The 57,671-nt window shown below is 35.1% G+C and carries 61 protein-coding genes, 2 pseudogenes and 1 riboswitch (2 of these 64 cut by a window edge); of the genes and pseudogenes, 50 read left to right on the top strand and 13 right to left on the bottom strand.

Going from position 1 to position 57,671, the window contains the following annotated elements; translation table 11 throughout:
- Positions 1-1,737, top strand: the 3' portion of a protein-coding gene (ppsA, locus tag MHH42_RS15455) for a phosphoenolpyruvate synthase (RefSeq protein ID WP_070173427.1). Its footprint begins 867 nt before the window's first position; only the last 1,737 of its 2,604 coding nucleotides appear in the window; its start codon lies off the left edge, out of view; the stop codon is at positions 1,735-1,737.
- 341 nt (positions 1,738-2,078) lie between these two features.
- A complete protein-coding gene (locus tag MHH42_RS15450; protein ID WP_097838146.1) occupies positions 2,079-4,466 on the top strand; it encodes an immune inhibitor A domain-containing protein in 2,388 nt (795 codons plus the stop codon).
- Positions 4,467-4,584: 118 nt separating this feature from the next.
- On the opposite strand, the gene MHH42_RS15445 is transcribed toward MHH42_RS15450, so the two are convergent.
- A complete protein-coding gene (locus tag MHH42_RS15445; RefSeq protein ID WP_001205673.1) occupies positions 4,585-5,202 on the bottom strand; it encodes a TetR/AcrR family transcriptional regulator in 618 nt (205 codons plus the stop codon).
- A 179-nt stretch (positions 5,203-5,381) separates the two neighbouring features.
- Between MHH42_RS15445 and MHH42_RS15440 the strand changes: the two genes are divergently transcribed.
- The 11 genes from MHH42_RS15440 to MHH42_RS15390 all read left to right on the top strand — a co-directional run bounded on the left by MHH42_RS15440 (position 5,382) and on the right by MHH42_RS15390 (position 16,026).
- Positions 5,382-6,563, top strand: coding sequence for a YhgE/Pip domain-containing protein (locus tag MHH42_RS15440; protein ID WP_070173425.1), 1,182 nt, complete (start codon positions 5,382-5,384; stop codon positions 6,561-6,563).
- Between the two features lie 160 nt (positions 6,564-6,723).
- Positions 6,724-7,158: a ferritin-like domain-containing protein gene (locus MHH42_RS15435; protein ID WP_000282820.1), complete on the top strand. Its 435-nt coding sequence runs from the start codon at positions 6,724-6,726 to the stop codon at positions 7,156-7,158.
- A 231-nt stretch (positions 7,159-7,389) separates the two neighbouring features.
- Entirely contained in the window at positions 7,390-7,851 is a 462-nt protein-coding gene (locus MHH42_RS15430) for a DUF2691 family protein (protein WP_097838355.1), read from the top strand.
- A gap of 26 nt (positions 7,852-7,877) precedes the next feature.
- Positions 7,878-8,393 carry a GNAT family N-acetyltransferase gene (locus tag MHH42_RS15425; protein WP_000440853.1) on the top strand — a complete coding sequence of 172 codons (516 nt, stop codon included), beginning with the start codon at positions 7,878-7,880 and terminating at the stop codon, positions 8,391-8,393.
- Positions 8,394-9,275 carry an aminoglycoside phosphotransferase family protein gene (locus tag MHH42_RS15420; protein ID WP_097838354.1) on the top strand — a complete coding sequence of 294 codons (882 nt, stop codon included), beginning with the start codon at positions 8,394-8,396 and terminating at the stop codon, positions 9,273-9,275.
- 75 nt (positions 9,276-9,350) lie between these two features.
- On the top strand, positions 9,351-10,211 hold the full coding sequence (locus MHH42_RS15415; protein WP_000868381.1) for an AraC family transcriptional regulator: 861 nt from the start codon (positions 9,351-9,353) through the stop codon (positions 10,209-10,211).
- Between the two features lie 142 nt (positions 10,212-10,353).
- On the top strand, positions 10,354-11,481 hold the full coding sequence (locus MHH42_RS15410) for an alpha/beta hydrolase (protein WP_070173422.1): 1,128 nt from the start codon (positions 10,354-10,356) through the stop codon (positions 11,479-11,481).
- A gap of 171 nt (positions 11,482-11,652) precedes the next feature.
- Positions 11,653-12,981, top strand: coding sequence for a YjiH family protein (locus MHH42_RS15405; protein ID WP_070173421.1), 1,329 nt, complete (start codon positions 11,653-11,655; stop codon positions 12,979-12,981).
- Between the two features lie 112 nt (positions 12,982-13,093).
- Positions 13,094-13,681 carry a GNAT family N-acetyltransferase gene (locus MHH42_RS15400; protein ID WP_000402594.1) on the top strand — a complete coding sequence of 196 codons (588 nt, stop codon included), beginning with the start codon at positions 13,094-13,096 and terminating at the stop codon, positions 13,679-13,681.
- A gap of 325 nt (positions 13,682-14,006) precedes the next feature.
- A complete protein-coding gene (locus MHH42_RS15395; protein WP_000662220.1) occupies positions 14,007-14,639 on the top strand; it encodes a YdcF family protein in 633 nt (210 codons plus the stop codon).
- Between the two features lie 238 nt (positions 14,640-14,877).
- Positions 14,878-16,026: an acyl-CoA dehydrogenase family protein gene (locus tag MHH42_RS15390; protein ID WP_070173420.1), complete on the top strand. Its 1,149-nt coding sequence runs from the start codon at positions 14,878-14,880 to the stop codon at positions 16,024-16,026.
- A 229-nt stretch (positions 16,027-16,255) separates the two neighbouring features.
- Here the strand turns inward: MHH42_RS15390 and MHH42_RS15385 are convergent, their stop codons facing one another.
- Entirely contained in the window at positions 16,256-16,726 is a 471-nt protein-coding gene (locus tag MHH42_RS15385) for a DinB family protein (protein ID WP_000991288.1), read from the bottom strand.
- Positions 16,727-16,795: 69 nt separating this feature from the next.
- On the opposite strand from MHH42_RS15385, the gene MHH42_RS15380 reads away from it, so the two are divergent.
- From MHH42_RS15380 to lepB (MHH42_RS15305), 16 genes and pseudogenes are all read left to right on the top strand, one after another.
- Positions 16,796-17,503, top strand: coding sequence for an ArsR/SmtB family transcription factor (locus MHH42_RS15380; protein WP_070173419.1), 708 nt, complete (start codon positions 16,796-16,798; stop codon positions 17,501-17,503).
- Positions 17,504-17,701 (top strand): annotated as a pseudogene (locus tag MHH42_RS15375) (CPBP family glutamic-type intramembrane protease); the annotation flags it as partial.
- Between the two features lie 234 nt (positions 17,702-17,935).
- Positions 17,936-18,391 (top strand): VOC family protein, encoded by a 456-nt coding sequence (locus MHH42_RS15370; RefSeq protein WP_070173418.1) that lies wholly within the window; start codon positions 17,936-17,938, stop codon positions 18,389-18,391.
- A 741-nt stretch (positions 18,392-19,132) separates the two neighbouring features.
- Positions 19,133-19,810, top strand: a complete 678-nt coding sequence (locus tag MHH42_RS15365; RefSeq protein ID WP_070173417.1) for a copper homeostasis protein CutC — start codon at positions 19,133-19,135, stop codon at positions 19,808-19,810.
- Between the two features lie 23 nt (positions 19,811-19,833).
- Positions 19,834-20,385: a signal peptidase I gene (gene lepB, locus MHH42_RS15360; protein ID WP_000662508.1), complete on the top strand. Its 552-nt coding sequence runs from the start codon at positions 19,834-19,836 to the stop codon at positions 20,383-20,385.
- 159 nt (positions 20,386-20,544) lie between these two features.
- The gene (locus tag MHH42_RS15355; RefSeq protein ID WP_070173416.1) at positions 20,545-21,378 is read left to right on the top strand and encodes a DNA alkylation repair protein; all 834 of its coding nucleotides are present in this window, start codon (positions 20,545-20,547) and stop codon (positions 21,376-21,378) included.
- 440 nt (positions 21,379-21,818) lie between these two features.
- Entirely contained in the window at positions 21,819-22,571 is a 753-nt protein-coding gene (locus tag MHH42_RS15350) for an IclR family transcriptional regulator (RefSeq protein WP_070173415.1), read from the top strand.
- Positions 22,572-22,585: 14 nt separating this feature from the next.
- On the top strand, positions 22,586-23,299 hold the full coding sequence (gene pxpB / locus MHH42_RS15345) for a 5-oxoprolinase subunit PxpB (RefSeq protein WP_070173414.1): 714 nt from the start codon (positions 22,586-22,588) through the stop codon (positions 23,297-23,299).
- Positions 23,290-24,279: a 5-oxoprolinase subunit C family protein gene (locus MHH42_RS15340; protein WP_070173413.1), complete on the top strand. Its 990-nt coding sequence runs from the start codon at positions 23,290-23,292 to the stop codon at positions 24,277-24,279. The genes pxpB and MHH42_RS15340 overlap by 10 nt, the downstream gene beginning before the upstream one ends.
- An 18-nt stretch (positions 24,280-24,297) precedes the next feature.
- Complete coding sequence (pxpA, locus tag MHH42_RS15335) at positions 24,298-25,059, top strand: 5-oxoprolinase subunit PxpA (RefSeq protein ID WP_340893540.1); 762 nt, start codon at positions 24,298-24,300, stop codon at positions 25,057-25,059.
- A 22-nt stretch (positions 25,060-25,081) separates the two neighbouring features.
- Positions 25,082-25,777, top strand: coding sequence for a DUF969 domain-containing protein (locus MHH42_RS15330; RefSeq protein ID WP_070173411.1), 696 nt, complete (start codon positions 25,082-25,084; stop codon positions 25,775-25,777).
- A 1-nt stretch (position 25,778) separates the two neighbouring features.
- Positions 25,779-26,741 carry a DUF979 domain-containing protein gene (locus tag MHH42_RS15325; RefSeq protein ID WP_070173410.1) on the top strand — a complete coding sequence of 321 codons (963 nt, stop codon included), beginning with the start codon at positions 25,779-25,781 and terminating at the stop codon, positions 26,739-26,741.
- Between the two features lie 15 nt (positions 26,742-26,756).
- Positions 26,757-27,404 carry a pyroglutamyl-peptidase I gene (pcp, locus tag MHH42_RS15320; protein WP_000859721.1) on the top strand — a complete coding sequence of 216 codons (648 nt, stop codon included), beginning with the start codon at positions 26,757-26,759 and terminating at the stop codon, positions 27,402-27,404.
- Between the two features lie 75 nt (positions 27,405-27,479).
- The gene (locus MHH42_RS15315; RefSeq protein WP_001159146.1) at positions 27,480-28,205 is read left to right on the top strand and encodes an NAD-dependent protein deacylase; all 726 of its coding nucleotides are present in this window, start codon (positions 27,480-27,482) and stop codon (positions 28,203-28,205) included.
- Positions 28,206-28,573: 368 nt separating this feature from the next.
- On the top strand, positions 28,574-30,727 hold the full coding sequence (locus MHH42_RS15310; protein ID WP_070173409.1) for a peptidoglycan D,D-transpeptidase FtsI family protein: 2,154 nt from the start codon (positions 28,574-28,576) through the stop codon (positions 30,725-30,727).
- A gap of 74 nt (positions 30,728-30,801) precedes the next feature.
- On the top strand, positions 30,802-31,323 hold the full coding sequence (gene lepB / locus MHH42_RS15305; RefSeq protein WP_000656825.1) for a signal peptidase I: 522 nt from the start codon (positions 30,802-30,804) through the stop codon (positions 31,321-31,323).
- Positions 31,324-31,357: 34 nt separating this feature from the next.
- Here lepB (MHH42_RS15305) and MHH42_RS15300 read toward each other — a convergent pair whose 3' ends face one another.
- Complete coding sequence (locus MHH42_RS15300) at positions 31,358-31,981, bottom strand: cephalosporin hydroxylase family protein (RefSeq protein WP_073990597.1); 624 nt, start codon at positions 31,979-31,981, stop codon at positions 31,358-31,360.
- A 185-nt stretch (positions 31,982-32,166) separates the two neighbouring features.
- Here MHH42_RS15300 and MHH42_RS15295 point away from each other — a divergent pair, with 185 nt between their 5' ends.
- Positions 32,167-32,691, top strand: coding sequence for an NUDIX hydrolase (locus MHH42_RS15295; RefSeq protein WP_023440973.1), 525 nt, complete (start codon positions 32,167-32,169; stop codon positions 32,689-32,691).
- A 177-nt stretch (positions 32,692-32,868) separates the two neighbouring features.
- On the opposite strand, the gene MHH42_RS15290 is transcribed toward MHH42_RS15295, so the two are convergent.
- Positions 32,869-33,630, bottom strand: a complete 762-nt coding sequence (locus MHH42_RS15290) for a class I SAM-dependent methyltransferase (RefSeq protein ID WP_000817558.1) — start codon at positions 33,628-33,630, stop codon at positions 32,869-32,871.
- 197 nt (positions 33,631-33,827) lie between these two features.
- On the opposite strand from MHH42_RS15290, the gene MHH42_RS15285 reads away from it, so the two are divergent.
- Positions 33,828-34,319: a DUF2716 domain-containing protein gene (locus MHH42_RS15285; RefSeq protein WP_070173407.1), complete on the top strand. Its 492-nt coding sequence runs from the start codon at positions 33,828-33,830 to the stop codon at positions 34,317-34,319.
- An 80-nt stretch (positions 34,320-34,399) separates the two neighbouring features.
- Here MHH42_RS15285 and MHH42_RS15280 read toward each other — a convergent pair whose 3' ends face one another.
- The 3 genes from MHH42_RS15280 to MHH42_RS15270 form a co-directional block, all read right to left on the bottom strand.
- Positions 34,400-35,170, bottom strand: a complete 771-nt coding sequence (locus MHH42_RS15280) for a DNA alkylation repair protein (protein WP_000521685.1) — start codon at positions 35,168-35,170, stop codon at positions 34,400-34,402.
- A gap of 33 nt (positions 35,171-35,203) precedes the next feature.
- Positions 35,204-35,509: an iron-sulfur cluster biosynthesis family protein gene (locus MHH42_RS15275; RefSeq protein WP_001026186.1), complete on the bottom strand. Its 306-nt coding sequence runs from the start codon at positions 35,507-35,509 to the stop codon at positions 35,204-35,206.
- 112 nt (positions 35,510-35,621) lie between these two features.
- Positions 35,622-37,088: an amino acid permease gene (locus tag MHH42_RS15270; protein WP_070173406.1), complete on the bottom strand. Its 1,467-nt coding sequence runs from the start codon at positions 37,086-37,088 to the stop codon at positions 35,622-35,624.
- 112 nt (positions 37,089-37,200) lie between these two features.
- Positions 37,201-37,393: riboswitch (Lysine riboswitch) on the bottom strand.
- Between the two features lie 385 nt (positions 37,394-37,778).
- On the opposite strand from MHH42_RS15270, the gene MHH42_RS15265 reads away from it, so the two are divergent.
- On the top strand, positions 37,779-38,228 hold the full coding sequence (locus tag MHH42_RS15265) for a GNAT family N-acetyltransferase (RefSeq protein ID WP_070173405.1): 450 nt from the start codon (positions 37,779-37,781) through the stop codon (positions 38,226-38,228).
- A gap of 40 nt (positions 38,229-38,268) precedes the next feature.
- Here the strand turns inward: MHH42_RS15265 and MHH42_RS15260 are convergent, their stop codons facing one another.
- Entirely contained in the window at positions 38,269-39,279 is a 1,011-nt protein-coding gene (locus MHH42_RS15260) for a sulfite exporter TauE/SafE family protein (RefSeq protein ID WP_016108694.1), read from the bottom strand.
- A 98-nt stretch (positions 39,280-39,377) separates the two neighbouring features.
- Between MHH42_RS15260 and MHH42_RS15255 the strand changes: the two genes are divergently transcribed.
- From MHH42_RS15255 to MHH42_RS15210, 10 genes and pseudogenes are all read left to right on the top strand, one after another.
- Complete coding sequence (locus MHH42_RS15255) at positions 39,378-40,178, top strand: VOC family protein (protein ID WP_070173404.1); 801 nt, start codon at positions 39,378-39,380, stop codon at positions 40,176-40,178.
- Between the two features lie 10 nt (positions 40,179-40,188).
- Positions 40,189-41,127, top strand: coding sequence for an aminoglycoside phosphotransferase family protein (locus MHH42_RS15250; protein ID WP_002043928.1), 939 nt, complete (start codon positions 40,189-40,191; stop codon positions 41,125-41,127).
- Positions 41,128-41,140: 13 nt separating this feature from the next.
- Positions 41,141-41,884, top strand: coding sequence for a metallophosphoesterase family protein (locus MHH42_RS15245; RefSeq protein WP_000357624.1), 744 nt, complete (start codon positions 41,141-41,143; stop codon positions 41,882-41,884).
- A gap of 123 nt (positions 41,885-42,007) precedes the next feature.
- Positions 42,008-42,676: a uridine kinase gene (locus tag MHH42_RS15240; RefSeq protein ID WP_016108692.1), complete on the top strand. Its 669-nt coding sequence runs from the start codon at positions 42,008-42,010 to the stop codon at positions 42,674-42,676.
- Between the two features lie 27 nt (positions 42,677-42,703).
- Positions 42,704-43,165 (top strand): annotated as a pseudogene (locus MHH42_RS15235) (hypothetical protein).
- A 92-nt stretch (positions 43,166-43,257) separates the two neighbouring features.
- Positions 43,258-44,082, top strand: a complete 825-nt coding sequence (locus MHH42_RS15230; protein WP_016108690.1) for a DUF2785 domain-containing protein — start codon at positions 43,258-43,260, stop codon at positions 44,080-44,082.
- Positions 44,083-44,187: 105 nt separating this feature from the next.
- Positions 44,188-45,174 carry an alpha/beta fold hydrolase gene (locus MHH42_RS15225; protein WP_016108689.1) on the top strand — a complete coding sequence of 329 codons (987 nt, stop codon included), beginning with the start codon at positions 44,188-44,190 and terminating at the stop codon, positions 45,172-45,174.
- A gap of 34 nt (positions 45,175-45,208) precedes the next feature.
- Positions 45,209-45,880, top strand: coding sequence for a response regulator transcription factor (locus MHH42_RS15220; RefSeq protein WP_000870356.1), 672 nt, complete (start codon positions 45,209-45,211; stop codon positions 45,878-45,880).
- On the top strand, positions 45,877-46,872 hold the full coding sequence (locus tag MHH42_RS15215; RefSeq protein ID WP_001049599.1) for a sensor histidine kinase: 996 nt from the start codon (positions 45,877-45,879) through the stop codon (positions 46,870-46,872). The genes MHH42_RS15220 and MHH42_RS15215 overlap by 4 nt, the downstream gene beginning before the upstream one ends.
- Positions 46,873-46,934: 62 nt before the next feature.
- Positions 46,935-47,249, top strand: a complete 315-nt coding sequence (locus tag MHH42_RS15210; protein WP_000368864.1) for a DUF3892 domain-containing protein — start codon at positions 46,935-46,937, stop codon at positions 47,247-47,249.
- 86 nt (positions 47,250-47,335) lie between these two features.
- Here the strand turns inward: MHH42_RS15210 and MHH42_RS15205 are convergent, their stop codons facing one another.
- A complete protein-coding gene (locus MHH42_RS15205; protein ID WP_000708763.1) occupies positions 47,336-47,776 on the bottom strand; it encodes a YaiI/YqxD family protein in 441 nt (146 codons plus the stop codon).
- A gap of 81 nt (positions 47,777-47,857) precedes the next feature.
- Complete coding sequence (gene pdxR / locus MHH42_RS15200) at positions 47,858-49,300, bottom strand: MocR-like pyridoxine biosynthesis transcription factor PdxR (RefSeq protein WP_070173403.1); 1,443 nt, start codon at positions 49,298-49,300, stop codon at positions 47,858-47,860.
- Positions 49,301-49,424: 124 nt separating this feature from the next.
- Between pdxR and MHH42_RS15195 the strand changes: the two genes are divergently transcribed.
- Positions 49,425-50,336: a DMT family transporter gene (locus MHH42_RS15195; RefSeq protein ID WP_016091189.1), complete on the top strand. Its 912-nt coding sequence runs from the start codon at positions 49,425-49,427 to the stop codon at positions 50,334-50,336.
- Between the two features lie 18 nt (positions 50,337-50,354).
- Here MHH42_RS15195 and MHH42_RS15190 read toward each other — a convergent pair whose 3' ends face one another.
- Positions 50,355-50,822, bottom strand: coding sequence for an NUDIX hydrolase (locus MHH42_RS15190; protein ID WP_016108683.1), 468 nt, complete (start codon positions 50,820-50,822; stop codon positions 50,355-50,357).
- Between the two features lie 141 nt (positions 50,823-50,963).
- On the opposite strand from MHH42_RS15190, the gene MHH42_RS15185 reads away from it, so the two are divergent.
- Genes MHH42_RS15185 through MHH42_RS15170 form a run of 4 tightly spaced genes read left to right on the top strand, consistent with a single transcriptional unit; the run spans position 50,964 to position 53,718 of the window.
- Positions 50,964-51,326: a DUF3980 domain-containing protein gene (locus MHH42_RS15185; protein ID WP_097854571.1), complete on the top strand. Its 363-nt coding sequence runs from the start codon at positions 50,964-50,966 to the stop codon at positions 51,324-51,326.
- Positions 51,327-51,343: 17 nt separating this feature from the next.
- On the top strand, positions 51,344-51,814 hold the full coding sequence (locus tag MHH42_RS15180; RefSeq protein ID WP_070173401.1) for a GNAT family N-acetyltransferase: 471 nt from the start codon (positions 51,344-51,346) through the stop codon (positions 51,812-51,814).
- A 48-nt stretch (positions 51,815-51,862) separates the two neighbouring features.
- A complete protein-coding gene (locus tag MHH42_RS15175) occupies positions 51,863-52,753 on the top strand; it encodes an AraC family transcriptional regulator (protein ID WP_070173400.1) in 891 nt (296 codons plus the stop codon).
- Positions 52,754-52,776: 23 nt separating this feature from the next.
- Positions 52,777-53,718, top strand: coding sequence for a serine hydrolase domain-containing protein (locus MHH42_RS15170; protein WP_070173399.1), 942 nt, complete (start codon positions 52,777-52,779; stop codon positions 53,716-53,718).
- A gap of 183 nt (positions 53,719-53,901) precedes the next feature.
- Here MHH42_RS15170 and MHH42_RS15165 read toward each other — a convergent pair whose 3' ends face one another.
- Positions 53,902-54,657 (bottom strand): CPBP family intramembrane glutamic endopeptidase, encoded by a 756-nt coding sequence (locus MHH42_RS15165; protein WP_015000654.1) that lies wholly within the window; start codon positions 54,655-54,657, stop codon positions 53,902-53,904.
- Positions 54,658-54,826: 169 nt separating this feature from the next.
- Here MHH42_RS15165 and MHH42_RS15160 point away from each other — a divergent pair, with 169 nt between their 5' ends.
- The 3 genes from MHH42_RS15160 to MHH42_RS15150 are packed head-to-tail and all read left to right on the top strand — an operon-like array spanning position 54,827 to position 56,882.
- Complete coding sequence (locus MHH42_RS15160) at positions 54,827-55,852, top strand: SDR family oxidoreductase (protein WP_097838346.1); 1,026 nt, start codon at positions 54,827-54,829, stop codon at positions 55,850-55,852.
- Positions 55,853-55,882: 30 nt separating this feature from the next.
- The gene (locus MHH42_RS15155; RefSeq protein ID WP_016091174.1) at positions 55,883-56,419 is read left to right on the top strand and encodes a hypothetical protein; all 537 of its coding nucleotides are present in this window, start codon (positions 55,883-55,885) and stop codon (positions 56,417-56,419) included.
- Between the two features lie 31 nt (positions 56,420-56,450).
- On the top strand, positions 56,451-56,882 hold the full coding sequence (locus tag MHH42_RS15150; protein WP_070173398.1) for an SMI1/KNR4 family protein: 432 nt from the start codon (positions 56,451-56,453) through the stop codon (positions 56,880-56,882).
- A gap of 64 nt (positions 56,883-56,946) precedes the next feature.
- Here the strand turns inward: MHH42_RS15150 and MHH42_RS15145 are convergent, their stop codons facing one another.
- Positions 56,947-57,671: the 3' portion of a DUF4240 domain-containing protein gene (locus MHH42_RS15145; protein ID WP_097838345.1), read on the bottom strand. The gene runs 67 nt beyond the window's last position; 725 of the gene's 792 nt are visible here — the last part of the coding sequence; its start codon lies off the right edge, out of view; the stop codon is at positions 56,947-56,949.

The following is a 57,671-nucleotide window of genomic DNA, read 5'->3' as shown; positions in this document are numbered from 1 at the left end:
GGTTGTCCGCAAGATATTGAATGGTGTTTAGTTGATGATACATTTTATATTGTTCAAAGTAGGCCGATAACGACTTTGTATCCAATTCCAGAAGCGAATGATCAGGAAAATCATGTGTATGTATCGGTCGGTCACCAGCAAATGATGACGGATCCTTTGAAGCCATTAGGAATGTCTTTATTCCAGTTAACATCCTTTGGACCGAGGTTTCAAGCTGGGGGAAGGCTGTTTGTTGATGTTGCACAAAGATTGGCCTCACCTGCTAGTAGAGAATTTTTATTAAATACAATAGGAGAATCAGAGCCGCTTATTAAAGATGCATTAATGACTGTAATAGAGCGAGATAACTTTATTAAATTGTTACCGGATGAAGAAGAAAAAAGTCTTGGTAAAAGTATGCCACCTGCAAGCTCGCAACCACAAATCGAAAACGACCCAGCAATCGTTACGGATTTAATCAAGAACAGTCAAGCATCGATAGAAGAGTTAAAACAAAGTATTCAAACGAAATCAGGATCAGATGTACTTGATTTTATTTTAGAAGATATTCAGCAATTAAAGAAAATATTATTTCACCCGCAAAGTATGGCTGTCATTATGGCAGGTATGAATGCTTTATCATGGATCAATGAAAAGATGGAGCAATGGCTAGGAGAAAAAAATGCAGCAGACACACTTTCTCAATCTGTACAAAATAATATTACTTCAGAAATGGGTTTAGCATTATTGGATGTCGCAGATGTGATTCGTCCGTATCCAAAAGTCATTGCGTATTTACAGCATATAGAAGATGACAGCTTTTTAGATGAACTAGTTCAGTTTAAAGACGGGGAAAAAGTTCGAGATGCAATCGGGGCGTTTCTAAATAAATACGGAATGAGATGCAGCGGCGAAATCGATATTACGAAAACGCGCTGGAGTGAAAAACCAACTACAATTATCCCGATGATTTTAAATAATATAAGAGATTTTGAAGCTGGTGCTAGTAAGCGGAAGTTTGAAGAAGGGCTGCAGGAGGCTTTAAAAAGAGAAGAAGAGTTATTAGACAAATTGCAGTATTTAGCAGATGGCAAACAAAAAGTAGAAGAGACGAAGCGAATGATCAGTATAATTCGGAATTTCGCTGGCTATCGTGAATACCCAAAATACGGAATGATTAATCGCTATTTCATATATAAGCAGGCATTACTAAAAGAAGCCGAGCAACTCGTGCGAAATAACGTTATTACTGAAATAGAAGATATATACTATCTTACTTTTGAAGAACTTCACGAAGTCGTCCGCACGAATAAACTGGATTATAAGGTTATTCATAAACGAAAAAATGAGTACAAATTATATGAAAAACTAACGCCTCCGCGTGTTATTACTTCTGATGGTGAAATTATTATAGGTAAATATAAACGAGAAAATCTCCCTATTGAAGCAATAGTAGGTTTGCCTGTTTCTTCTGGAGTGGTAGAAGGGAGAGCTCGTGTTATTTTAAACATGGAAGATGCAAGTTTAGAAGATGGAGATATATTAGTTACGGCATTTACTGATCCTGGCTGGACGCCATTGTTTGTGTCTATAAAAGGGTTAGTTACGGAAGTTGGCGGACTCATGACACACGGGGCAGTGATTGCGCGTGAATATGGATTACCAGCAGTCGTCGGGGTAGAGAATGCTACGAAACGAATAAAAGACGGGCAACGAATTCGGGTACATGGAACAGAAGGGTATATTGAGATAGTGTAGTTATATTTTAAATAAAAAAATCGTCCACTAAATATAGCGGACGATTTTTTTATGATTTTAAGCTTGCTGCTATCACCCACCTGAAACTGAAAATTAAAATAAAAATGAGCATATGAATTGGATTTCTTTGAATGCCCCTGTCGTAGAAGGAGACATACATGCTACGATACTCATTCACATGCAAGAAGCAACCATGAACATTGATGAATTAGAATGTACATCAATCTAAAACAAAGAATATTTTCAAAAATATTACAAATTCAGACAACATATTGTAAATTATCTGAATTTTCATTATTATATAAGCGTTATAACGTATTTAATATTGGGGAGGAATAGGGATGAAGAAAAAGCCTTTTAAAGTGCTGTCTACGCTTGCGGCGGCAGCAGTGCTTAGTTGCACATTTGGGGTAGGTAGTCAATCTGTTTATGCGGCAACGCCGTCTAATGTAGGATCTTTAAGTCCGATTGATGAAAATTTAATTCAAGAGGACCGTCTAGCAGATGCGCTCAAGAAACGCGGTGTAATTAATAGTTCTGCGTCGAAAGAAGACACATTAAAAGCTGTTGAAAAATACGTAGAGAAGAAAAAAGGCGAAAATGCTGGGAAAGAACCAGCAGCAGGGGATAGTGTCTCGAGAGAAGCGTTTGACTTTTTGAAAAAAGTGAAAGATGCAAAAGCAGATGCGAAAGAAAAAGCTGATCAACCTGCTAGTGGCCCGGTAGTTGGACAAGAGCCGGTTAAAGGGGGATTAAACGGCAAAGTACCAACTACTTCAGCGAAGCAAAAACAATATAATGGTGATGTCCGTAAAGATAAAGTGCTTGTATTGTTGGTGGAGTTTGCTGACTTTAAGCATAACAATATTGATCAAGTACCAGGTTATATGTATTCAAATGATTTTAATCCAGAACATTATCAAAAAATGTTATTTGGTAATGAGCCATTTACACTCTTTGATGGTTCAAAAGTACCAACATTTAAACAATATTATGAAGAGCAATCTGGTGGTAGTTATACAGTAGATGGCACAGTAACAAAATGGTTGACAGTTCCTGGTAATGCGGCAGATTATGGCGCAGATGCAGGAGATGGCGGCCATGATAATAAAGGACCAAAAGGACCTCGTGATTTTGTAAAAGAAGCATTAAATGCGGCTGTAGAAAGTGGTATTGATTTATCTGAATTTGACGAATACGATCAATATGACAATAATGGTGATGGCAATAAAAATGAACCAGATGGTCTGATTGATCACTTAATGGTCATTCACGCTGGAGTTGGGCAAGATGGAGGCGGTGGTAGACTAGGTGATGATGCAATTTGGTCGCATCGTTGGCACCTTGGAACACCATATCCAATTGAAGGAACAAAAGCAAAAGTTGATAACTGGGGCGGTAAAATGGCAGCGTACGATTACACAATTGAGCCAGAAGACGGAGCAGTTGGTGTATTCGCACATGAATTTGGTCATGATTTAGGCCTTCCGGATGAGTATGATACGAAGTATTCAGGAGCAGGGGAGCCAATTAACTCTTGGTCTGTTATGAGTGGCGGCAGCTGGGCTGGTAAAATTGCAGGTACAACGCCACCGAGTTTCTCTCCGCAAAACAAAGAGTTCTTTCAAAAGAACATGGGTGGAAACTGGGCAAATATTGTAGAGGTAGACTATGATAAATTAAATCGTGGTATCGGTTTTGCAACGTACTTAGACCAAAGTGTAACGAAATCAGCTCGTCCTGGTCTAATTCGCGTTAACTTACCAGATAAAGAAGTGAAAGGTATTCAGCCTGCATTCGGTAAGAAATATTACTATAGTACAAAAGGCGATAATCTTTATACAACATTAGAAACACCAGTGTTTGATTTAACAAATGCAACACTGGCGAAGTTTGATTACAAGTCATTGTATGAAATTGAAACAGATTATGACTTCCTTGAAGTATATGCAGTGACAGAGGATAATAAGAAAACGTTAGTCGATCGAATTGGCGAAAAGAATGTGAAAAATGGTCTAGATACAACGGATGGTAAATGGGTAGATAGGTCATATGACTTAAGCAAATTTAAAGGTCAAAAAGTAAAACTAGTATTTGAATACATTACAGATGGTGGCTTAGCACCGAACGGTTTTACTTTTGATAACGCTACATTAACTGTAGATGGAAATGTTGTCTTCTCTGATGATGCAGAAGGCGAATCGAAATTAAAATTAAATGGTTTCGTTGTAGCAAACGGTTTTGATAAGAAGAAACATAACTACTATTTAGAGTGGAGAAACTACGCTGGTGCTGACCAAGCATTAAAATATAGCAGCGGTGTACCGTATAATACAGGTCTTGTTGTATGGTATGCAGACTCTAGCTTTACAGATAATTGGGTTGGTATTCATCCAGGAGAAGGTTTCTTAGGGGTTGTTGACTCTCACCCAGAGGCAATTGTTGGAACGCTAAACGGCAAACCAACTGTTCAAGGTAGTACACGATACCAAATCGCAGATGCTGCATTCTCCTTTAATCAGACGCCAGCATGGAAAGTTGTATCTCCAACACGCGGAACATATGATTACAAAGGATTACCAGGTGTAACGAAGTTTGATGATTCTAAATTGTATATAAATGATTTAATCCCAGATGCAGGACGTAAATTACCGAAGTTTGGATTGAAATTTGAAGTAGTTGGACAAGCAGATGATAATTCTGCAGGTGCAGTTCGTTTATATCGTTAATAATGGAGAAGCTGTTGAAGGGGATTCCTTTCAACAGCTTTTTTCATAGAAACATAAATTTCATTAAGCAATTAGTTGATGTCCAGATTGATTAAAATATATTTCTATGCAGGTTGGCTTACTTCTTTAAACCAGCCGCATAAAACGGGCCGTGAACTGCGATAGTTGATAAAATACGAGCAATTTCCTTAGGTGTTTCTTTTTGGCCATTATTTAACCATTGCTGAATGACACCTATATGAGCAGATGCCATATAAGAAGTTAGGTATTCGCTTGGAACAAGCAAACTCTCTTTATCAATAAGAGCCCCATTCGTATCTTCAAATAGTGTTTTCCACATAAAGTCTTTCAGTTTTGTTTGGAAAGATAAATCTCCTTTTGGACTTAACACAGCTTTCATAAAATCACTATTTTCATTTAGAAATTCAAGAATAGAAGCGATAAGTACAAATGGCGTCGTTGGGGAAGGGTTTGAGCCAAGATCGGCAATCACTTCAGGGAATTTTTGTTTGGCAATGCTAGAAAACTCATGCATAATTTCTTCTTGGCATTTCGTCATTAAATCAAATTTATCTTGATAGTGCGCATAAAATGTACCGCGATTTATGTTCGCTTTCGTTGTAATATCTTTTACTGTAATGGCGTCAAAACCTTTTTCTTCAATAAGCTCCACTAGTGCATTTCGTATGGCCGTTTTCGTACGAATAACACGTAAATCTAAATTACTATCACGCAAAGCATGTCCCTCCTTAATTTTATTCAACACATTTAGAAAAAGTGTCTTATAACCGACACATTCACGATTTTTGATTTTTGATTATTGAATAAGATTTAGCTCAAACATATAATTCAAAATATAAATAAACAACACGTTGTTCGTTTATTGTAACGAAAATTAAAGGAGGAGAAAAGAAAATGTTTAAAAACAAACTTTTATTGTTAGCACCAGTTATTGCACTACTTGTTGTTTTTATTTTTTCATTAACATTATTCCCAACTGTTCAACCAAAGCCAAAAAACTTGCCAATAGCAATTGTAAATGAGGATCAAGGTGTAGAAGTTCCAAATCAACCGAAAATGAATATGGGGCAAACAATTGTTGATACGGTGAAAAAAACAGCGAAATCAGATGAAGAACCTGCGGTGAAGTGGGTAGAAGTGAAAAATAAGGAAGCAGTTCAAAAAGGTTTAAATAATCAAGAGTATTATGCAGCATTCGTCATTCCGAAAGAATTTAGTATGAAACAGGCTTCATTACGAACACCGCAGCCATCTTCACCAGAAGTAGAAATATTAATTAATCAAGGAATGAATACAGGTGCATCAACTATGGCAGGGCAAATATTAAATGGTGTAGTGGATAATATAAACAACAATGTCCGTACACAAATATTAGATGGATTGAAAGCAAGGGGAGCTACTTTAACAACAGATCAAGCTTCGAAATTAGTAACACCTATTGTAAAGAACGTGAAAAATGTGAATGAGGTCGGAAAAAATAGTGCGAACGGTAACTCACCAATGGCATTATTCCAGCCGTTATGGATTGCAAGTTTAGCTAGTGCAGCGAATATTTTTATTGCGATTAGTAAAATGCCGGTACGTACAAGAAAAGAAAACTTTGGATTAAAACTAAAACAAATAGTAGCTGGAGCAGTTGCGACACTTGTAATTGGTTTTGGCCTTACGTGGATTGCAGATGGGATGGTAGGGTTAAATATTTCGAATTTCACGGATACAGCGTTGTTCTTATCCATCACATCTTTTAGCTTCTTCTTAATGATATCGGCGGTACTTTCATTAGTTGGGCTAAAAGGTATCGGTTTATTCGCACTCTTACTATTCTTCGGGGCACCGTTATTATCATTAGCGCCTGAAATGTTGTCGCCATTTTATCAAGATTGGGTTTATTCTTGGTTACCAATGAAATTTATGATCGAAGGACTAAGGGAGATCTTCTTCTTCGGAAAAGGGGTAAGCTGGAATACACCTGTTACTGTGCTCGTTTGGATTGGTGTGGTAAGTATAGTTATTGTTTTAGTGACTGCTTTCAAACGTAGTGCAATAAAGGAACATAAAACAGAATTAAACGCTTAGAAAAAAGAACGTTTCACTCGTAGTGAAGCGTTTTTTTGTGGTGAAATGATTATTAGTCTATAGGGAAATGAAAAGTTCGTATTTGTGAGTTCTTTTTGTATACATGCTCCTACTATTTCAAATTGCATAAAATATCATGTGAAATAATGGAGGGGATACGATGTATAATTCGAATTATTATGATTCGTATAGGCAAAATGATAAGTTGATTCGTGATATTGAGAAAGCGATTAATGGAGAATTTAGTGCAATAAGTTGCTATGCGAAATTAGCTAATATGGCTCCAAATGCGGCGGAACGAAATCAAATTCTTGAAATTCGTAACGATGAAATAAAGCATTTTCATCAGTTTGTACAAATCTATACAAATTTAACTGGTCAGCAGCCGAAACCACAAATTACGGAAGAATGTCCAAATACGTACTTACAAGGATTAGAATTCGCTATACAAGATGAACAGAAGACAGTAGATTTTTACTTAGAAATTTCAGATGAAACATCGGATGCACATTTGAAAGAGTTATTGCGCAGAATAGCTGCTGATGAACAAAACCATGCGGTGTGGTTTTTATATTATTTTGTGAAGACGAAGTAAATATAAAGAATGAATGGCTGATGTGATGAATATATTAGAAATTATTTTAAAGCGCAGTGCAACAATTGAATGAAAAACTTAAATATAAGCAGAAAGAAACCGTTTCATAAGTAGTGGGACGGTTTTTCGCGGTGAAATACAAGTTACATAGGTATCGACAAAATATAGTAGTTGAATTTGGTATATAATGTATGAAATGAAAACGAAAATAAATAAGCTAGGAGCAAATAAATGAAAAGAGGAATTATTGTAGATATTCCAAATGAATATGATAATCTACTTTGGAAAGTGTTAAAGCCGATCGATATTACGTTATTTGATTGGCGATTGGAAAATGAGGAATCTTATTTCAGATTACCTGATGGATTAGGATCAGAATTATTCTCAGAAGATAACAAGGTAATGAGTGGATTAGAATTGAAAAAATTAATAAAAGACAACATATATTATCTCATTTTTGCAGATTTAAAAGCGTATCCAAAAGGAGAAGTATTAGAAGAGATTGAAACATATGAAGAGTTCACAGAGAGCAAGTATGAAGTAGTCGTATTAGTAGCGGACGGTGATTATATACACATTTACGCTAAAGATCAAAAAGTGATTGAATTGATGTATGAAAACGCACTGAATCAAGGTTTTTATGTTGAATACGTTACAGACGAAAATGACGGTAGAACGCGTTTGTCAGTATAGTAGTAATTTGAAAGGGGAACGGCAATATGGAGAGAAATACAGTTAAAGAATATACAATACGAACTGCTACTGAAGAGGAGAGCGATAGCATTATTACTCTATTAAGAGAAGTAGCAGAGTGGTTACAACATAAAGAAGTAGATCAATGGCAGTATCTGTTAGGAGGAGAGGCTACAGCTGAAATATTAGAATGTATAAGAAATAAATATACGTATATTGTTATGAAAGAAGATGAAATTGTTGGTACGATTACAGCATCTCCTAAACAAAATGAATGGGATGAACATATTTTTGGTAAAGAGGAAGTTTCGGATTCAGTATATATTCATAGATTTGCGGTGAGACGGAAGTATAAGGGGAATGGAATAGGAGAATCGATTTTGCAGTGGGTAGAAGAAAATGTACAGTGTGATAAAGAGTACTTGAAGTTAGATTGTGTGGGACATAATCGTACGTTGAATGATTTTTATAAGAAAAATGATTTTGAGTATGTGGGCAGTACGGATGGGCTTAGTAAGTTTCAAAAGAAAAGGAGAAAATAAATGAATCCAATTAACGTAAGTTTAGTTGAGAAGTTAATACAGAAACAGTTTCCTGAATGGGCACATTTAGAAGTGAAACCTGTAAAGTTTAGTGGACATGATAATAGAACGTTTCACTTAGGAGATCAGATGAGTGTTAGATTACCAAGTGATGCAGCATATGCACCGCAAGTAGAGAAAGAAAACAAGTGGCTTCCTATATTAAATAAGGAACTTTCTTTACCAATTTCTGCACCAATTGCAAAAGGGCATCCGTCTGAAGAGTATCCGTGGCCATGGTCTATTAATAAGTGGATAGAGGGAGAGACAGTTACGAAAGAAAATGTTCGTGACTTACATGAATTTGCAGCGGACTTAGGATCATTTCTACTAGAATTGCAATCCATTGATTCTAGAAACGGACCAATAGCTGGAGCGCATAACTTTTACCGAGGCGGGTTTATATCTGTATACGATGAAGAAGCGAGAGTAGCTATTGAAAACAATAAAGACGCTTTTGATGAGGCATTGTTAAAGCACCTTTGGGATTTAGCGCTCCGATCAAAATGGGAACGCACACCAGTTTGGATTCATGGAGATGTTGCGCCAGGGAATTTACTCGTTAAAGATGGAAAGCTTTGTGCCGTAATTGATTTTGGTATACTAGGAGTAGGTGATCCTTCGTGTGACGCGGCGATGGCATGGACATTTTTTGATGAAAATAGTAGAAACGTATTTAAAGAAGTGTTGAGGATGGATGAGGAAACGTGGGATAGAGCGAGAGGATGGACGCTTTGGAAGGCGTTAATTACATATGATGCGAATAGAGATAGTAATGAAAAAGTAGCTGAGGAAGCATATCGTGTAATCCAAGTGATTGTGGATGATTATAAAATGAGATGAAAATAGTAATGTGTAGCACAAGTTTTGATTGAAGTTATTTGACGTTTACTATGCAATAAAAAGGAGGGAACATAATTGAAAGTCAGGCAAGGGAAATATGAAGAGATAAAATTGCGTGATAGAATTCCAGGTATGGTTGAATATATAGATAGCACAAGACTTCCGGCTGATTTTCACTACTATATCCCTCCACACTGGCATAGAAGTATTGAAATTAGTTTAGTAATATATGGAGACGTTTTTTTGTATGTAAATGGGCAAAAAAAGAAAGTATCAGCTGGCGAGTTTATTTTTGTAAACAGTGGAGATGTGCACGAATTTGAAAAAGTTGAGAATGCAAGTTGTGCAGTAATGATGTTAATAGTTTCGTATGAATTTCTTAAAGAGCTAAATGCTGATTTTGATAAATATAGATTTACTCTACAAGCATCATTTGTGCAGAAAGAAAAGCTCCAACAAATATTTTATGAATTAAAGGAGTTAGTCACAAATTTTGATGAGTTAAGTTATATAAAAATGAATAGTTTAATTTATGAGATTGTTTATATTCTATTGCGCCACTGTAAAGATAGAAAAAAAGAAGATAATGATTTTCAATTTGGAAATAAACAAAAAGAGATAATTACATATATGTATGAACATTATGATGAAAAGCTTAAAATGAAAGATGTAGCGAAACACTTTTTTGTAAGTGAGGAACATTTTTCTCGGATGTTCAAAAAATCTTTCGGATCAAATTTCACCTCTTTTTTAACGAGATACAGGCTTCATAAAGCGTATGAAGATATTATTAGCAGTACGAATTCTATACAAGATATAGCAGTGAAACATGGATTTCCCAATGTGAAGTCATTCATTTCGCAGTTTAAAGGGAAATATGGGTATACACCATTACAGTATAGAAAAAATATCATATCAAAAAATGACAATAATTGAATCAAATATGAACAACAATAAAAATACGTTCCATGTTACATTTTGTACATGGAACGTATTTTTATTTAGTAAATGGAAATGTATACGGTTATATAATTTTCCGGAAAATGAAAGCGTTAAAAAAGAGATGGGGGAATAGTGAATGTCTAGAAAATATAGCTTAGATTTATTAGAAAAGATTCAAGAAAAACAAGAAACCATCAATGTACAAGGCGCAGAAGTAATAGTGAAAAACATACCAGATTGCGATGAAAAGGGAGCAATGGATCCACGTCTTTATAAAGATATGAAGGTTCAAATGAATATAATGAGGTTTATGCCTAAAAATATGATGAAAATGGACGCTTCTGAAAAATCGGTAAAGAATATGAGAAAGCAGTTTAATGGTATTAAAAGCGTTCCAATCGTAACGAAAGATATAAATATTACGAATGAAACGGTTAAAGCGGAAGATGGATATGACATTCCGATAAGGATTTATAATAGTATTTCAAAACGAGAAAACGCGCCAATTTTATATTTTATTCATGGTGGCGGATTTATGGCGGGATCACCAGATGTGGTAGAAGAACTTGTGAAATTAATAGTAGAAAAAACAGATATATTAGCATTTTCTATAGATTATCGATTAACTCCAGAACATCCTTTTCCAACTGGACATACAGATTGTTACACTACTTTAAAATGGATTTATGAGAATGCTGAAGCATTCGGCGGTGATAAGAATAATATTTTTGTTGCGGGTGATAGTGCTGGAGGGAACTTAACACAGTATTGTACAACGAGAGATATGGAAGATGGTAGAAACTTCGTTAAAGGGCAATTACTTCTGTACCCTACACTTAACATGTGTGACTATGAAGACGAGTTTTATTCTTGGAGTATAGATAAATATGAGATTGCTCCGAAATATAAAAAAGGATTAGAAAAAATGCTTAATATGATGCATGCAATGGTCGGAGGGATGGCAGAAATACTTGGTACGGAAGACATTCATTCGAAGTATTTAAGTCCATACGTTGATGTATCTTCAGATTATCCAAGTACATTTATTACGGTAGGAGAACATGATTTTTTAATGATTGAATGTTTAGCGTATGCAGCTAAATTGAAGAAACAAGGAGTGGATACTGAAACGATTCTCTATCGTGGTTTAGGGCACGCGTATGGAGATAATGTAGGTGTCTATCCTCAAAGTGAAGATTTAGCGATTGAGATGGGGAGTTTTATATTGAAGCATAGTAAGAAAGACTCCTACTTTGAGCAATGATTTTAAACTCTACTTTGTGCCTTAAGTGAGAATATCTAAAAAGTATATAAAAAGCCTAATTTGATCGATATGTTTCAAATTAGGCTTTTTCATATGATTAAATATTCAAGATCAAAAGAAGGAATAAAACTATATTATACAGAATATTAAGATAATAGGAGGTGTCGAATTTTGAGTGAAATTGAATTAAAAAGTAATGTAATTAAGACAGGAAGAGAGAGGAGTATGATTCTTCGGTTTATACTCGCTAGTCTCGTTGGGGTGTTTATGTTTTTCGTACCTGTTACGATAAATGGAGCTTCTTCTATTATGATTGATCATATCGTATCGTGGATCCGTACTTCAGTTCCGGGCGTAGTACCTTATTATGCATTGTTTGTTATGGTGATTGGTGCGATTTATCCATTTTATACGAAGAAATGGAATGCATCTATCGTAGACATTTGTTTTTCTATTTTTAAAGTAGTTGGTGTTGTTTTTGGCGTATTATATTGTTTTAAAGTGGGACCAGCTTGGTTTTTTGCACCAGATGTTGGGCCGTTTTTGTATGAGAAACTAGTTATATCGGTAAGTTTACTCGTTCCGATTGGTTCGGCGTTTTTAGCGTTATTAGTCGGATATGGGTTGCTTGAATTTATCGGTACATTTTGCCGTCCGATTATGAGACCTTTATGGAATACGCCGGGACGATCGGCAATTGATGCGGTTGCTTCCTTCGTTGGAAGTTATTCACTAGCCTTATTAATTACGAACCGCGTATATAAAGAAGGAAAGTATACGACAAAAGAAGCAGCCATTATCGCTACAGGATTTTCTACAGTATCCGCAACATTTATGATCATCATCGCAAAAACATTAGACATTATGCATTTATGGAATGTTTATTTTTGGACTACACTTGTAGTAACATTCATCGTGACTGCTATCACCGTAAGAATCCCACCTCTTAGTAGAAAGCCCGATACATATATTACGAAAGAAGGGTTCCCAGAGCCCGTTTATAAGGAAAAAATGTTAGAACGTGCTTGGGAAGATGCATTAGAAGTATCAAGATCTGCACCGAGCATTATGAAAAATATTGCAGTGAACTTAAAAGACGGTTTTATTATGACGATGGGAATTTTACCATCTATTATGTCAGTAGGGTTAATTGGTATCGTCTTAGCGAAGTTCACGCCAATATTTGATTGGGTCAGTTATATTTTTTATCCATTTACATGGGTTTTACAATTACCAGAAGCAGACTTAGCTGCTAAAGCGGTATCAGTTGGTATTGCAGAAATGTTTTTACCATCATTATTAGTTGTAAGTGCGCCGCTCGTGACAAAGTTTGTCATTGCGGTTGTTTCGGTATCATCTATTTTGTTTTTCTCCGCTTCAATCCCTTGTATATTATCGACAGATATTCCGTTAAAAGTATCTGAACTTATTATTTTGTACGTGCAGAGAACGATATTAACGTTGCTTATTATTACGCCGATTGCTTATTTGGTGCTTTAATAGGAAACCCTCGCTTTCTATGTGAGCGAGGATTTTTGTTGTTAAAATCATTATATATTAATTTTATGGTTTTAATTCGTATGTTATAGTAACAAAAGAAGGGGGCTTACAAATGGAAATCATTCACGAAAGAGCAAAATTACGGTTAATGGATAGTGGTGATGTCGAAACTTTGTTTTCGATTGTAGAAGGAAATAGGCAAATTTGGGCGTATTTAATCTCTAAAATGGAAACTGTTCAAGATATGCAGCAATATGTTCAAAAAGCGATAAAGAGTTATGGAAAGGGAACACAAATCCCTTTCGCTGTAGTGGATCAACAGACGAACAAGATTGTAGGGAGTACACGTTTATATAATATTTCAGTAGAAGATAAAACAGTGGAGTTAGGGCAGACGTGGTACCATCCAAGTGTGCAACGTACGAGTATAAATACAGAATGTAAGTATATGCTTCTCCAGTATGCTTTTGAAAAACTGCATATGCTACGGGTGCAAATTAAGACGGATGTAAGAAATGAAAAAGCACAACGAGCAATTGAAAGGTTAGGCGCGGTAAAAGAAGGTGTGCTAAGAAATGAAAGAAGATTGCCGAGCGGTCATGTGAGAGATGCAGTTGTGTACAGTATTATTGCGAGTGAATGGTCAGGCGTGAAAGGAGAATTGTTAGAAAAATTAGAGTTATACAAAGAAAAGCTATAATTCGTATTTTGTAAGGTATATGATCGTAATTTGCGAATAATATACCTTTTTTTCTTACAAAACACTAACTTATTTAATTTACTTTTGTTTCATCATTCCCTTCTGAGAAAAAATTCGTTACAATGTAGTTGTATGGTAATAAACTAATGAATTAAAATTGTAATGAAAACCGCAAATGAAAAATGAATTGATAATCCTCAATTTTAAATGAAAACCCTTTTATATATAATAAGTAAAATACCTTCTTTTAAACAAACTCAAACAAAACGATTTGATATAAATGTTTTTTTATAGAAGTATGGATGATGTACGGAGGCAATTACAAATGAAAGAAAATAAGAAGAGTAAAAAAAGACGAATCTTTCAAGTGTTTTTATTAATGATTTGTTCTGCTATTTTGTATGTGAGCTATGCAGCTTACGATATTTGGAGTTATCGCTTTAAAACGGATGATGATGTGAAGACAGATGCTGGTATCGTGCTAGGAGCAGCTTCATGGAACGGAAAACCATCTCCTGTATTTAAGGAAAGAATTAATCACGCGATTTCTCTATATAAAAACGGAAACATTAAGAAAATTATTTTTACAGGTGGTACAAAGTTTGAAGCGGAGCTTGAGGAAGCTCGCACTGCTAGAGTATATGCATTGAAACAAGGTGTAAAAGAGGAGGATATTTTAATTGAAACAAAATCCCTTTTCACTGAAGAAAATTTAAAGAATGCGAAGGAAGTTGGAATAGAGAACGGAATACACTCATACACGATTGTAAGTGATCCACTTCATATGAAACGCGCAATGAGAATCGCAAAACATATTAACATTGAGGCATATGCTTCACCGACTCCAACATCAGCATATAAAACGTTAGATACAGAAATTCCATTCTTTTTTAAAGAATTATTCTCGTATATCGGATATGTAACCTCTTTGCCGCTAAAGGCATTGAAGGGGGATTAATATAAGAAAAGGACCTGTTTTTCTATAGGGATTTTTCTTATAATCCAAAAACATTGTATTTTTATCGGAATAGTGAAACAATAGAGAGGTAGCTTCATATAATCATAATGACAAAATGAACGGTTTATGAATCGAGCATTTACGGGCAGCCCGACTCCCACTGAACTTCTTTGCTCCACCCGAATTTTGAGGTGGGAGTTTTACTGCCCGCAAATAGCGGGATAAAGGAGATTATAGTATGGCACTCTCATTTGTTGAAACAGAAGAACAATCTTTCATTATTGAACAAATAAATAAATTGATTCCGAAGTTCATGGAAAGGGAGCATCAATTAAGTGAATTAGGATCATTTCCGTATGAAAATATTAATAATTTAAAAGATATCGGATATACGAAATTAACGTTACCGAAGGAATTTGGTGGTAGTGCGATTTCTTTATATGACTTCGTTTTATTTCAAGAGAAAATTGCAGAAGGCTGTGGAGCTACTGCATTATCGATTGGATGGCATATCGGTATTGTAAAAGAGCTAGCTGAAAATCGCTCTTGGAATGATGGAATGTTCAAATGGTTTTGCGAAGAAGTGCGTAATGGTGCACTCTTTAATCGGGCAGCAACAGAACCGAAAACAGGAAGTCCGACGCGTGGTGGTAAACCAGAAACAATCGCGGTGCAACAAGGCGAGAAGTGGATTATAAATGGAAGGAAAACTTTTACAACGATGGCACCAGTACTTGATTATTTTATTATTTCAGCAAGTATGGAAGGCCGAGAAGAAGTTGGTGAGTTTGTCATTCCAAGAAATACGCTCGGTGTATCAATTGAAGAAACATGGGATAGCGTTGCGATGCGAGGAACTGCTAGCCACGACCTTGTCTTACAAAATGTGGAGATAGAAAACCGCTTCTTTACGAATGTATTGGGCGGGAAAGTGAAACAAAAGGGTATTGGCTGGTTGCTACATATACCAGCATGTTATTTAGGAATCGCACAATCAGCAAGAAATTATGCAGTTCAGTTTGCGGAATCATACAAGCCAAATAGTTTAAGCCATTCTATTAGTTTATTACCGAGTGTTAGAAGATTAGTTGGAGAAATAGAGCTTGAGCTTATGCAAGCTCGCGTCTTTTTATATCAAATTGCGAAAAAGTACGATGAGGCAGAAGATAAACTATCACTACAAGCAGAACTAGCGGCAGTGAAATACGCAGTAACAAATGCGGCGATATCTATAGTAGATAAAGCAATGCGTATCGTAGGAGCGAAAAGTTTATCAGAAAAAAATCCACTTCATCGTTATTACTTAAATGTCAGAGCGGGTTTACACAATCCGCCGATGGATGATGCAACATTGTCTATACTGGCGGATGCAGCATTTCGGTCGTGATGTTTTAGGAATAGAGCTTATGAATTTAAATGTTATTGTTTATGGACAATATAGTTGTTTTGAAAGCACGTATTTGATTAGTAATCGAACACGTGCTTTTTATTTGTTTGCCATCCTAGTTTGAAATGTAGTGTTTTCATATAAATGATTATCATGATTTCATAAATGTTCCTGGATGAAAATATTTATTGTAATGCCAGTTTGGAAATCTTGTAAATACTTACTAGATTTAATCCCAAATTAAGGGTCTTTCCAAATTTATCATTCGCAAATATTGTAAAAATTGACCTGCATGGACTGCATCATGATAGGCAATTCGTAAAAGCATATCTCCTAAATATCGTTGATAGCCAACATCGCTTCGATCAATAAGTGTTGAATTTAACTCTGTTACGTTTATTGATTGAACATATTCTATGAAGTCAGTGAAGTATGATTGTGCTAGTGCAATCTCTTTTTTAACACAAATAATTGGTTCGTTATCATACGGAATTTGTATGTCGTTTATCGATCCGTTGTTTTTTAAAATCATATGATAGTAAAAAGTTGAGCTCCATACATGACGAATCATCTCACCAAAGGACATAGCCTCATTATCAGGTTTCCAAGTAAGAAAGTTATTGGGAAGAGAACTCCATAATTTTTCTGAGCGTCTTCTCGTTTCTTTTAAATTTAAAATACTAAGATCAATTGCATTCATTTTAAAATCCCCTTTACAATTAAATTTAAAATAATTGTATCAATTTAACAGTTAGGGTATCATCGAAATATGAATGTATATCCGAATATCTCATATGTAGCTAAATTAATTGCTGAACCTACAAGAGCAATCATCTTAGATTGTCTAATGAATAATCAGGCGCTGCCTGCTAGTGAATTAGCTTATATGGCAAAAGTGTCGCATCCAACAATTAGTTCTCATCTTTCTAAATTAGTAGAGGGGAATCTACTTACAGTTGAACAACATGGTAGACATCGTTACTATCGACTTGCTAATCAAGAGGTAGCGGAAGTTCTTGAAAAGTTAGGAACAATCGCACCAACAGTTCAAGTTCGCTCTTTAAAACAATCGGGTCAATTAAAACAAGTTCGTTATGCTCGAACTTGTTACGATCATCTTGCAGGCAAACTTGGTGTAGAGATAGCTGAAAAATTACTAGTTAGGGAATTTATAACTTTAAAAGATGGAGAATATATTGTAACGGAACAAGGGAAAGAATGGTTTCTGAATTTTGGAATAAATATTGAAAAGGCAGAGACAAAAAGGAGAGTATTTGCAAAACCTTGTCTTGATTGGAGTGAACGACGCTACCATATTTCTGGTTGGTTAGGGTCTGAAATAGCAAAACTGTTTTTTGAACAGGGATGGATTACAAAAACGGATAAGAGTCGAGCGGTTCATCTTACAAAGAAGGGCGTAAAATTATTGGAAAATCAATTAGATATTGATATGAAAACTGAAGAAAGAAATGCTTGAAATTATATTGGTACTGCTATTGCATCTATCATTTCGATTATAATTTTTACAGTTCTTCATACGAACCAGCTTTCGGATCTTGCTATTTATTTACCTGGTGCGGTGATACTTACTATTGCTTATCTTATTTCTAAAAGATCCATTGCATATGTCATGGCGATACATATATTAAACAATTGCCTTGGTTTCATTCTGTAAGAAATTAAACATAGTTCTGTTGCAAAGTTAAAAAATAGGAACAGAAATGATAAACGAGGATTACAATTTAGACAGTGACTAATAATGTAGGTAATCCCTTGTACGTCGAAAAACCGCAGTTTGAATGTAAACGGTGATAAGGTGTTTTTTATTGGGAAGGAATTTGTAACTTTTAATAGAATAATTTATGAAGATGATTAGATAATAAATGTTTACACATAAGGAGATAAAACTATGGAAAAGAACAAAATACTAAGAATGGACAATGTCAGTATCGTTGTAGAATCTCTTGATGACGCAATCTCTTTCTTCGAGGAGATTGGCTTGAAACTCGAAGGTCGAGCTAGTGTCGAAGGTGAATGGGCTGGTCGCGTAACCGGACTGGGCTCCCAGTGCATAGAGATTGCTATGATGGTTACGCCAGATGGCCACAGCCGAATTGAACTTTCGCGATTTCTCACCCCACCTACTATATCAGATCACCGGACTGCTCCTGTAAACGCCCTCGGTTATTTACGCGTCATGTTCACTGTTGAAGACATTGACGAAATGGTATACAGACTCACGACTAAGTGTGGTGCTCAGCTCGTTGGCGAAGTGGTTCAGTACGAGGACTCGTATCGACTCTGTTACATTCGTGGAACCGAAGGGCTTCTAATCGGTTTGGCGGAACAACTCGGTAACAAATAAGAAAGTGACGTTTTATAAAAAAACTTTACTGAAATATATTACTGAAGTGAAATTTGAAACAGAATAGTAGTGTGAAAGTAACTTTAAGAAGTAGGGTACGTCATATAACATAACATGCAAGCGAAAGGACTCTCCGAACCACTTGGTCGCCGGGGAAGAAGCAGGGAAGAGATTCAGGTAACATCTCTGTGAAAACGTTATATGCTAATTCCTCTCAATTTGAAGAAATTTATTATTCAATAAAAGGGCTCTTCTCCAGAGCGACAAAAAAGCCAATTTCCTTAATTTTAATATTGAGAAATTTGGCTTTTAATTTTGGAATTTCTTTAACGTTGTAAATTCGTATTTTCCTGAGCTACCCTATGCTCATCAAACTAAGAAGAGCAACTACTCCAAAGCGAGAAAATTGACATCTCCAGATGAGGATGTACAATTTTTTGTTTTGAGGATGCTCCAAAATATTAGCTTGATAGCAATGGGCAGCATCCCTTGAATAGCTTCGAAGAACTCAATTCTAAAAAATACATCTGAACGAGAGATAATGGAATGTTCTTTTGTAAGATGTATATCTTTTTCTCTTTTTAGTAGTATTGTTCATGAAAAATAGCACATTACAAATAAGTGTTATCAATTGAAAAAATCTTTCTTTTCATTCTTCTTTTTATAGTTTTATAGGAGAAAGCTAGGCTTCTTATTTTTACTAATGTATAATAAGAAAAAAGCACGAAAAGAGGTTATCTCATGCTAGAGGTTATTGCAACATGTTTAGAAGATGTGAAACGAATTGAAAGCGCGGGTGGGAAGCGGATTGAATTAATTTCATCTTATACAGAAGGTGGATTAACGCCGAGTTATGCATTTATTAAAAAAGCGGTAGAAGCAGTAAATATACCGATTCACGTTATGATTCGTCCGCATGCGAAGTCTTTTACATATACGGAAGAAGAAATTGAAATGATGAAAGAAGACATTAGCGTTGCGCAGAAGTTAGGTGCAGCAGGCGTTGTATTAGGCGTATTAAACGAACAAAAAGAAGTTGATAAAGAGAAGCTAGCAGATTTGTTATCTGTTGTAGATGGAATAAATGTAACGTATCACCGTGCGATAGATGATATAGAAAACCTAGTAGAAGCGATGAGAACTTTAAAGGAATTCCATAAAGTGACTCACGTGTTAACTTCAGGTGGACAAGGAAATATAGTAGAGAATATTCCAGTGCTTAAAGATATGCAAAAGGTAAGCGATGGTCAAATTCAACTTGTAGCTGGAAGTGGTGTAACGAAAGAAAATATAAAGCAGTTATTAGATGAAACTGGAATTTCGCAAGCTCATGTCGGTACAGCGGTAAGAGAAGGTAAATCATGTTTTTCTGAAATTGATCGAAGTTTAGTGCGAGGATTAGTTGAAATAATAAAATAATTGCATAAGAAAGAGGAGAAACGATGAAGGAAAATACGAAGAAAGAATTATTCTCTTGGGTTAAAACAATCGGGTTTACCCTTGTACTAATTGTAATTATTCGCGGTGTTTTATTTACACCTTCTTTAGTGCAAGGTGAATCAATGATGCCTACTTTAGAAAATAATGAGCGCGTTCTCGTGAATAAGATTGGTTATAGTATAAGTGGATTAGATCGCTTCGATGTTATCGTCTTCCATGGAAAAGAAGGGTACGACTTAGTAAAACGAGTAATTGGTTTACCAGGTGATACAGTTGAGTATAAAAACGATGTTTTATACGTAAACGGAAAAGTGATGGAAGAACCATATTTAAAAGAGTTTAAAGAAAAAGCAGTAGGCCGAGTATTAACTCCAGACTTTACGTTAGAACAAATCACAGGAAAAACGAAAGTGCCAGAAGGCCAAGTATTTGTTTTAGGAGATAATCGTGAAGTTTCTAAGGACGGTCGCATGTTTGGCTTTATTTCAGAAGATGAAATTGTCGGAAAAGGACAAGCTGTTTTCTGGCCGTTGAAACAAGTAAGAGCGTTATAAAGAAAAAGTATGGGAGAAATATTCTTCCGGTGGATTTAAATCACATTTTTTGTGAAACTGAATGTTCATTTAAGAAAGACAGACAGAGGTCATTTTGATTATTATTTTTCAAAATGGCCTCTGTTTATTTGAAGATAGTATTGCAAGGGGGGAATTTAAATGATAACGAAAGAAGCAGAAGTTATCTTAAACAGGAAAGGAGCCAGGAAAGCAAACGAAATTCCTAAAGAGGTCTTACAATTACTACAGCAAGGGAAAGTAGAAAGTGTTAATCTAACAGAATGGCTAGCTATAAATCATATTGAACTACTCAAAAATGTCTTACCTTCAATAGGACTCAAGAATAGTTTGGAAAGCATAGTAGCTGAATTAGAAAAACAGAACGTGGAAACAGGAATGAAAGTCATACGAATAACAGGAACTTTATTGGATGAAATTATACTCAAAGAGAATGAAGGAAACAAGGAAGATGTATTGTTAAAATTATCTAATCATATTTCAGATAGTGTACGATGTTGGGCAGCGTTTATGAATAAAAAATCAAATAACACATTAAAAGATACATTAACGTACATTCGACCTTTTGCAGCGGATCATCATTTTGGTGTTCGAGAAATTGCTTGGATGTCTATTAGAGAAGATCTTTCACAGAATATAGAAAAAAGTGTGGAGTTGTTAGTAGAATGGGCAAAAAGTGAAGATGAGAATATTCGTAGGTTCTCTGTGGAATCTATTCGCCCTCGAGGTGTATGGAGTAAACATATTGAAATATTAAAACAAGAACCTGAAAAAGCACTTCCTATTCTTAATTTACTTAAATCAGATCCATCAAAATATGTCCAAGATTCGGTTGGGAACTGGTTAAATGATGCAAGTAAAACGAAACCGGATTGGGTAATGAACCTGTGTGAAGAATGGGCAAAGGATACTGACATAAAATCAACTAGTAGAATTATTAAAAAAGCTAAAAGAACGATTTTGAAAAATAAGTAATATGTACCTAATAGACTTGTTAGTTGAACGAAGGAACAATCAATCAAGTTAAAAAAGAATACTGTGAATAACAATGAGAAGAGCATGTTTTGATCAAAAATTGATTCAAACATGCTCTTTATATTTTCTTTTATAGCAGTGTTATTAATGAAAAGTGATCAAATTTTATTTCAAATCTAAACTTCCGTACTTTTTTATTGTAACTATTATTCTAATAGTTCGTTCTTCACGTGTTAAAGTTTTGTCAATCATTCAAGGGCCTTTTATTTTATATAAATCACTTATTATTTGTGTTTTTTTAATAACGGACAAAATATATCGGATTATGTACGTGAAAAAAATATTGATAGAATTGAAAGAATATTTTATAATTTTAAATTATATCTTTGTTTCGAAAAATGGAATTAAAGTTCCGAAATTCGGAACAAAAAGGAGATAGGATGAGTATAAATAAAACGGCAGTGAAGACAATGGATATTTTAGAGTTATTTTATGAGCATGAAGAGTTAAGTTTAACAGAGATGGTTCAGCTTACAAATATGCCGAAAACATCTGTTTATCGTTTAATCGGTTCGCTAGAAGAAATGGAGCTTTTACAAAAAAATGAGAAGGGGAAATATCGTCTTGGAGTCGTTTTTTTAAGGTTTGGGCAACTTGTTTCACAAAGATTATCAGTAAGAAATATTGCGATTCCATATATGAAAGAGCTTAGAGATAGTTTAGGGCAGGCAGTTAATTTAATTATTCAAGATGGTAATGATGCAATTTACGTTGAAAAGATGGAAGGAGTTCAGCCGGTACGTGTTTATACAGCGGTTGGAAGAAGAGCACCTCTTTATGCGGGGGCATGTCCGAGAATTTTACTATCTTATTTTTCTGAGGAAGAGAAAAGGAAGTACGTAGAGGAAACCGATTTAAAACAGTTTGCGGATGGAACAATTGTGAATAAGGAACATTTGCTAGAAGTATTACAACTAGCGAAAAAGGAAGGTTACACAATTAGTTATTCTGAATTAGAAAATCATACAGCGGCTATAGCAGCTCCGATTTTTGCGAATGATGGAACGGTTGTAGCAGGTATTAGTATTTCAGGTTTAGCAATTGAGTATGGCGAAAGTAACATTTCATATTTTACTGCGAAAGTGAAAGAAACAGCATACCGCATTTCGAAAGAACTCGGCTTTTTGGCATAGAAAGAGGGAATGGGATGAAATTTTCTGCGTTAGGGGATCAAGCGATTATTGTTACGTTTGGTGAAGAAATTAGGATGGATATATACGGAAAAGTGCAGCGATTATTTCAAGCGTTGAAACAACATCCATTTACAGGAATGGTTGAATGTGTGCCATCGTTTACTTCATTAGCAATTTACTATAATTTGTACGAAGTATGGATGCAAAATGAGAGAAGTGAAAGGTCATATGATTACGTTTGTAAATATATACAAGAGCTGTGTGATTCATATAAAGAAGAAGTGAACGAGAATGTGAAACATATTTCTATACCAGTTTGCTACGGAGGCGAATATGGGCCGGATTTAGAAGAGGTCGCACATTATCAAGGTTTGCAAGTAGAGGATGTTATTCGTATACATAGCGAAACAACATATTTTGTGTATATGTTAGGTTTCACACCAGGATTCCCATATTTAGGGGGATTATCAAAACAATTAGAAACACCTAGAAAAGAAACACCACGGTTACAAATTGCTCCTGGTTCGGTAGGGATTGGTGGAAAGCAAACAGGTATTTATCCGCTTGAAACACCGGGTGGATGGAATATTATCGGCCGAACACCGATTTCATTATTTAATCCAAGAGAAGAATCACCTACCTATATTCAAAGTGGTATGTATTTACGTTTTATCCCGGTAACAAAGGAAGAATACGTATCGCTAGAGGGGGCTAAAGAATGGATGTAGAGGTTTTACATGCGGGGATGCTTACAACAGTCCAAGATTTAGGACGATTTCATTATCAACAGTATGGTGTACCAGTTGGCGGTGCGATGGATAAAAATGCACTTAGGCTAATCAATATGTTAGTCGGTAATGAAGAAAATGAAGCAGGTTTAGAAATGACGATAATGGGACCTAAATTGTTACTAAAGAAAACGACTTTGATCGCGATTGGCGGAGCGGATTTGGAACCGTTATTGAATGGAGAACGAATTCCGTTATGGCGTCCTATTTTAGCAGAAGAAGGCAGCATGCTTTGTTTTGGAAAAGCGAAACGTGGGTGCAGAGCATATGTAACATTTGCTGGTGGTATTCATATTGATCATACAATGGGAAGTAAAAGTACATATATGCGAGCTGCTATTGGCGGGATTGAAGGAAGGATGCTCAAAAAGGGTGACTATTTTCAAATTGGTACGCACGCAGAAATGGCGAGTCGTTTCATTCAAAACTTACAAAAGGAAGAGCGAATAAAAACAAAATGGGCAATTCGAAATAACGTCTTACCAAAATATAAGAAGCATCCTACGCTTCGCGTCATAACAGATTTTGAATATAATCAGTTTACAGAAAAAAGTAAAGAGTCATTTTTTATGAAAGAGTATAAAGTGTCCAATTATGCTGATCGCATGGGATATAGGTTTGATGGGGAAGTTTTAAATAGAGAAATAGAACAAGAAATTCTATCAAGTCCTGTTACATTTGGAACCATTCAAGTTCCAAATGGTGGGCAGCCTATTATATTAATGGCAGATAGGCAAACGACAGGTGGCTATCCGAGAATCGGAAATGTCATTTCAGTAGATTTACCTCTGCTTGCCCAGCTGAAACCAGGGGACTATGTAACTTTTGAAAAAGTTTCTATAGAAGAAGCGGAGCGATTGTACATAGAGCAGGAAGAAAATATGAAACTATTAAAGAAGTTCATCGCTTTACGAAGCTGAGAGTAGGAGGAAAATATCGTGACGACAATCGATTTGAATTGTGATTTAGGAGAAAGTTTTGGAGCTTATAAAATGGGGAATGATGATGAGATTCTTCCGTTCGTTTCCTCTATAAATGTTGCTTGTGGTTTTCATGCGGGTGATCCGATCGTTATGCGTCAAACAGTTGAAAAAGCTTTGAAACATAACGTAGCAATAGGGGCGCATCCTGGATTTCCTGATTTAATTGGATTTGGAAGAAGAAACATGAATGTTTCAGCAAGTGAAGTATATGATTACGTTTTATATCAAATTGGTGCATTAGACGGGTTTGTGAAAGCGGCAGGGGCGAAGATGCATCATGTGAAACCGCACGGTGCCCTATATAATATGGCGGCAACTGACCCAGCAATTGCAGATGCAATCGTAAAGGCAATTTCTCATATGAACCCGGATCTATTACTTTACGGATTAGCAAATAGCGAGGCGTTTATACAAGCTGCAGAAAAATATAAAGTAACATTCATGCAAGAAGTTTTTGCTGATCGTACGTATAAGCAAGATGGGACATTAACAAGTCGTACAGAAAAAAATGCACTTATAACAGATGAAGGCGAAGCGATAAAACAAGTGCTTCAAATGGTAAAAGAAGGATATGTAGAAACGGTGAATGGAGAGAAAGTAACAGTTCAGGCGCAAACAATTTGTTTGCATGGCGATGGAGAGAAAGCGGTACAATTTGCGGAGATAATATACAGAACATTCGAACTTAATGGTGTTTCTATATGTGCACCGAAATAAAAAATGAGGGGAAGTGCTGGAAATGATTAAATTAATTGGGATACTACTTGTTGCAGTTGGCTTTCTATTTAGGTTAAATACACTATTAGTAGTAATGGTTGCAGGAATTGTTACTGGTATGGTTTCAGGATTAAGTTTTTATGATGTCATCAGCATGTTCGGTAAATTTTTTATAGAAAATAGATATATGTCTATGCCTATTATACTAACTTTACCTGTAATCGGAATTTTAGAGCGTTATGGTTTAAAAGAAAGAGCAGAAGCACTTATAACGAAATCAAAAGGGGCAACAACTGGAAGAGTATTAATGTCATATTTTACAATAAGAGAATCATCAGCGGCACTAGGGCTGAATATTGGTGGTCATGCGCAAACAGTAAGACCGCTCGTTGCACCAATGGCAGAAGGAGCGGCACAAGGTAAATACGGTAAACTTCCGGAAAAATTAAGAGAAAAGATTAAAGCAAACGCAGCTGCTGCGGAAAATACAGCTTGGTTTTTCGGAGAAGATATTTTTATCGCAACTGGTGCGATTTTATTAATGAAAGGATTCTTCGATTCAGTAGGTATGCATGTCGGGGTATGGGATATGGCGCTTTGGGGTATTCCAACAGCAATATCCGCACTAATCGTAAGCTGGATTAGATTCAGAAGGTTTGATAAATATATAGCGAAAACAATGAAGGTAGAAGGAAAACAAGAGAAGGAGGCTATATAAGATGAACATCATAACTATGGATACAATTTATTATGTATTAGGTATAATCGTTGCCTTTATCGCTGTGCGTATCGCATTCGATCGTGAACATCCAAACCGATTCGGTTCTAGCTTATTTTGGGCATTATTCGCAGTTACATTTTTATTCGGAAATGTAATACCTTCGTTTTACGTTGGGTGTATCTTGCTCGCTATGGTCGTGTTAGCTTCATTGAATAAAGTAACAAAATCTCAGGAGAAAGAAGTACCTGTACAAGAACGTGTGAAACATGCTGAGAAATTAAAAAATAAAATTTTCATGCCTGCACTTTTAATTCCTATTTTTACAATTATCGGTACGTTAACGTTAGGGAAAATCAAATGGGGAAATGTATCCCTTGTAGATCCAGATAAAGTAACGTTAGTTGCATTAGCGTTAGGAGCATTACTCGCATTCGTTGCGGCGATGCGTATTACAAAATCGAAAATAACGACGCCTGTTCAAGAAGGAAGTAGATTATTACAAGCTGTTGGTTGGGCAGTTATTTTACCACAAATGTTAGCAGCACTTGGCGGCATTTTTGCGAAGTCTGGTGTTGGACAAGTCGTTTCTGATTTAGTTGGAAAAGTGTTACCGACAGAGTATCCATTCGTTGCTGTTATGGCGTACTGTTTAGGAATGATGCTTTTCACAGTTGTAATGGGGAATGCATTCGCAGCGTTTGCAGTAATCACTGGCGGAATCGGATTACCTTTAATTGTTCAAATGCACGGCGGGAATCCAGCGATTATGGCCGCACTCGGCATGTTTGCTGGATATTGCGGAACACTGCTTACGCCGATGGCAGCAAACTTTAATATCGTTCCAGCAATGCTTTTAGAGTTAAAAGATAAAAATGCTGTTATTAAAGCGCAAGTACCCATCGCGCTTTCAATCTTTATCATAAATATGTTTATTATGTACGGCTTAGTATATCGTTTCTAATTAGGAGGGAAAACGATGAAAACAGTATTATTAACAGGGTTCGATCCGTTCGGCGGAGAAAGTATCAATCCAGCTTGGGAAGTCGCAAAAAGCTTACATGAAAAAACAATCGGAGAGTACAAGATTATAAGTAAACAAGTTCCAACTGTATTTCATAAATCAATAAAAGTTTTAAAAGAATATATAGAAGAACTGTCGCCGGAAATGATTATATGTATCGGACAAGCTGGGGGTAGACCAGATATTACGATAGAGCGTGTCGCAATTAATATTGATGATGCAAGAATTGCTGACAATGAAGGGAATCAGCCGGTGGATGTACCGGTTGTTGAGGAAGGACCTGCTGCCTATTGGTCCACGCTCCCAATGAAAGCAATCGTAAAAAAACTTCGCGAAGAAGGCATACCGTCATCTGTTTCACAAACGGCAGGTACATTCGTTTGTAATCACTTATTCTATGGACTTATGTATGAACTAGAAAAACATGATATGAAAATAAAAGGCGGATTCATTCACATTCCGTTCTTACCAGAACAAGCGAGTAGCTACCCAGGGCAACCGAGTATGTCACTTTCTACTATTAGTAAAGGGGTAGAGTTGGCAATCGAAGTAACGACGGAAGTAGAGGTAGATATTGTAGAAATTGGGGGCGCGACGCATTAAGTAAAGTGAAATGTACAACACCTCCTGTAAACAACTGGTATAATAAGTATAGGAATATACATAGAGGTGATTTTTGTGCAATTTGAAGAAGTTCGTTCAATTTTAGAAAAAGCGAAGAAAATTACTGTATTAACAGGCGCAGGAGCCAGTACAGAAAGTGGCATCCCAGATTTCCGTTCAGCAAATGGGTTGTATGCTGATGCGAATGTGGAGATGTACTTATCGAGAGGGTACTATAACAGAAGTCCGAAAGAGTTTTGGAAGCATTATAAAGAAATATTTCAAATTAATACGTTTCATCAATATAAAGCTAATCGTGGACATCGCTTTTTAGCTGAGCTAGAAGAACAAGGAAAAGATATAACAATTTTAACGCAAAATATCGACGGTTTACATCAATTAGGTGGTAGTAAACATGTCATTGATTTACACGGAACACTTCAAACAGCACATTGTCCGAAGTGTAAAACGGGTTATGATTTACAATATATGATTGATCATGAAGTACCGCGCTGCGAGAAGTGTAATTTCATTTTAAATCCAGATGTTGTTTTATACGGAGATACACTGCCGCAATATCAAAATGCGATTACACGTTTATATGAAACAGATGTGTTTCTCGTTATGGGAACGTCATTAAAAGTACAGCCTGTCGCATCTTTCCCGGAAATTGCAAAGAGGGAAATTGGAGCAACAACCATTTTAGTAAATGAAGAGTTAACAGGGCAGGAATATAACTTTGATTTTGTTTTTCGACAAAAGATTGGTGAATTTGTTGAAGGGTTATCTTCAAATAAATAAGTTATCGTAAAAAAACTGAGGTGCAATGTATCTACCTCAGTTTTTTGTATTCATGATATTGTATTGTAAGGGGAATGGTAATAAATAGGATGCAAAATCCGAAAACTGAAAATTAAATCTTTTCTTTCTTTTGTAACTAATATAAAATTCTATATATATCATATAAATAAATTTGATACATAATGAGTTATCCCGTTATTTGCGAGCAGTAAGACTCCCATCTGAAAAATTCGGCACAGGCGAAGAAATTAGGTGGAAGATTAACCGCTTGTAAAAGCCCGATTGCTGTGGGCTAATAAACAGAGAACCACTCTGTTTAAAGTTTCAATTTATGCGTAGAAGTTAATAGAATGAAGCGAGGGAGCGAAATGAGACAGAACAAGGAAAAAAAGAAACAGCCGAAAAAGAAAAAGACTCATATTCCATTTCGGTTAAATGTACTATTTTTTATCGTCTTTCTTTTATTTTCAGCTATTATTATTCAACTAGGTAAAGTGCAAATCATTGATGGAGAAACGTATCGAAATGAAGTGAATAAAAAGGAAGATGTGACGGTGAGCACGCCTGTTCCTAGAGGGAAAATGTTTGATCGAGAAGGCAAAGTGATTGTAAATAACAAACCGCTACGAACCGTTACATATACGAAAATGAAAGGAGTAGACTCGAAAGAAGTTTTAAAAGTAGCGAGAGAGTTAGCAGGGCTAATTGAAATGTCGCAAGAGGATATGGATAAGTTAACAGAGACAGATAAAAAAGATTTTTGGATGCAGTTAAATGAAAAAAGGGCTGCAGAAAAAGTAACGAAAGCAGATGAGAGTAAATTTAGGAAGCAGGAAATAGAAGGGAAAGAATTAGATAAAAAAGTAGAAGAGTTGCGTCGGGAGAGAATTACACAAGAAGAATTAAAGGAGCTTTCAAAAGATGATTTAGAAGTATTAGCAATTAAAAGTAAAATGAATACGGGATATAAAATGACGCCGCAAATCGTTAAAAAAGATGTAAATCAAAATGAATATGCAATCGTTAGTGAAAGATTAGCAAGCTTGCCGGGGGTAGATACGACAGTAGATTGGGAACGTGAATATCCAAATGATAAAATCCTTCGTTCTATACTTGGTAGCGTTTCTAATGAAAATGAGGGATTGCCAAGAGAACAATTAGAGTATTATTTAGTTCGTGATTACAACCGAAATGATCGTATTGGTAAGAGTTACATCGAAAAGCAATACGAAGATGCATTACATGGGATGAAAGAACAATCTAGAAATATTACAGATAAAGCAGGGAATATTATTCGGACTGAAAAAGTGACTGAAGGAAAAAGTGGAAATAACTTAATGTTAACGGTTGATATGGATTTGCAAAAAAAGGTAGAGGAAAGTCTTGAAAAAAATTTACGAGCGTTTCATTCTTCAGAACCGATGATGGATCGTGCTTTCGTTGTAATGATGAATCCGAAAAACGGTCAAATTTTATCAATGGCAGGAAAGAAAATTGTAAATAAAGATGGCGTGATGCAAATAGAAGACTACGCATTAGGGACGATGACAAGTTCCTATGAGTTAGGATCAACTGTGAAAGGGGCTACTTTATTATCTGGATACCAAGCAGAAGCGATTAAACCGTTTACGCATTTCTTTGATGCGCCAATGTACTTTAAAGGAAGTACTAAGCCGAAAAAATCATGGAAAGATTTTGGTGATATTGATGATTTAAGAGCTTTACAAGTTTCGTCGAACGTTTATATGTTTAATACAGCATTAAAAATGGCGGGGATTAATTATGTGCCAAACAATCCGTTAGATATTAAACAAGAGACATTTAATAAAATGCGTTACTATTTTAGACAATTTGGTTTAGGTGTATCGACTGGTATTGACTTGCCAAATGAATCAATTGGTCAAATGGGTAGAACTGATAATATACCAGGCTTTTTACTTGATTATGCAATTGGACAATATGATACATATACACCGCTACAGCTTGCTCAATATATTTCAACAATTGCAAATGGCGGTTACCGAATGAAACCACAAATTGTGCAAGAAATTAGAGAGCAGCCAAACCGCCCAGAGGATGTCGGAAAAGTTATTCGATCAATTGAACCGGTTGTTTTAAATCGAGTGGATATGGACACGTCATACATTAATCATGTAAAAGAAGGGTTTAGAAGAGTTTTTCAAGAAGCTGACGGAACAGGTACAGGAACGTTTAAAGGCTTACCGTATAAACCAGCTGGAAAAACAGGAACAGCTGAGACGGTATATGGTGGAGAAAGTGATATTGGAAGAGATGAGAACTATAACCGAAAAAAATGTTATAATTTAACTCTTGCCGGCTATGCGCCATATGATGCTGATCCGGAAGTAGCTTTTTCAGTTGTTGTACCATGGGTGAATAATGATAAATCAGGGGTTAATTCCGCGATTGGTAAAGAAATTTTGGATGCGTATTTTGACTTGAAAGCGAAAAGATCAAATGCAAATTCAGTCCCGGTAGAACAGCCGAACAAGGCCCAGTAAAAATAATATCACTGCACAGGAATATATTGTGCAGTGATATATTTTTTGAGTTATTTTATAAGGTGGGAATGGATATGAAAGAGGAGATTAAGAGAGGTTGGGGGAAGTACATACTATTTATACTTGTTATGGTAATAGCCTATCATTCTTTTACGTTATGTAAGGTAGAAGGGAAATCCATGCAGCCGACTTTAAATGAAGAAGACTACGTATTTGTAAATAAAGCAGCAGTACATTTTTCTAACATACAGCACGGGGAAATTGTCATTATTAAAGAAGAGGACGAATCGAAATATTATGTGAAAAGGGTAATAGGGCTACCTGGTGACGTAATTAACATAACGAATGGAACTGTATATGTAAATGATAAAAAACAAGTAGAGCCGTATACAAATAAAGATTTATTCAACAATACACAAGTATTTTACAATTTCCAAAAGACAAAGATTCCACCAAATAAGCTATTTGTCATGGGAGATAACCGTGAACTTAGTAGGGATAGTCGCAATGGCTTAGGATATATTGAAGAAGATAACGTGATAGGAAAAGTAGAATTTGTGTATTATCCTTTTTCAAAAATGAAAATTATAGAATAAGTGGGGAATTCATAAAGCCCCACTTATTAAAGTTTCACTTTATTTTCTTTAAAAAACCTTTTGGATTAAAAGATATGAAAAATTTATGTTTAGATTCATCGATTATGAAATTGTTATTTTTAGCTAAAAACTCTTCCACGGCTTCCATCGGGCCAGGGCCCCAATCTGGAAGGAGAGGATTTCCGTTAATACATGTATCCTCTACAATAATGTAACTACCAGTGGTTACAATAGATTTATAAAGTAAAAGTTCTTTTGATACATGTTCTTTACTATGATCAGAATCTAAAATAACTAAAATCACATCATCAGGTTTGCGCATACTTACTATTGTTTGGACGGCCTGCACAGAAACAGAAGATGCTGTTAAATACGTAATCCGATTATGTGATGGCCGATTTGGCTGCGGAGTTATATCGATAGTAAGTACGTGACCTTTTCCGATTAAATCTAACATAGAAGCTAAATACAGTGCACTACCACCATGAAAAGTCCCGCATTCAATAATTAAATCGGGCTTTAATTCATAAATGATTTCTTGATACAAAAAGAGATCAGAGGGAAGTTTGCAGATGGGAACACCGAACCAGTAGGTATCTTTTAACCAAACGTGGCTGTCGTAATACTGTTTTAAAAATTCACTGCTTGTAGTATCGATTTTAAATGCTCCTTTCTAAAAAGGATTCTTTCGTTTGACGTAAAGTATTTACGTATGAAAGTTGTACTATATATTATGTGATAAGGAATTGTAAGGCGAGTGTTTTCACTTGAAAATAAGCAAAATAACTCATGTGGAAAATCAATTGCTTACAAAAGAAGGTGTAATTGAAAGGAAATGATAGTATGTATACATACACAATTTGCTTCATTAGAAAAGGAAATAAAATACTCTTACTAAATAGAAATAAAAAGCCGAATATGGGAATGTGGAATGGTGTTGGGGGAAAAATTGAAGATAATGAAACGCCATATGAAGGAATAATTAGAGAAACGCTTGAGGAAACGGGCATAGATCTCCAAAGTGTAACGTATAAGGGGAATGTTGGTTTTAAAGATAAAGACGAGCCTCTGGCTAGTGAAGGAATGTATGTATTCCTTGCTGATTTGCCAGAGGGAGTACAAATGGATACACCGTTAAGTACTGATGAAGGTATATTAGAGTGGAAGGAAATTGGATGGATATTAGATGAGAATAATAGAGGTGTAGTTAGTAATTTACCAAAATACTTACCGCTAATATTAACAGAAGAAAATATGTTAGAGCATATATTCACGTACGATAACCGGAATATTATTAATTACACAACTGCATTTTTGACAGAAGATGATGCGAACAAACGATATGAAAAACAACTCGTTTCTCAATAGAAGATAGGATGAAAAACTACACTTATACTTTAGTTAAAAAAATATATATGTTAGGTGATTACATGCTGAAAAAATATACTTTATTAGCCAAAGTTGTAACACAAACTTTCGTTACTTAAATTAAAACAAAAAAGAGATGGCATATCCATCTCTTTTTTGTTTTCGTATGCTCCATGATTAGTTGCGAATCGCTTTAATGATAAAGCGATGTTGCTTCACATCAAAATAGCCTTTTTGCAACATAATCTCATGTATGCGATATAATTCCTCATAATACCTTTCGACAGTAAAATCAGGAATTTGCCACGGAATCGCTTTTAAATAATAGACGATAGCGCCAATATCATAAAAGCGTTGAAGAGGGAATTCTTCCTTTGCATCTAAAATAGTAAATCCATTTTCCTTTAGCTCATTACAGGCAGTTTCGAGTGACCAACTTGCAAATTCGCTATTTAGTGGTGTGCCAAACTGCTTATTAAGTTCTGCGCAATCAAGACCACCAGCTTGTTGTGTAAGAAATATTCCATTAGGAGAAAGGATTCGGTTTACCTCAGAAGCAGCATAGGATTCATGTTGGTTCACAATTAAATCAAATTGAGCATCTTGAAGCGGTAGGGCAGCATCATCCTTTACTTCTACAACAATAACCCCTAAAGGCTCTAATTTCTTTCGGGAAATTGGCACGTTTGGAGCGTAGCCCTCAGTAGCATAAATAGTTGGCGGGAACGGTTGTAACATAGATAAAAGCTCTCCACCGCCAGTGCCCATATCTAGCATTGATTTTGCGTGTTGTATAAGCTGGAAAGCAGTGCTACCGTACGACCACGATAAAGGCTCACTTTTCATTCGACCCGTTTCTGAAATGAAAGAAAAATCCCAGCCGCTAAAATTTGTATTTGCACTGTCTAATAAAGTTAAAAATAATGGATCACGTTTCATAATTGTACCCTCCTATTTTGTAAATGAATGATATGATGAGAAAAGTAAAAAGGAGGACCTCTTATAAAAGTGAAACGGATTTACGTTTCGTGTTCGAATAGATGCATATAAATTCGCTCCTTGCGAGAATGATTATTTATATATTCGGGATTTTTGAGTGGAATTCCTTTGAAATATAAAGAGAAGGTAGATATTTAATGGAAAATTGGATTGAGTTTACAGATAAAGAGTACGATCGAATTTGGGATAAAGTATATAGTGACTATGAATTTTCACCAAGTGTTTCAATATTTCCATCGTTTAAAGTACCAGGACCGTTTATCACATATGACATCTCTCATTATTTTGGAGAATCGGTAGATTTAAATGTATATGATGAACTTGAAGAAAAAGCATTAAAAGTTTTCAAAGAGAATACAGCATTGAATGAATATATGATGGCACTAGAATGGCAACATGAGTGTTATTGGGTAAATCTACACTTAGAGTTTGAAAGAAATGAATTTTATGAGTGGCGTATACCAATATTTCCGAATGGTGATTACTATTTCTTTATTCAGAAAGACTTTAAGTGGGGGTATTTAGGCCATCCTTGGGAGAAGAGTATAACGATATTTGGAAAAGAAATAATAGAGAGTTTTAAACAAAATAAACCGGAAATGTTTCAAAATATTTTAAGGCAGGGATAATGTTTTAAAGAGAAAAAACGCTTATACTTCATTCTTGAAGCATAAGCGTTTTTGTTTTGGCCGTTTTCATTTAAAAATACTTAAAAATAAAAATCTTTTGGTAAAGTACCATTTTTTATCACCGTTCTTAACCCATGTTTTATAATCCAAGGGTTAACAGGATGCTGTTTATCACGTAATTGCTGCAACCATTGAAAAACGAGTTCTTTATCTTCCTTCGTAATATCGTTAATATGATTGGCTACAGATTTTTGAACATACTTAGAAGGGTCATTCATTAATGGTTCAAGAAGCTGTAAATTGTTCTTAAAGTTACCTTTTAGAGCTCCTGTTTTTTTTGCCCAAGGAAGCCTTGGTCTTGTACCTTCAGAAATTAGTCTCCTAATGTGGCTGTTTTCGTCATGAATCCACTGTTGTAAAATATTTAGTGTGTCTTCATGGTACGTTTCAAGAAAAGGCCGAATGGCATATTCAGCAGTATTCCTTTTTGTTATTTCATACATTGCATGGAATGAGGAGTCAAAATCGTTAAGCCCATATTTTTCAACGTATTTTGCGATAGGCATGTACATATAGCCGTTTGTAAATGTACCTACTTCTGTTGTATTTTCTGGTCCCAATGTTTTCAGTAATATATGTATTGCTTCATTAAAATCTTTTTGTAAAGCATTGTGTAATTCATCTGCTATTACTTCAATCCGTTGCTTTAACTCTAAACCTTCAACTTTACATGTTACGGAGGCTATAAAGTTTTTTTTAGAGAAAGTAGAATCGTGTTTACAAATAGAATCAGCCATTTTTTCTGCTAATTCATCATTAAATAAAAATTTTAATGGAACGTATTTACCCATTTTTCCACCTCATTGGTCAGTTGAAAATAATTTTTATTTTTTAATCGACAATCCATAAACTAACGTCTCACTAGGAGTCGTAATACTAAAACCAGTCGTCTTATAATCAAGTTTCACTGTATCACCAGTGTAATCTTTCGTGAATGAGTCCATTTGTACAATAAGCATTTCATCCTCATATACAATATCATCTGCATTGTATGTATCCCAAACTAAATCAACATCAACGAAAATGCTACAAGAGTTTGTCATTGTTCCTCTAATGCGAATGATCTTTTTATCTTCACGTTCTAATCTATGTATAGCTGCCTTTGCTTCATCAGTAATACGAATGTTCATTGTATCCCAACCTTTATTTTTATTTCTTTTATTATTGCAAAAACAAAAGAAATAGGGAAGTAAAGAGAATTGTAAAAAAAACGAGCAAACAAAATTGTTTGCTCGCTCTACTTTATTTTAGTTCACATTTATCAAGTGGAATCACTTTTGTTTTCTTTGTAAATTTATATCCTAACCATAGTACTAAGAAGAGCGGTAAACCGATGTAAGAAACGAGTACGCCGTTCCAATCGATTGATTCACCCATAAATGCGCCGTAGTTTTGTCCTAAAATTACGATGACGCAAAGTGTAAATGCGAAGATTGGACCGAATGGGAACCATTTTGCTCTATATGGTAAGTCTTTTAAATCTTTTCCTTGTGCGATATATGCTTTACGGAAGCGGTAATGACTAATTGCAATACCAACCCATGCGATAAAGCCAGACATACCAGAAGCGTTTAATAACCAAATATATACAACACCGTCACCGAATAAAGAAGCGATGAAAGCGACGCTACCAACTACTGATGTTGCGATTAGAGCGTTAACAGGTACACCACGGCTATCTAATTTGCCTAAAAACTTCGGTGCTTTTCCTTGACGAGCTAAATCCCAAAGCATACGAGTTGATGCGTACATGCCAGAGTTACCAGCAGATAAAACTGCCGTTAAAATAACAGCGTTCATAACAGAAGCAGCAAAGGCAACGCCCGCTTTTTCAAATACAAGTGTAAATGGACTTACTGTAACATCACTTGCTGCAAGACTTTCAGTTGTATAAGGAATTAATAAACCGATAACGAGAATTGCAAGGATATAGAATAAAAGAATGCGCCAAAAGATCGAACGAATTGCTTTTGGGATATTGCGTTCTGGATCAGACGTTTCACCAGCAGCTACACCTAATAATTCAGTTCCTTGGAAGGAGAAACCAGCAGCCATAAATACACCGATAATTGCCATGATACCGCCGTTAAATGGAGCATCTGCAACAGTGAAGTTTTTAAAGCCGACAGATTCGCCGCCCATAATTCCAAAAATCATCATGAAGCCGACAATTAAGAAGATAATAATAGTAACTACTTTAATAAGTGCGAACCAATATTCAGATTCACCAAAACCTTTAACAGATAAATAGTTTAAGAGAAAAATAATAGCTAAGCATAATCCACTCCAAATGAGGGAAGGGGTATCAGGGAACCAAAATTTCATAATTAATGTTACGGCCGCTAGTTCTGCCGCAATTGTAATCGCCCAGTTATACCAATAGTTCCATCCAAGTGCAAAGCCAAGTGATGGATCAACAAATTTTGTTGCATACGTGCTAAAAGATCCAGTAACAGGCATATATGCTGCAAGTTCAGCTAAGCTTGTCATTAAGAAATACACCATAATTCCAATTGCGGCGTATGCGATTAGTGCACCGCCAGGACCAGCTGAATGGATTACACCACCGCTGGCAAGAAATAGTCCGGTACCGATTGTACCACCGAGAGAAATCATCGTAAGGTGACGAGATTTTAATCCGCGTTTTAATTCACCTTGTCCTTGTGTAGTTTGCGTTTTAGAGGTAGATTGATTTGTTGCGCTATTCATGTTCAACACTCCTTTTCTTGTAGGTTAGGAAGGAGCGGGGGAGAAAAATACAAAAAACCGCCAAAGGAATTAGGCGGAACGTTTCACAAATAACCACCCCATCATACCCTTCCGTTAAGATAGCACCCCACGTTTACACGGTAATTTTGTAAACGTGACAGTTCTGTTCCTTTCGGAGACAGCCCCAGCTCATACTTCCAGAGAAGAAATACAAACTTCGGCAACTTTTCCTTTCAAACGGAGTCAGTGACATTCTCTGTGTCTCGTCCGTTTTACTTTTAAAAGTTGCAACCTCTACCTCATCGGATTGATGAGGATTTATATATTGCTAAGATATTTAATATATGGCAATTGTAATGAGTTTCTGAATATATTGCAAGGAATTTTGTTAGGAAAAGTCAAAAAATATCGGTTATTGTATAGGAAACGCTTGCATAACTCCACCCGAACCTACTATTATGTAGCAATAAACAAAGAAAAAATTGTTATACAAATGTTTCGCAAAAAATAATGAAAAACCCTTTAAAATTAAAAGAAAATTCAGAAATATAATTCGACATAACGATTGAAGGGTATCACTTCTTTTATTTTGTTCTAAAGAAAAAACATATGTGCAAATTAAAAGATTGAATATTCTTTCTTTTTTGTAGTAAAATTGAAGTACTGTTTAATTAAAAAGGGGACATCGTTATGAAATTAGAAACAGAAAGATTACATATTATCCCGTGTACGGAAGAATGGGTTCAGATTGTGAAGAATCAAGGATACAATAGCGGCCCGCATATTGCAGGGCATGTAGAAAGTGTAAAACAAGACGCAGCTTTATTACCTTGGGGTGCGTGGTATGTCATTCGAAAAGAAGATGACATCGTACTAGGGGATATAGGATTTAAAGGGAAACCGAACGAGAAACGTACAGTAGAAATTGGTTACGGTTTTATTGAGAAATATTGGAATAAAGGGTATGCTACAGAATCTGTAGATGAATTAATAAAGTGGGCTTTCCAGACAGGAAAGGTAGATACAATTATTGCGGAGACACTCCTTGAAAATGGTAGTTCGATTCGTGTATTAGAGAAATTACATATGAAGAGAGTAGATACAACAGATACGATGATTAATTGGAAAATAGAAAAATAAAAAATACCGCTCGATATAGTTCGAGCGGTATTTTTTATCATTATGGTAGCATTTGTTTTTGATCTTTCGGATAGCCGCCTGTTGATGGGTTAGAACGATTGGAATGATTACGGACAGCAATGAAAATAGAAATAATAACGACAAGACCAACTGCCACGTAAGAAAGTGAAATAATAGTTGGATCCACTTTAAATGTTGTAAGTAGTGTACGAATATTCGTAAAGATAATAAGGCCACCAACTAATACCCCAAGTAAATGAGGTGGAACGATACGTACTAACCATGCGGCAATTGGAGCTGCGACAATACCGCCAAGCATTAAGGCGAATACCCAAACCCAGCTTACTTGTTCCCAGCCAAGTGAGATGAAGAAACCAATTGTTGCAGCGAGCGAAACAGGAAACTCACTCGTATCTACAGATCCAATAACTTTTCTAGCTTCATTTCCTCTTGCTAGCAGTACAGGTGTCGTAATTGGACCCCAGCCACCGCCACCAGTTGAATCGACGAATCCAGCGAATAAGCCGAGTGGCACAAGTTGTTTGGCAGACATGCGCTTTTTGGAAGTAACAATTTGTTTTTGAATAATGAATCGTAATAAAATATAAACGCCTAAAGTGAATAAAAATATTGAAATGTACGGTTTAATCACATCGCCAGGTAAATTACTTAAAAAACATGCCCCAACAAATGCCCCAATTGCTCCGGGTAATGTTAATCTGGAAACTGTATATTTATCAACGTTTCCAAATTTGATGTGCGATGCACCAGAAGCTGCGGTTGTAACGACTTCAGCTAAGTGAACAGATGCGGATGCTACAGCTGGTGCAATACCAAACATTAATAATAGTGAGGTAGATGTTACCCCATACGCCATTCCAAGTGCCCCATCAATCAATTGAGCGAAAAATCCAATAATAGCAAAGACAATTAATTTCTGCATAAATAATCCCCCTGTAATAATAAATGAAAAAAGCACTTTTCCCGTATGAGAAAAGTGCCTTTGGTTTTTCCAATCAGCAATAATTAAATTTGTTTCATTATAATACATATTAATCATATAAATCAACTAGGTTTTTGAGTTTTTTGAATTGAATGAAAGAAAAATAAAATATACAATAAAAGGATGGAGAGAAAGGGGAGAAAGACATGATACGATTTGATCATCTCGTTCACGCAGTGCCTTGTACACCGGAGGAAGGAGCAAAACAAATGCAAGAGCGTGGATTTCATACTGTATTAGGCGGAGAGCATACGAACTGGGGAACTTGGAATAGTTTATGTTATTTTGATTTATCATACATAGAATTTTTAGCTGTGCAGCATGAAGAAAAAGCGAAAGAAGCAGAAAATCCATTAGTACAAGAAACGGTGGTGAAATTACAAAATGGAGAAGGAATGCTACAAATTGCAATTCGAACAGATGCCATTGAAGAATTAGCAGATAAATTTAGTAAATACGGTTTACAAACAATAGGACCATTTGAAGGGAAACGTATGAGAAAAGATGGTCGGCTTTTAGAATGGAAAATGTTATTTGTAAAGCAAGAAGAAAGCGGGCCGAGATTACCTTTTTTTATACAGTGGAATGAAACCGATGAAGAAAGAAGAAACGACTTACGCAACATAGGGACGATCACGGAACATAAAAACAAAGTGCAACACATTGAAGTGATCCATTATGCAGTGAAAAATGTTCGAGACACAGTGCGAAAGTGGAAAGAAGTAATGGGGCTAACTGCAAGTTCAGTCACAAAAAATGAAAAATGGAATGCTGAGTGCCAAAGTGTAGCGTTTGGTGACATTCATGTACAGTTTTGTGAACCGATTGGGGAAGGGCTAGTGAAAGAACACTTGATTAGGAATGGTGAATATCCTTTTGCAGTGGAGTTTAAAGGGGAGAATAAACGAGAGTATGAAGTGTTAGGTAGTTTGTACATATATGAATAGAGGGGATGTTTTGGAAGAAATAGTAAGAGAGATAGAAAGAAAACTAGAGTGGCCCTGTATTGTAAAATGTATAGCCATTACAAAAGGTTTTTCGCATGAGGAGAAATATAAAATTGAACTAGAGAATCGTGAAACGTATTTTGTAAAAGTGTGTGATTCTGCTAATTATGAACGAAAACTAGAAGAATATACGTATATGAAACAAATAGAGTTATTACATATTCCAACGCCCAAGTTAATTCATTTTATAAAACTTGAAGAATTAAATAAATGTGTTCAAGTATTTGAATGGATTGACGGAGTAAATGGTGAAGAGAGCTTACGGAAGTTATCGGTGGAAGAACAGTATGATGTAGGAAGAAAAGCAGGAGAAGTATTAAGGAGAATTCACTCAATTGAAAGAGAAAGTGCAAGTAATAAATGGGAAACATTTAGATGGAATAAATACGAAAGATACATAGAGGCACTAGCAGACTACGAGGTGAATTTTCTGGATTTGAAGCCAGTATTAACCTTTGTAGAAAACCATAAAGATTTATTAAAAAATCGTCCAATCACACTTTTACACGATGATTTCCATCCAGCAAATAGTATGATTCATAACAAGGAGTTTATCGTTATCGATTTTGGTGGATATGATTTTGGCGATCCAATACACGATTTTTATAATGTAGCGATTTTTACTACAAGAATAAGCAAACCATTTGCGGTTGGACAAGTTCACGGTTATTGCGGAGGCGAACCGTCACTTCACTTTTGGCAGCTGTACTCCTTATATGCAGCAATGACATTCCCAGCTGATATCGTTTGGACAAACCGAAGCACACCGCACCTAGTAGATGATATGAAGGAAAGACTAAATGGAATTTTAGAAGAACATAATCATTTTTCGTCCTATGTTCCAAGATGGTATCAATCCTATCATATGGATATAATGAAAAATAAATAACGGAGGGATTCATTTGGATAAAATAGCGGTAATTTCAGATATTCATGGTAATATTCCGGCATTAGAATCTGTGCTGAAAGATATTAAATTAAGAGGAATCGAGCGCATTATTTGTCTTGGAGATTTAGTAGGAAAAGGCCCTCATTCAAGCGAAGTAATTGAAATCATTCGTAAAGAATGCGAAGGCGTTGTAATGGGGAATTGGGATGATTTCATTACAAAACCGACTGAATTTGAAGCATTAAAATGGCATCAAAAACAATTATCAGAAGAACAAAATGACTATTTAAGAAGCTTACCATTTTCGATCGAATTTTTTATGAGCGGAAAACTCATTCGTATGTTTCACGCTTCACCGAGAAGTTTATATGAAAGAATTCAACCACACGCTTCAAGAGAAGAACGTATTAGTATGTTCGAAAATAGTGATCTGACGGAAAATATAGAAGGGGAAAGAAAACCAGATGTCGTTTGCTACGGTGACGTTCACCAAGCGTTCGTTCAAAATTTCAGAGGGAAAACGTTATGTAACGCTGGTAGTGTAGGAAATCCTCTTGAAATTACACAAGCATCCTATTTAATCTTTGAAGGAACGTACAATGAAAAAGAAGCCGCAAGCTTTTCTATTCAACTCGTACGTGTACCGTATGATATTGAATTAGCTATCAGACTAGCAGAAGAACTCGATATGCCAGAAATTGAAGAATACAAACAAGAATTACGGACTGCATTGTATCGAGGGTTTAAGGGGAAGTAAGAAATATGTAAAGCAATAAAACTATATCAACGTTTTGACAAATAGTATCGACTTACCTACAAATAGTGATCAAACGTGTTTAATGTAATTGTATTATGTGAACTGAATTAGGGAGGGAAGATAATGATTCGCCAAAAACGAATGAAAGAAATCGCTAATCATATTTTAAAGTTAAACTTAACGCATCCAATAAGAGTGGGAGTAAGTGGTATTACAGCTTCAGGAAAAACAACATTTGCAAACGAACTAGCAGAGGAAATGAAAAAACGGGGAGTACCAGTAACACGCGCAAGCATTGATGATTTTCATAACCTAAGAGCGATTCGTTATGCACAAGGTAAAGAATCGGCAAGAGGATATTATGAAGATGCACACGATTATTCGGCTTTTAAAGAAAGGTTATTAATGCCTTTAGGGCCAAATGGGAATTTACAGTATGAAACGATTTCTCATAATTTAAAAACGGACCTACCTGTACAAAATGCGCCGTTAGTGGCTCCGCCAAATATGGTGTTAATAGTAGACGGAACGTTTTTATTGAAAAAAGACGTGGAACATTTATTTGATTATAAAATTTTTATAGATACAGATTTTGAGATTGCGAGAAAACGTGGTGCAGAGCGCGAGACGGAGGCTTTTGGAAGTTATGAGAAAGCAGAGAAGATGTTTTTGAATAGGTATCATGCGGCCTGTAAGATGTATATAGATGAGCATAATCCGAAAGAGTGTGTAGATGTTGTATTTGAAAATAGTAAATTTGATGATCCGGTAGTTCTATTTAAAAGACATTAATACAGTTTATATAGGAGGAATGAGCATTTGTTTAGATGGTTTCAAAAAAATAATAAAGTGAATGAATAGGAGGAGGGACAATATTTAGAAATCAAAAATGAACAGATTAATGAACAATTAAAACAAAAAATAATGGAACTAGAGAGTATAAGTGAAGACATTTGCAGTAAGTATCAAAAAATATATGAAGAACGTTTTGCGCAAAATGGTAAATTGAATTTGAAGCTGTCAATTAAAAGAGATATAGACGGTGATGAATTAGAAGAACTAACATCTAATAATTGTTTAGAGTATGAATATAGATCAGAAATTAATTTTGAATATGATGCTTCAAAATTATGGGAAGTCTGTACTATTTCGCTTTGGTACTATTACCAAGGATATCGAAAAAGTAGTAGCATAGGAACACTTTATAGCGGAACGATTAATGAATTAGAAGAAGAAGTTAAAGTAACATTGGAAGAACTGTTACATAGTGAAGATAATTAATGATTCCATTTTATATTGCGTTAAGAATGGGTTTAATTTTATGATACTAATAGGGAATAATTTAGGAAGAGAAATTTAAAGGGGATAAAAAAATGACAGAAGTACTAGAACTAAAAGAAGAACTACTACAAATTAAAAATAATAATTATGCTGTGCCAGAAGACGTAGATGCATATCCATATGCGCAGTGGATGCTAGATTATATCGGATCACCTGATGCTGAACTGCGTGATGATTTGATATATAGTACGCTTCACAAATGGATTACAAATGATGTATTTAGACAAAAAGAGTTACGAGGATTAATGCTGCAAGCAATTAGTCCTGATTATTTATTTTATAAAATTGGTGAAAAGGGAACAGACTCTGTTTTTAAACGTGCATTCTCCGTATTAATCCCGCCACTTATTTTATCTGTTCATGAAAGAGAATCATTGTTATCTGAAGAACAACTGTACAGTGTGGCAGAACAAGTACTAGAATATGTGTATTTAGAAGAAGATGTAAGAGGCTACATAGAAGGAAAAGGCTGGGCACATTCTACAGCGCATGCGGCTGATGCGCTAGATGCTTTAGCACGTACAATACGAAATCGTGAGTTTTCATATGCAATACTAGCTGCCGTTCGTCAGAAGGTACGATTGAATGATTACGTATATGTACACTTTGAGGATGAGAGATTAGTAAAGCCAATTATGTCTTTACGTGACCAAAATCTTTTAACCGAAGAAGAGTGGAGCAATTGGCTACATAGTATAGCAACTGTTGAAGACAGCCGACATCCACAGCATGCTATTTTAGTACAAAATATTAGAACTTTCCTAAGAAGTTTATATTTCATAGCTTTAGAGAAAGAGGGAAGCAATGCCTTTACAGATGATATATTGGAGACTTTGAAGGAAGCACGTAGGTATTAAAAAGGTCCATACTTAGAAAAAATAAGTAGATATTAATATTGAAAAATTTATTAGAAATTTATTTTTACATTGTACCCTTTCAGTATAGGCTGAAAGGGGTGTCAAATGAAAAAAATATTGAAGATAGGAAAGATAATATTTTTTGTTTGTATTAGTATGATTTTTCTTGGAACTGGCGCTGTATTCATATATCATAACTATCAATTAAAAATGGAATCGAAATTAATGAACAATAAAGGTGAACTTATTAATTTCAATAATAAAAAAGTGAATGTTTATAATGAGGGGAGCGGGGAGGAGACGTTTGTATTTATGGCCGGATCTGGAATTGCCGCTCCTGTGTATGAATTGAAAGGCTTATATAGTGAATTTTCAAAAGAAAACAAGATTTCTGTAATTGAGAGAGCTGGTTATGGATACAGTGATGTTTTTCAAGATGATAGAGATATTGATACGATATTAGAACAAACGAGAGAAGCGCTTATTCGAAGTGGAAATAAACCACCTTACATTTTAATACCACACTCTCTATCGGGTATAGAGGCTATTTATTGGGCACAAAAATATCCAAGTGAAGTAAAAGGGATTATTGCGTTAGATATTGGTTTACCTAAACAGTACGTAACTCATAAAATAGGTATGGTTGATTCATTAAAAATAAAAGGGATGAATATTTTAACGAAAATTGGTTTTCAGAGATTAGCTCCCTCTATTACTTATAATCCCGAAGTCATTCGTCAATCCTTTTTAAACGAACAGGAAAAAGATATTTATAAAGCGCTTACGTATAAGAGGGCTTTTAATGATGATATGAAGCAAGAACTTTTACAAAGCTACAATAACGGTAAAAAATCAAATTCTTTATCGATCCCAAAAGAAACACCTATGTTATTTATAGATGCGATTGCTAGGCAATATAAAGATTCGAAGTATACAAAGCAAAAAAACGAAGATTATAAGGAGTTTGCTAGCAAGTTATTAATAGCTGATGTAAAAATAATTGAAGGTACACATAGTATTTATTTATATGCTCCTGATGAAATATACAAAATTGCTATGGATTTTGTTAAGAATAAAGTAGTGAAGAACTAAACAATTGTAACTTTAGCGATGAAAGGCTTACATAATGAAAGTATATAACATATTAATTGTTGAAGACGATTTGATTATAGGAGATTTATTACAAAAAATTTTACAGCGTGAGAAGTATAATGTGTGTTGGGAGAAAGAGGGAAGGAAAGTTCTTGATATAATTCATGAAATAGATTTAGTCGTAATGGATGTTATGTTACCAGGCGAAGATGGTTATCAAATTACAAAGAAAATAAAAAATCTAGGATTAAATATTCCAATTATATTTCTATCAGCAAGGAATGATATGGATAGTAAACTAAAAGGTTTGACTATTGGAGAAGAATACATGATAAAACCTTTTGACCCTAGAGAGTTGTTGTTAAGGATTCAGAAAATGTTAGATAATCAATATGGTACGTTCACGCAAATTAACCATTTATTTATAGATGCAGAATATAAAAGAGTTTTTATTAATGATTTGCGTAATGAAGTTGCTTTTACAGCAATTGAACGAAAAATATTCTTCTATTTATATGAAAATAGAGATAGAACTTTATCTAAAGAACACTTCTATGATTACCTATGGCAACTCGAAGATAGAAATCAAAATATCATGAACGTACATATAAAGAAAATCAGAACCAAAATTGATGATAAAACAGGTGATATTATTCAAAATATTTATGGAGAAGGGTATAGACTAAATACCTATATGAAGAAATGAACTTAAAGAAAAAATATCAGTTACTACTATTCTCCGCTATTGTTAGCGTACCTCTGTTATTGTTGTCGATTAGTATTTTTGTATCAGTTATTTATAATGTTGCCTTTAAAACTAAAAATCAGAACATTCCTTTTCACGAATCCTTTGCATATCCTACTATGTTAATCATATTTTTATTATTACTATTAGTATTAGCTTTTGTATTTTCAAAATCGATAAACTCATTATTAAATAAAATTAATGTATTAAATCAAACGATTCGAGATTTAGCTAGTGATAAAAAAATCCCTAATATAATAGATGTCAAAAGTGATGATGAGATGGGAGAACTGATTAGGTCAGTAAACCTGCTTATAGAAAGAACAACTTATCGAGAATTAGAACTACAACAACAGGAACAAATAAAAAAAGAGCTATTAAATAAATTACGGCATGATATTAATACACCCTTAACTGCAGTTAGATTACAATTATATTATTTAGAAGGCGAATACAAAGCACAAGCGCCAGTACTTGAATCACTGTATGAGCAGATACAATATATAAGTGATTTAACTAACGAATTTAATATTCAATCTACAGAGACCTTAGAGAATACTTATATTGTGAATGATGAAGTGAATATACATAATTTAATAGAAAATATGATTAAAAAATGGAGCTATTTGTATAGCATTCATAAAATTGAATTAGTATATAATCCACAAGATAAAGAGTTGATATGGAATAGTAATGAGTTATGGATTCAAAGGTTATTTGATAATATTTTTCAAAATGTCCTTAAACATTCAAAAGCTAAAAAACTCAAAATTATTATAGATGAAGATATTGTTTCCTTTAGAGATAATGGGATTGGGTTTGATATAAATAGTAAAGGTACAGGACTTGGTTTGAAAAATATTGAAGATATATCAAAGATGTTCGATATAAAATACACTTTACAATCAAATAGTGAGGGTACTATGTTTTCATTTGAAAATACAAAAGTTTAGAGCAAATTACATAAAACCAACACCTCCCAACCATACTAAAAAATGTGTTGGAGGTGAATGTTATGGACAATAAAGACTTTGAAAAAGTTTATAATGATTACTTACATCAAGGAGAAGAGCAAGCTCAATTTGAAGTAGACAATGAAGTCAATTCAGGAGCAGAACAAATTGTTGCCGTTCGTAAAAATGATGATGGTGATTTAATAGCGTTTAAAACAAGTAGCGGGAGAGAGTTAGATTATATGACTGCTCTTAGTGAAGCAAAATCAGGGAAGTTAGCTCATGTGGACGTATTTCATAAGTATGGCAGAGATATTATACGTAGTGAACCTGATGGTATAAAGGAAAATAACTTAGATAATTTACCATCATTTTAAACGGGTAAACTCCAAGAAGAGAATGTTCATTTTGATATTCTCTTCTTTTTGTTACAAAGCTTTCCCTACAAATAGAAGGTTCATTTCTAAAGTGAAATTATACTTTTAAAGAGCTCTCTAAATTTCTCTTTATCTTCTGCTGTAAATGGTTTCGGTCCCTTTGTACGCTTACCACTTTTTCGAACCATTGCACTTAAATATCGTGTTTGTAACAATTGTTCAATGTTATCATTCGTATACTTATAGCCTTTATGGTGTAGAACGATACAGCCTTTTGCTAATGCAAGCGAAGCAAGACCATAATCTTGTGTTACGATTAAATCTTCTTTTTTTGCTAATTGCATAATTCGGTAATCTGCAGCATCTGCTCCGGAATCAACATATATTGTTTCCACACCTTTTGGTTGTTCCGCATTAGAATAATGAGAAAAGCTAGTAACGAGGGTTACAGGGATTTCTGCATTCGTAGCTTCAAAAATAATTACATCTTTTACAGGACAAGCATCTGCATCAACGTAAATTTTCATTTTTATCACTCCTATAACTAGGTTCGTGTTGATAATAATGGTAGATTTTTCTTTTGTCAAACGATAAAGCTTTATGTAAAGTCATTTTCCACAAACTAAAATAGCTTCTCGCAAACGAGAAATACCTTCCTCAATTTGATTAATATTCACTTTTCCATAAGATAAACGAATATAACCATCTTTCGCACCGAAAATACTACCGGGCATAAAGGCGATTTCTTGTTTTAAACTTTGCATAATAAGTTGTTTTTCGTTTATCGATTCTTTTAATTTTCCCCATATGTATATACCACCAGTAGGATTAGAAAAAGAGATTTTGTCGTGAAGTTGCTCATTTAAGGCGCGAACGATAACGTCTCTTTTTTCCAATAATTGTTTTCGTAACGGTACGATATGAGACTGAAATGGTACGGTTTCGAAAAATTGCTGCATAAGCCACTGCGGGAAAATACTCATTCCTAATTCCATTTGGTGCCGTGCGTCTGATAATCGCTCTACGACAGACTGCGGGGCAACAAGCCAGCCGACTCGTAATCCTGGTGCAATCATCTTTGATAAGGAATGTACATAAATGACTGTTCCATTTTCATCAATCGATTTCAAAGTAGGGCAAGGTTGTTTCTTTTCTAACGTAAGCAAGCTGGATGGATCATCTTCAACGATTGCAATTCGTAAATCTGCGCAAAGTGATAATAGTTTTTTTCTACGGTTTGGATGAAGCATCGTTCCCGTAGGGTTTTGGAAATTTGGATTTAAAAAAATCATTTTAATACGGTGTTTTCTATATAACTCCTGTACATCATCTGGGTTAATCCCATGTTCATCGACAGGTAATGGGAAAATACGAATACCTGCTGATTGGAATAGAGGCAGGGAATAACAGTGTGAAGGACTTTCGAAAGCAACAGCATCACCTGGATTTAATAAACATTGTACGATAAGATGAAGTGCTTGTTGAGCGCCGGATGTAATCATAATGGATTGTTCAGTCGCTTCCACTTTTAAATATTCCTTCATATATTTTACTACCGCTTGTCTTAATGGGAGATAACCTTGCGGGTGATCATAACTTAATGAATGCGTTAACGGTTGTTCTCGTAAAATCGCTTGTAGTTGATCATGAGGATAGAGATTACAACCGAGTTCTCCGTTTGCAAAATCTATCATATTTTCATTTTGTTGTACTTCTGCCCGAATATGGCGAAGTAACGGTAAGTTTGGTAAAAACGTACCACCTTCTACGAAATTTCTCCAGTTCGGCGTTAATGTTGGAGAAACGCCCCACATATGCGTACTAACACGTGTACCTTTACCGGTCGTACTTTCTACAATTCCCATTGCGCGAAGTTCATTATAAGCAGTCGTTACCGTACTGCGGTTTACATTTAACTGTGTTGCTAATTTCCGTTCTGAAGGGAGGAAGCTACCTGGGGGAAGCTCTCCGTATGTTATACGTTTCTCGATAAAGTCAACAACTTGCTGATAAATTGGGATTTTACTGTCGTTATCTAGCTTCCATTCCATACAAACGCCTCCGCAAATCTTATATACATCAAGTATAACAAATTGGCTGGGTAAAAAAACAGCCAATTGGACGGTGTTTTATCCAGCCAATTTTACTATGCTAAATAGGGAAGGGGAGATTCGGATGAAACGATGGCAAATGGAATGGCTCCTAGTATCAGTAGCGTTAGTATGGGGAGCAAATTATACAATTGGAAAGTATGGCGTGGCGTTTATGTCATCCATTCAATTTAATAGTTTACGATTTTTAGTAGCATCACCGGTATTATTACTTATTACATTTTTAATGGAACGCTCATTACGTATTGAAAGAAAAGATTGGTTACGATTAGTAGCAGTCGGTATCGTTGGTACGACAATGTATCAAACGATGTTTATGCTATCTGTGAAATATACTTCAGCAACGAACGCCTCATTATTAATTGCGATGTCACCTATTTTTACAGGGATATTAGCAGTATTACACAAACAAGAACGTTTTTCGATGAAAGTACAAATTGGTTCAATAGTAGCGTTTATTGGTGCAGCATTCGTTTTATTAACAGGGCATACAGGAGGAGCTACTTACGAATATGCGTGGCTCGGAAATATAATTGGATTAGTCGCAGCAATTGCATGGGGATGGTATCCAATATTAGCGCAACCTCTTATTACAAAATACTCCGCAATGAGAGTCACGTCATGGTCTACTTTAATTGGAATTGTACCACTAGTTATATACTGTTTATTCAACGTAAATACATTAACGTGGCCAGTAGATACGCCAAGCTGGGGGTCACTTGCATATTCAATCATCTTTGCGACTATCTTCGGACTAGCAATGTGGTATGTCGGTATTAGTCAAATAGGCTCAACGAAAGTAATGGTTTATATGTATCTCGTACCATTGTTCGCAGTTATCTTTGCGGCAGTAACAATTGGAGAGCAAATTAATATGATGCAACTCGTTGGCGGACTGATTATCTTTATCGGTTTATATGTTGTAAAAAAAGGCGGAATGAAAAAGCCTGCTCTCAATTTGAAAAAGGTAAGTTAGTAGTAAAAAGGATCTCTTTCATATAGAAGGAGATCCTTTTTGTTTTCGTAATAAAAGCGCTTGTTCAACGGCCCATTTTTGATGATCATGAATGAGAAGTTCTACAGCAAGTAATGGAGATATCCACCTTAGAACATGATCCTCCTCACAGTTTTCAGTTTGTTTCTGCGCCATGTTCGCAATGTAAAAGAACCCATCATTTAAATAATATGTATCTTCCTTTTCCGCATAAAAATATCGCGCTGCATTACCGATATATTGATCAATTTCAATTTCCCATCCTAATTCCTCTAGTAGTTCGCGATGTAAACATTCATCTTTTGTTTCGTTACCTTCCATACCGCCGCCAGGTAAAAAATAACGGTCTCCTTTTTGGATAATAGCAATCTTGGAAGAAGTTGAGTTAAAAATAATTGCATAACAACTAGGTCGTAATACATATTGCTCAGTAGGCTTTTTATAACCAAAAGTAAGTTTAGATATCATAAAACACCTCGTTTTTCTATAAAATACATAAAAGGAATATTAAGGAAAAAATATAATTATATAAGTATAATCTTAATGGATTGGAGTGGTAACAACATGATAAATTGAAAATGTTCAAGATGTAAAGAAATAACAGGTACGTTGCACGGTGGTAAAAAAATTAAGGAAGAATTTCTATGTGAGGACTGTTTGCAAAAAGGAATTGCGAGCGAAGAAATCGAATTATCACAAGTGGAGCAAGAACAAACTTCGTATCTTTCTATAAAAATATTAAAAATAATGAGTGTGATTTATTTAATAGCATCTATTTTAATGGCTTTTTCAACTGGTCCATTTATACATAATATGGGGTTTGATGAAATGTCTATTTCAGGATCGGAATTAGGTTTAATAAGTATTGTTATGCTAGGTTCTGTATTTCAGTCAGTTCTTGTATTTTGCGGTATTTGGGTATTCATCTTATTAGTAGAAACAGTCATTAAAATTTATGAAAAAATGAAGTGAGTGAGAGGGAGAAATACATGCGAGTAAGAAACATCCAAGGGGAAGATTATGTAAAGATTCATTCGGTTTTAAATGATTGGTGGGGCGGGAGAGACATGGCTGCCATGTTGCCAAAATTGTTTTTCGTTCACTTTCAAGAAACGAGTTTTATTATTGAAGAAGAGGGAGAAACGTTAGGTTTCTTATGCGGATTCTTCTCACAAACGCATAAAGAGGAAGCGTACGTTCACTTTATCGGTGTAAATCCGGATTATAGAAGAAGAGGAATCGCATCAACATTGTATTCATATTTCTTTGATATCGCTCGTGCAAATAATCGTAAAGTTGTAAAAGCAATCACATCACCAGTTAATAAAAAATCGATACAGTTTCATAGGGAGATTGGTTTTCGAATCGAGGCTGGGGATGATGAGATAGAGGGTGTATCGGTACATACAAATTACGATGGGAACGGCGGTAGTAGAGTGTTATTTTTTAAAAATGTGTAAAAGGAGGCTAGCTTAACGTTAGCCTTTTTATTGTGAGGAGGTACAAGTATGGAGAATAAACAAAATAGAAATGAATATTTAAAACGCATATATAAAGTACAAGACTATATAGAATCAAACATAAACAATTCGCTTTTAATTGAAGAACTAGCCGATGTAGCAGGATTTTCAAAGTTTCATTTTCATAGAATTTTTAAAGGGATAGTAGATGAGCCGTTATCTCGGTATGTAAATCGCTTGAAACTAGAAAGGGCAACTCACCTTATTACATATCGTCCGGATATGACGATCACAGACATTGCGTATCACTTCGGTTTCACAGATTCAGCAGTTTTCTCCCGTACATTTAAAAATTATTACGGAGTAAGTCCATCTCAATATCGAAACTACAATAGCAAGAATTGCAAAGACGTAAGTGAACCTTCTCAATACAATGAATGTAAGAAGGTTCGAGGAAATGTTGAAATTGTAACAGCGGACGATAGAAACGTCGCATACATAAGACATATCGGTACATATGAAGAGTTAACTATAGTTTTTCCAAAAATGATAGAGAAATTATTTCGTTATGCAACGGAGCAAAACTATCATATATTTGGGGATACGAAAGTATTAACAATTTACCATGACCATCATGAATTTACTGAGGACTATCATTTAAGAACAAGTTTATGTATAACAATTCCAGATGAATCCGCAGTAGGAACGAGTGATATTGGAATAATGGTAATACCTTCAGGGAAATATGCGGTAGGCCATTTTGAAATACGTCAAGATGAATATAAAGGTGCATGGGACTTTTTATACGGCGAATGGCTCCCAAATAGCGGATATAAACCGAGAGATGCGTATCCTTTTGAAGTGTATAGAAATGATCCAAGAAAGCATCCAGAACATAAACATATAGTGGATATATATGTACCGATCGAACCTTTTTAATCATAGATTAAGGGGGAAGAATGATGAAAACTTTTGAAGAGTTGGATTACAAGATAAAAGAAGACTATAAAAATATAAACGGTATGTTAGTAGTGCATAAAGGTAATGTTGTTTTTGAAAACTATTATAATGGTTACGGTCCAGATGATGCATACCATGTAGCGTCTGTCACAAAAACGGTAATCTCTGCGCTCATTGGGATATGTATAGATAAAGGCTATATAAAAAGTGTTTATCAAAAAGTAATAGAGTTTTTTCCTGAATATAACGTTAAGTCATCAGAAGTAACAATGCGACACCTACTTACAATGACAGCTCCATATCCTTTTGTAGACTGGCAGGAACCGTTAGAAGAACTATGCACACAACAGAATTGGGTACAGTATACACTTAATAGAATGGGGAACGGCGGAGAAATTGGATCTTTTAAATATTCTTCTGCAGGAGCACATGTACTATCAGCAATTATTTCGAGTGCAACAGGAAAAAGTGCGCGTGAATTTGCGAATGAACAGCTATTTCAGCCACTCGGTATGAGAGAAATTCCAAACTACAATATGAAAGCATTTGGATTTGATGACTTATTCGGAAAAGATGTAAAAGGATGGGTTCACGATCCAAACGATATTACAACTGGCGGATGGGGACTGACGTTAACGGTTAGGGATATGGTTAAGTTTGGACGTTTGTATTTGAATGAAGGTACTTATAATAGAAAGCAAATTCTTTCAAAGTCGTGGATACAAGAATCAACGGCGATGAATCCAAATCGATATGGTTACTTATGGTGGTTACGAGAAGAGGGTGGTATCTTTTCATACTGTGCCATGGGCGATGGTGGAAATGTGATTTGTTGTGTACCGGAGAAGGAATTGGTTGTGGTGATTGCTTCTGAAGTCATACCGAATGCAGAGGATAGATGGAAGTTAATTAAAGAGTCCATATTTCCTTATTTAAAAGATTAATATGGTTATTTTTATAAAAATAAGAATAAAAGGTTAAGTTATACTTGTTATATTCTCCATGATTGAAATAAGTGTTGTGAGAACAAAGTTGTTCAACTATAGTTAGAAAACTTCAACACCTATACGATTATTGAATAATTGCAAGGTGTTGAAGTGCTTTATAATTTGTTTAGGTACTTTTAACTATTTTTTAACTTTTCGATGTATTAGATAAATCATGCAAAACACAATTGCCAGCAAGCTAAATTTAACTAATTCCATTAGGCTAATATCACATTTTGTTTCTACTCCATCTGTTAAATAAAATACATTGAACATGCCATGTAAAATTGCAGGTGTTATCACAGAATGGCTATACTCTCTCGTATACGTCAAAATTATAGATAAAATAAATAATAACGAGAGATAGCTTAATATTCCTACAAACCATAATTCATAGTTTTTATAAAAGATTGATACTGGTAAATGCCATAAAGACCAAAGCGATGCAGTAATGATTGCTGTTTGTTTTAATGAATATTTTTTTCGTAAATGGTAATGAAAATTTCCGCGCCATATGATTTCTTCTAAAAATGCAGACAAAGCAGCAATTGTAAGACCAATGAGTAGGAGAAATCCCAATTCATTACAATGATTAAATAAGAATTTTATATTATAAATATAAAAATAGAAATGTAGACATAGCCCTAGAAGTAGTGGCAATAATATGGAGAAAATTAATGGTTTTATTTTTGGACGTGAAATTCCAAATGTATGAACCATTTTTTGTTTCTTATATAATTTCTGATATAAAATAGCAGCTAAAAGCGGAATAACCATCGTAAACCCTAAATAATTACGACCATTTTCTATGTTCAGTAAGATGATATATACAAACGATGTAAGAAAATAAATACATAGAGTTGAATGATAAACTATATTTCTATTTATATTTTTCACCTACTTACATGTATAAGTGATTAATCAAATATCCGATATTTTAATTATATATGAAATGGAAATTACATATGTTGAACTTGTGGAAAAAGTTAGACCAACCCCGTAACTTTTCACAACAAAAAATCGTTAAACAAAAGAATAGATTTTTAATCATGAATGGGGGAGAACCATGAAAATTCTAATACTAGGCGGTACACGATTTTTAGGAAGAGCATTTGTAGAAGAGGCGTTGAAAAGAGGGCATGAAGTTACATTATTTAATCGCGGATCAAATAAAGAACTATTTCCTGAAGTGAAACAGTTAATCGGTGACAGAAATAACGATGTATCAAGTTTAGAAAATCGAAAATGGGACGTTGTCATAGATACATGTGGATTTTCTCCGCACCATATTCGGAATGTTGGCGAAGTATTAAAAGATAATGTAAAGCATTATATATTCATCTCAAGCCTTTCCGTATATAAAGATTGGATCCCGCATGACATAAAAGAAGACTATATGTTACAACTTGAACCGACGGAAGAGCAAATAAAGGCTGTAGAGAATGGTGAAATATCACCTTATGAGCATTATGGTGCGCTGAAAGTATTATGTGAAAAAGAAGCAGAGAAGTATTGGCCGGGGCGTGTTTTACACGTAAGAGCGGGACTTCTTTCAGGAATGTTTGATTATACAGATCGACTTCCATACTGGATTCAGCGTGTAGCAAAAGGAGGAGAAGTGTTAGTTCCAGGAAGAAAAAAACGTCCAGTGCAGATAGTTGATATAAAAGACGTCGCAAACTGGGGACTAAACATGGCAGAAAACAATAAAGCAGGTATATTCAATGTTACAGGTCCAAATTATGAATTGACGATGGAAGGGCTATTAAATACGTGTAAAAAGGTTACGAATAGTGATGCTGAATTTATTTGGGTAGATGAAGCGTTTATGAAGGAACATAAAGTGCAGCCTTGGACAGAGATGCCTTTATGGCTTCCAGAAACTTTTTCATTAGAAGGTGAAACGAAGCCGTGGAAAGGTGGATTTTCTATTAGTATTGATAATGCTGTTGAAGCAGAGCTTGCTTTTAGAAGATTAGAAGATACTGTTATAGAAGTGCATGACTGGATGAAGAGTATGGACGAATGGGAATTAAAAGCAGGTATTTCAGTTGAAAGGGAGAAGAAGTTGTTAGAAAAGTGGAATGGATAGTTTTTATAGATAATAGGGATGGAGAGAAATATGATAGATCAATTAAAAAAGGTTAGAAAAAGGACGATAATTTTAACGGTTATAATCCTCTTGCTAACAGTCATTCTCGTAAGAAATAGTACGTGGTATATCTCCCGTTCCTTTTCTTCTGAATTTTTCCGATTGCCGATGCCTTTGGATAGTAAGGTAATTAAAGGGTATGAAGCGGATGAGAAAAATTGGATTGAAATAGGGAATGGTGGATATTGGGAAGTGGTAGCGAATCGAATTATAGAAACGAAGCAATCGAAGGCAGAAGTAATCTCATTTTATCAAAAAATAGGGAAGTTAAAGTATCCCAATTCTAACGTGACCGGTGTAGAAATTCAGCTCTATTTTAAAGATGATAGTAAGGTAGTAGAAAACGAAAAGGGGAATTATTACCGAGATAAGATGGGAGATATTCGTTATGTAAGTGAATATGCTATTGAAGATATAAAGAAAGAAAAACAACCTAGTGATCCAGAGATGATAACATATGTGATACAAGTACATACCCAATTTGATTATTGGTATAAACTTGATTGAACATGAAGAATTATAGGAAGGATAAAAAGTTATGTGGAAAAACACTATTCACAGTATCTCATCAAACTTAAGCTTAAAAAATTCGGCTACGAAGGATGAGCTTACTGATATACAAAAATGTTTACATGTGGAATTACCAAATGTTTTATATCAATTATTACAAGAAACAAACGGTATAGCAGGGGAATACGGGGACTTTATATGGTCTGTTTCAAAAATTAAAACTGAAAATATGAATATGAGAAATATAGTTGATTTTAAGGATTTATACATGCCTTTTGACTGTTTATTATTTTTTGCTGATGGGGGAAATGGTGATTTGTTTGGCTATTCCATTTTGAATGGAAAAGTACAAAGAGATGATATATATGTATGGAACCATGAAAATGATAGTAGAACGTGGGTTGCTCCTTCTTTAAAGACTTTTATGGAGTGGTGGGAGAGTGGAAAGATAATAATTTAAATATAGTATCAAAAAAAGTGCCTTGTTACTAAAGAAACAAGGCACTTTTTCACGAATAATTAATCTACCACTCAATTGGTTCTTCCCCATACATCTCCCATAGCTTAGGAAATATCTTCTTCAAACCTTCTTCGTCATCTTCATTCCAGTCTAACTCGATGTCAACTTCCTCAAACTCTTCATTTGTTAAGACATGGTATAGTGTAAAGTATGTATCATCTTCATCCCCAGTCTTCTCCATGTAAACTTCTTGCCCGAAATATAGAGTAAGTTCTTCAATCTCTGGAACGTCATACTCACTCAAATTTTCTAATACAGGAATTAACCGTTCTGGATCTTCAATACACGCTTCGTAAGTTTCTTTTCCTTGATATAATAACCACCCGCGGAAGTAATCAAAACAATCATTCGAACAACCGCCTAAAATAATATAGGCTGCTGCCCATAAGCGAGATGTATAGGAAGCTTTTAATATATGATGCATATGCGTATCAAAAGCTACAATTTCATGTACTGTACGTTTAGCAAGGTGAGAAGTAAGCCATTCTATTTGTTCTTCTTGGTCCTCACCTTTCGTTTTTGCACGATTAAGTAGTTCCCAAAATTCTTCTTCTGTTATCGTTTTTTCTTTTATGTAATCTTCTCCAGGGCACGGGTCAGTATATCCTTTTTTACGTTTGGAAGCAACTAGTTTGTTTGCTTCTTTCATACATTCTCCTTCAGTTTCAAACTCTTTCGCTTTTACACTACCAGCTGTGCCAATTTTTCCGTAAAACACAACGTAGTCTT

Origin of the sequence: Bacillus sp. FSL L8-0099 (genome assembly GCF_038006385.1) — a bacterium.
In the GTDB taxonomy this organism is placed as follows: Bacteria; Bacillota; Bacilli; order Bacillales; family Bacillaceae_G; genus Bacillus_A; species Bacillus_A toyonensis.
The sequence above is the reverse complement of the archived record's forward strand: the minus strand, read 5'-3'. Positions and strand labels throughout refer to the sequence as shown.

Coding starts and splice junctions, on each gene's coding strand:
- MHH42_RS15450 (WP_097838146.1), top strand. CDS start 2,079: ATGAAGAAAAAGCCTTTTAAAGTGCTGTCTACGCTTGCGGCGGCAGCA.
- MHH42_RS15440 (WP_070173425.1), top strand. CDS start 5,382: ATGTTTAAAAACAAACTTTTATTGTTAGCACCAGTTATTGCACTACTT.
- MHH42_RS15435 (WP_000282820.1), top strand. CDS start 6,724: ATGTATAATTCGAATTATTATGATTCGTATAGGCAAAATGATAAGTTG.
- MHH42_RS15430 (WP_097838355.1), top strand. CDS start 7,390: ATGAAAAGAGGAATTATTGTAGATATTCCAAATGAATATGATAATCTA.
- MHH42_RS15425 (WP_000440853.1), top strand. CDS start 7,878: ATGGAGAGAAATACAGTTAAAGAATATACAATACGAACTGCTACTGAA.
- MHH42_RS15420 (WP_097838354.1), top strand. CDS start 8,394: ATGAATCCAATTAACGTAAGTTTAGTTGAGAAGTTAATACAGAAACAG.
- MHH42_RS15410 (WP_070173422.1), top strand. CDS start 10,354: ATGTCTAGAAAATATAGCTTAGATTTATTAGAAAAGATTCAAGAAAAA.
- MHH42_RS15400 (WP_000402594.1), top strand. CDS start 13,094: ATGGAAATCATTCACGAAAGAGCAAAATTACGGTTAATGGATAGTGGT.
- MHH42_RS15395 (WP_000662220.1), top strand. CDS start 14,007: ATGAAAGAAAATAAGAAGAGTAAAAAAAGACGAATCTTTCAAGTGTTT.
- MHH42_RS15390 (WP_070173420.1), top strand. CDS start 14,878: ATGGCACTCTCATTTGTTGAAACAGAAGAACAATCTTTCATTATTGAA.
- MHH42_RS15385 (WP_000991288.1), bottom strand. CDS start 16,726: ATGAATGCAATTGATCTTAGTATTTTAAATTTAAAAGAAACGAGAAGA.
- MHH42_RS15380 (WP_070173419.1), top strand. CDS start 16,796: ATGAATGTATATCCGAATATCTCATATGTAGCTAAATTAATTGCTGAA.
- MHH42_RS15370 (WP_070173418.1), top strand. CDS start 17,936: ATGGAAAAGAACAAAATACTAAGAATGGACAATGTCAGTATCGTTGTA.
- MHH42_RS15365 (WP_070173417.1), top strand. CDS start 19,133: ATGCTAGAGGTTATTGCAACATGTTTAGAAGATGTGAAACGAATTGAA.
- lepB (WP_000662508.1), top strand. CDS start 19,834: ATGAAGGAAAATACGAAGAAAGAATTATTCTCTTGGGTTAAAACAATC.
- MHH42_RS15355 (WP_070173416.1), top strand. CDS start 20,545: ATGATAACGAAAGAAGCAGAAGTTATCTTAAACAGGAAAGGAGCCAGG.
- MHH42_RS15350 (WP_070173415.1), top strand. CDS start 21,819: ATGAGTATAAATAAAACGGCAGTGAAGACAATGGATATTTTAGAGTTA.
- pxpB (WP_070173414.1), top strand. CDS start 22,586: ATGAAATTTTCTGCGTTAGGGGATCAAGCGATTATTGTTACGTTTGGT.
- MHH42_RS15340 (WP_070173413.1), top strand. CDS start 23,290: ATGGATGTAGAGGTTTTACATGCGGGGATGCTTACAACAGTCCAAGAT.
- MHH42_RS15330 (WP_070173411.1), top strand. CDS start 25,082: ATGATTAAATTAATTGGGATACTACTTGTTGCAGTTGGCTTTCTATTT.
- MHH42_RS15325 (WP_070173410.1), top strand. CDS start 25,779: ATGAACATCATAACTATGGATACAATTTATTATGTATTAGGTATAATC.
- pcp (WP_000859721.1), top strand. CDS start 26,757: ATGAAAACAGTATTATTAACAGGGTTCGATCCGTTCGGCGGAGAAAGT.
- MHH42_RS15310 (WP_070173409.1), top strand. CDS start 28,574: ATGAGACAGAACAAGGAAAAAAAGAAACAGCCGAAAAAGAAAAAGACT.
- lepB (WP_000656825.1), top strand. CDS start 30,802: ATGAAAGAGGAGATTAAGAGAGGTTGGGGGAAGTACATACTATTTATA.
- MHH42_RS15295 (WP_023440973.1), top strand. CDS start 32,167: ATGTATACATACACAATTTGCTTCATTAGAAAAGGAAATAAAATACTC.
- MHH42_RS15290 (WP_000817558.1), bottom strand. CDS start 33,630: ATGAAACGTGATCCATTATTTTTAACTTTATTAGACAGTGCAAATACA.
- MHH42_RS15285 (WP_070173407.1), top strand. CDS start 33,828: ATGGAAAATTGGATTGAGTTTACAGATAAAGAGTACGATCGAATTTGG.
- MHH42_RS15280 (WP_000521685.1), bottom strand. CDS start 35,170: ATGGGTAAATACGTTCCATTAAAATTTTTATTTAATGATGAATTAGCA.
- MHH42_RS15275 (WP_001026186.1), bottom strand. CDS start 35,509: ATGAACATTCGTATTACTGATGAAGCAAAGGCAGCTATACATAGATTA.
- MHH42_RS15270 (WP_070173406.1), bottom strand. CDS start 37,088: ATGAATAGCGCAACAAATCAATCTACCTCTAAAACGCAAACTACACAA.
- MHH42_RS15265 (WP_070173405.1), top strand. CDS start 37,779: ATGAAATTAGAAACAGAAAGATTACATATTATCCCGTGTACGGAAGAA.
- MHH42_RS15260 (WP_016108694.1), bottom strand. CDS start 39,279: ATGTATTATAATGAAACAAATTTAATTATTGCTGATTGGAAAAACCAA.
- MHH42_RS15255 (WP_070173404.1), top strand. CDS start 39,378: ATGATACGATTTGATCATCTCGTTCACGCAGTGCCTTGTACACCGGAG.
- MHH42_RS15240 (WP_016108692.1), top strand. CDS start 42,008: ATGATTCGCCAAAAACGAATGAAAGAAATCGCTAATCATATTTTAAAG.
- MHH42_RS15230 (WP_016108690.1), top strand. CDS start 43,258: ATGACAGAAGTACTAGAACTAAAAGAAGAACTACTACAAATTAAAAAT.
- MHH42_RS15225 (WP_016108689.1), top strand. CDS start 44,188: ATGAAAAAAATATTGAAGATAGGAAAGATAATATTTTTTGTTTGTATT.
- MHH42_RS15220 (WP_000870356.1), top strand. CDS start 45,209: ATGAAAGTATATAACATATTAATTGTTGAAGACGATTTGATTATAGGA.
- MHH42_RS15215 (WP_001049599.1), top strand. CDS start 45,877: ATGAACTTAAAGAAAAAATATCAGTTACTACTATTCTCCGCTATTGTT.
- MHH42_RS15210 (WP_000368864.1), top strand. CDS start 46,935: ATGGACAATAAAGACTTTGAAAAAGTTTATAATGATTACTTACATCAA.
- MHH42_RS15205 (WP_000708763.1), bottom strand. CDS start 47,776: ATGAAAATTTACGTTGATGCAGATGCTTGTCCTGTAAAAGATGTAATT.
- pdxR (WP_070173403.1), bottom strand. CDS start 49,300: ATGGAATGGAAGCTAGATAACGACAGTAAAATCCCAATTTATCAGCAA.
- MHH42_RS15195 (WP_016091189.1), top strand. CDS start 49,425: ATGAAACGATGGCAAATGGAATGGCTCCTAGTATCAGTAGCGTTAGTA.
- MHH42_RS15190 (WP_016108683.1), bottom strand. CDS start 50,822: ATGATATCTAAACTTACTTTTGGTTATAAAAAGCCTACTGAGCAATAT.
- MHH42_RS15180 (WP_070173401.1), top strand. CDS start 51,344: ATGCGAGTAAGAAACATCCAAGGGGAAGATTATGTAAAGATTCATTCG.
- MHH42_RS15175 (WP_070173400.1), top strand. CDS start 51,863: ATGGAGAATAAACAAAATAGAAATGAATATTTAAAACGCATATATAAA.
- MHH42_RS15170 (WP_070173399.1), top strand. CDS start 52,777: ATGAAAACTTTTGAAGAGTTGGATTACAAGATAAAAGAAGACTATAAA.
- MHH42_RS15160 (WP_097838346.1), top strand. CDS start 54,827: ATGAAAATTCTAATACTAGGCGGTACACGATTTTTAGGAAGAGCATTT.
- MHH42_RS15155 (WP_016091174.1), top strand. CDS start 55,883: ATGATAGATCAATTAAAAAAGGTTAGAAAAAGGACGATAATTTTAACG.
- MHH42_RS15150 (WP_070173398.1), top strand. CDS start 56,451: ATGTGGAAAAACACTATTCACAGTATCTCATCAAACTTAAGCTTAAAA.